Genomic DNA, 41,609 nt, shown 5'->3' with positions numbered 1-41,609 from the left:
CTTGAAGTGGCTTGGGTATAAAGATAAATGATCATTTTCACAGTCACTGATCAGTAAACCTTTACGTTGTAAATTTAGCCACTCCGTTGCTTTTAATCCCAACAGCCAGCTATTGCTGCATCAATCGACTTGCTATTGAAAATTTATCCTAATTTATATTAGATCACTTAGTTAATAGAATTGGTATTATATTGTGTTTTTTTGGTAAGCTTAAACTTAGATCCAAGGCGGTTTTCCATAAAGTATTTTCTAACAAATTTTTTTTACTAATGACCCTATAATACGGTTGCGATATTGAGTTTTATAGTCTGCTTTTACATTACTCAATGATTATAAATAAAATTTAACAATACCTAATGAATAACCCCGCGCCAAGGCTTTTCGCTTAGGCTCAAATTCGTTTCACGAAGAGGGGTATCTTATGACGTTTTAAGTTCAACAGACTTTACGCCACAAGCGGCGAGGAATTAAACCCGCTCAGATTAAACTTAACTACAGCTTTACGTCTATGAGTTTTATATCAATCAATTGGTCATTCCTGCGTAAAGCTCTTCGCATCATCTGCTGGTTTTCTACTAAATTTCTTAAAGAGTACCTTGATAATGATTCCATATAGGCCTCAAGAGCTTCTGAAAATACATTCCCGAGTTTACACGCCCCCGTCATAACACATTTATTAGAAGTTGTATTAAAACATTCAACTAAATAAAAATCCTCTTCAGTTTGTGACACCACATGTCCAATATTTATATCTTCAGGAAGCTTTGCTAATTTTATACCTCCGTTTCGTCCTCGAACAGAAGTAACAAAACCACTTTTAACAAGTATGTGAACAACTTTGGTTAAATGATTTTTAGATATTGCATAGCTTTTAGCTATTTCTTCAATACTTACCAAGTTTTCAGTGTATAGAGCAAGGTACATTAATACACGAATAGAATAATCGGTGCGAACATTTTGTCTCATAAGTAAACTACAACTGCGCCTTTTTGTGAAAATATCTTATCATTTTTCAATGGTTTTTAATATTCACATTAATTTAAAATAAAGTAGATTCTATAAATGTTTACATAGTGTACTATGCGTCATCTGTATTTTTTATGTCCATATGAGTCTCTGGCAATGTTTCGGGAATTGCGTAAGCTTTGTAAGCTAAAGCAACAAAAATTGCACCGCCGATAATATTACCGATAGTGACGAAGGTTAGATTGTAGAAAATATCCGACAAACTGATGACACTTTCTGGGCTAAAATAAACGATTGATAATAAGGTCATATTGGCAACGCTATGTTCAAAACCACTGGCAATAAAAACAAATAAACACCAAAAAATAACCACCAAACGAGCAACGTCGCTGTCAACTTTTTTACTCATCCAAATTGCTAGACAAACTAACCAATTGCATAACGTGCCCTTGGCGAGCAATTGTATTGGGGTTGCGCTAATTTTTTTCAGAGCAACCTGGGCAATCAACTCTTCATGAGAAAACAGATAACCTTTGGCTAGAATATAAATGCCAACTAAAATTAGTGCACCGCAAAAATTACCCAGCCAACTCATGGTCCAGGTTGACAGTAATTGTTGGAAATTGACCGTTTTTTTCGTCATACCAATCGTCATATACATGGTATAACCGGTAAATAACTCTGCTCCAGCAATCACCACTAGTGTAAGTGCAATAGCAAAGGTTACACCTAAAACCAGTGTTTGTACTTCAGGAGGAAGCGGGCTAGCGACAGTAAAAATGAAAATAATACCTATACCCACATAAGCACCTGCTAACATGCTACCAATTAAAAAACTCCATGGTGAATCTTTTAGTAGTTGCGCTTTCGTACGGGCAAATTCAGCAAAAACGTTAATGTTATTTTGCATGATTATATTCCTGCTTTAACTTTTGAGTGGACTCTTTATGTTGGCCAAACACCACTCTTATTGCTGGCCATAACGAGAATAAAATAGCGAGTATGAGGAATGTTTTTCCTACTAATACTTGCTCTGAATATAAATAATTAATACACAATCGTTCTTTGGCCGTCATGAAAAGCCAAGTCATGCGAAATAGCGTGGCAATAAACTCAATTCTGAAAAAATTTAACGTAATGTATGACACTTTTTTCAGTGACCAAGCGAGTGGCAAACCACATAAAAAGGTCAAAGAAAATATCTTTAATAAGTAAAAACTTTGCTGTTGAATTGAGCTATCTAAAAAACGTGGGATCATCCAAAATATAAATAATAAACTGGCCATTAGCAGCATAGGAATTCCCGTTTGATTCCATTTAGCAATGGTACTGGGCTCAGGTAGAATTGTTCGTCCCATCAAATAGCCCAAAAACATTAGCCCTGGTATGGCAATAAACAGATGTACAATAAGTGATTGTTGTAATATGGGTATCAGTAACGTGGCAAAAATTAACCAAGCAGATAGCAATAAGCCGATCTGCCATTTACTTGATAACTGAGGTAATTGCACGATTGAGCTCCTCATTATTTTGCCAATCAGTCACTTTGACTAAATAGCCAGCAGCATCAGTAATATGTACTGCCGAATTATGGATAAAACCACCATAGAGATCGTCAATAACCACCACGCCAAACTCATTAAGTATGGTATGCAGTTGTTGCTTCGATGTGGGTACAAACATGTACCATTGCTCTGGTGTCTGGGTGTACCTTTGTTGATATGCCTTTAAAGCGGCGGCGTTGTCGTAAGTTAAATCGAAACTGACGCTAATTAACGCAACATTATTTAAATTATTATCTTTAATTATCTTACGTTGTAGTTTTGCATAAGAGCTACCCAACAATGTGCACACTGTTGGGCAACGGGTGTAGATAAAATCAATTAACAGTGTTTTTCCCTGTAAATCAGAAAAGTTCATCTGTTCACCATTGACATCAATGAGCTGATAGTCCGATAATTTTATCGGCTGCTTTTCAATGTCATACCTGCGAGCACTCTCGGCAGTAAATGCTTGAAAGCTATCTGTTTTCAAGTATATCAAAGCAATACCTGCGCACAGAAAAAACACCGTTAATATTAAATCACGCATCGGCGGTCAAGCTTGCCTTGTTAATACGTAAAATTATTTTAATTAGGAAAAATAATGTTCCTAGTACCACCATCGTTGCGCCCACGGCTGCAATTTGACTCATCGGGATCCACTCAGCGTAATGCGCTGCCCAGCGTCTAGGCACACTGTCCTTACCACTAAGTAAAAAGGTGCCAATTAACACCAATGAACCATAAAGATACGAAGAGAAAAATATTTCATCTAAGTAACGAGTATTTCTCTCGCTCTTGGTTTGTGTAACAAACAACGAAAAAGCAAACAGCATAGGTAATAAACCAAGTAACAGGTAAAAATGAAAGTGTCCAGGTACCCACATGGTGTTATGCATAACCAAGTTGACTGAAATAGTTGCATCTATGATGGCTGGAATGGTACCGGCGACCCAACCAAACATGGATAAAAATAGTAGCCGAGAAATTAGGTCCCATTTAATACCTGAACGATGTACTAAAGTGACTGCACCATAGGCAGTGACAAGCAACACAGGGAAGCCATTCATATATGAGCAAATTTGACCAATAACCAACGCCCATCTAGGCATCGCAAAATCCATCAGTAAGTGGTGTGGATAAACCATCATCACCATAAAGGTTGAAAAGAACCATGCAGTAATAAAAAGCTTGTTCACTTTCCAAGGGCGATTAGTATATTTAGGCAATAATTCGTATACGGCGATTACCGCCATGTAAATTGAAGCGTTGATAAACACGTGACCGAAGAAATAGGTCAAGTTTTTAGCTAATAGTGGGTCGATTGTCACATCATCAGGAAAATACAGGTTCAGTATACACATCACCAGTATGACCGCCCCTGCAAGAATACCTAAAGTGTTGATAATTAACACCATAGTACTTGCTACAACGGCTGGTGGGTGCTCTTCATCTAAGGTTTTACCGCCAAATAAATATTGTAAGCCCATGGCATTATATAGATTTGAATAGCGCTTTAATATCGCCCGAGTAACATCTAAATAAAACAGCAGAAAGCCAACACCAATAATCAGTAAACCACCAAGAAACATTGCAGCAGCATGATGAGACCAAACGCCCATAGACTTAGCTGGCAGTGGATATAAAAAGGTCCAAGCAGCAGCAAAATCACCGAAGAATATTGCCCCTAAAATCATCAATACACCAATTAAGAAAAGAACAAAATTAACTAAGAATATGTTGGTGTTTAAATCCACGTAACGTCGTAAAAAATACCACATGATGCTGGAAGAAAATAACCCAGCAATACCAACCATACCAGCACCGTGTACTGTCAATAATTGATAAAATATATTTGGAGCAACTTCAATTAATGCGCCTTGGGTATAGCGCATTGTTGCGCCCGCTAACATCATTAAAAATAGTACTAGTAATGATGTAACAACATATAACCTAAGAGTATTTGAAGATTTAGTCGATGTTTCTGGCAAACTAAGTTTTTGTAAATTCATCATTTATTCCTTAGCTGGTAAGACAGTTAATGCAGCGACCATATTGTGATGAGCAATGCCGCAAAACTCTAAACACAATAGCTTGTAAGTACCTGGTTTTTTGAAGGTATGTACTAAGCGGTTAGTGTATTGAGGCATCGCTTGACCTTGGGTATGCATCACTAAATCTTCGTCATAGATACCAAAGCCATGGTTTACATCAGCAGACTTGATCATGAATTCAACCGGTTCATTGGCATAAACTTCGGTTTTATCTAACACCCAATACCACTGATAACCTGTCACCTTTATGCTTTGTTCTACTGGTTTGGTACCCGCCTGCTTCGCTATTGGAAACTCAAACAAAGTTCCTACTGCAACACCAAAACCCATTAAAATTAAAAAAGTAAATAACTTCGGTCGATAACCGTAAAGCTTTTCTTTGACAGGTTTGAATTCTCTTCGTTTGTTTGATGCAAAATATACATAAACAAAAACAGCTGTTAAAACAGCTATAAAAAATACTGAAACAAATAAAATTAATTCATGTTTCATAATTACTCCCCCATGCGCACAATTGAATATGCATCCTAATAAACTTTTAAAAGTACATATTTTCATTTCGGTTAAATATTCATTTCATTTACACCCTTAAACATGTATATTATTTACATCTTTAAACATGTGTATTATTTACATCTTTTAAAATGAAAGGCAAGCAGAAGATAAGTTATTTTAAATATCTTTTAGTTTTTCATCCTAGATATCAGTGTCGTGCTGTCGTTAATCGATTGAAAATCAATGCTATTAATTTTGCCAAAGATAAGCTTTTAAAGCGCAAATATTAATGGAGTTGTGAAATACCGCACTATTTAAATGACATTATGTTCAATAACAACGGGATAATTTATGGATTTTACAATCGCATTTTTTATTGCTTTATGTTTTGTCTTATCAATTACTGCATTATTCGCCTTTATCTGGTCTTTGGGTAATAAAGGTAAATCGATACTACATGGCGATGGCAATATTATCTTTGGTGAGCACGAGCTCGGTAAGTCTGAAGAACCAGCAATTGATGGTCCTTTACCATTAGCACGCGGCAGCGATACCAATGTAGAGACAGTTAACTATCACAGGGGTAGCGAGGACGAAATTAATGAGCGAGTAGCCATTGATACGTCTTCTAGATTGCCAGTGGTTATGTTTCTAACCTCAGCACTATTTTGGTTGATACTCGGTTCTTTTGCAGGGGTTATTGTTTCACTTAAATTCCACTTTCCCGACCTTTTAGTTAGTAATATTGAATTGACTTTTGGTCGTATCAGACCTGTTCACCTTAATGCTGTGGTCTATGGTTGGAGCGCTATGGCGGGTGTAGGAGTGGTGTTATGGCTACTACCTAGGCTATTAAAAACAGAATTAGTTGGCGGACGATATGCCGCCAGTTCTTGTATTCTTTGGAATATAGCCCTACTTATTGGTGCCTATCAAATTGTCACTGGTCATACCCAAGGCATGGAGTTTTTAGAAGTTCCTTGGCACACCGATATTCTCATCATTTTTGCTGGCGCTATGGTTGCTGTCCCATTATTTCTCACCTTAGCCCAACGAAAAACTGAGCATTTATATGTGTCAGGTTGGTACTTCAGCGCCGCATTAATTTGGTTTCCAGTAATATTTTTTATTGGCAATGTACCTGGGATATTCACTGGAGCAGAACAGGCAATTGTTAACTGGTGGTTTGGTCATAATATTCTTGGGCTTTGGGTTACACCAATCGCAGTAGGGTGTGCGTACTACTTTATCCCTAAAGTACTAGGGGTGTCGGTTTATTCATACCGCCTTTCTTTAATAGGTTTTTGGGCCTTAGCACTTTTCTATAGCCAAGTCGGAATTCATCATTTATTGGGTGGTCCGGTGCCAATGTGGCTACAAACTATGTCGATTGTGCAAAGCGTGATGATGTTAATACCCATTACTGCATTTCTGATTAATATGTATTCAATACTTAAAGGTCGCTGGTCGGTAGTTAAGTACTCGCCAACATTAAGGTTTATGTTGATTGGCGCTGCAATGTACGCTGGAGCCTCTGTTCAGGGTACTTTTGAAGCGATTCGCAGTGTTAACTATCTGGTTCATTTCACTCATTACACCGTGGCACATGCACACCTTGGTTTGTATGCGTTCTTTACCATGATCATGTTTGGTGCGATGTATTTCGTTTTACCGCGAGTTACTCAGTCAGAGTGGCCTTATCCTAAACTTATTTCTTGGCATTTTTGGTTGTCGCTACTTGGCATTAGTTTGTATTTTGTCGCCTTGACTATTGCCGGCATTAAGCAAGGTTTCGCCTTGGCTGATCCAAGCATACCTTTTATCGAATCAATGAAAGTGACTATACCGTACCTTGAATTACGTAGTATTGCGGGCATCATGATGACGGTGAGTCACATCATTTTTGCTTTGCATTTCTTAGCTCTTATTATGAAAAAACGTACAGCTGCTCATGAGCAGTCGGCATCGTTGAATCTTAAGGAAGCATAAAAATGAATAAAGTTATCGCAATACTGTCTGGCGCATTAACCATTGTACTTTTTGCTTTTGTGATCATCGTTATGATGCCGACTATGCAAGCAAAAAACAATAAGCCAGATCCAAATATAAAACCTTACAACGCTTCAGAAACACGCGGTAGAGCTATGTATGTATCCTTGGGTTGTTTGCATTGCCATACCCAACAAGTAAGGGATTCTATCTGGTCAACTGATGAAGCACGAGGCTGGGGACGACCTTCTGTTTCCACTGACTATCAATACGATACACCACATCAGTTGGGAACGATGAGAACTGGCCCTGATCTGATGAATATAGGTGTTAGGCAACCGAGTGATACCTGGCATTTGATGCACTTATATCAACCAAGGTCTGTAGTACCTGAAAGCATTATGCCAGCGTATCCATTCTTATTTAAAGAAGTCGAAAAAGCAGAAAAAGGTGATGCGGTTATCACTATGCCGCCGAAATTTAGTATAGGTAAAACGATAGTGGCTAACCAACAAGCTATTGATTTAACTAACTACATGAAGTCACTTAAGCGTAATCATCCAATACCCAAGTAACGCACTAGGTAGCGTCCTTAGGTCAAGACATTTAATAACAAATAATCGCTTCAGAACAAAGAGAGTAAATTATGCAAAGTCAATCAAGAGAAAAGAACGATCCACAAGAACTTAATAATCCTATTCCCTACTCGATTTCTGCGCTAATTCTAGGTTTAACCTTATGGGCAGTTTCTTATATTTTTTGGACTAGTCATACGGTAGAAGAAACCAATGAAATTAAGCAATATGCACAAACCAGTAATCAAGCTGCAGTTAAAAGTACTGCTAGTGTAGAACCAATAGCTAAAAGTCTTGCTAGCCCAGTAGCTAAAAAGTCTGTTATAAAAATCGATGGTAAAGCAATTTATAGTGAAAAATGTTCGGCATGTCATCAATCAACAGGTAAAGGGCTGCCTAGTGTTTTCCCACCACTTGACGCATCTAAATGGGTAACCACTATTAACTATGAATTACCTGTTCAAATTATTGCCAAAGGTTTAATGGGTAAAATAACAGTTGCGGGTACTGACTATAACGGCGTAATGCCCGCATTTGGACAATCTTTATCTAATGCTGAATTGGCGGCCTTAGTTACTTATATACGTGGTGCTTGGAGCAATAAATCAACAGAAGTGAGTGCTGAAGATGTTGCAACATCATTGGTAAAACATAGTGAACAATTATCATCTTGGACTAATGAAGTACAGCTTGTTGAGCTTGTTGGAGCTCCTAAGTAATGACCGCCACATTAAATAACCCTTCAACAGCTGCTCTAATTGAAGCTGGTTCACCTGAACACTCTCAGATGAAGATATCCAAAGCAATTTATTGGATTGAAGGATTATTTTGTGGCAACTGTGCAGCGGCGTTAGAGTACAAAATAGCAGCCGTAAAAATGGTTGATTCAGTCAGTGTAAATTTTACTTATAGTTATATGATTATTGATTATATTGGAGATGTTACAGCTCTTGATATCATAGAAAAAACCGTTGAAAATCTTGGTTATAAGGTAACCAACGCAAGCCTTGATGTTCGACAACAACAGCTAGTTCAACAAAAAAAACAAGCCTATAGTACACTATTTTTTGCTTTTATTTTTTCCATGTGGTCGATGTTAAGTGCGATAGTAACCTATTTGCACGAGCCAGATGAACTAAGCCAACAAGTCCTAAATTTGCTAAATATATTTTCCGGTATTTTTTCGATACCTGTAGTGTTTTCTGCCGGGTTTCATTTCCATAAAATGGCTTGGTATGCCCTTAAAAGCCTACTATTTAATATAGACTTGTTAATATCAACGTCAGCATTGTTAGCATTTTTCGTTTCTTGCTATTTTTTGTGGTGGCAGATGGATATCGTCTACTTCGATACCGCTTGTATGTTGATACTATTGCATTTATTTGGTCGCTCCTTAGACTTAAACACCAAAGCCAAAGCAATGGAATGCCTAAAAGAAGAAATAGAACTCAGCCAAAGTTCAACAGTATTGTATGAAAATAGCGCAGCACAATTAAAAAAAATTGCTATAAATACAATTTCAGTGGGTGATGTTTTAGTGCTTCATTTAGGAGAAGTTGTTCCTATTGATTGTGAATTATTGTCCGAATTTTCACTGTGTGATATTAGTATTACCACGGGTGAATCAGCGCCTGTTCAGTATGTAAAACATAGTGAATTAGCTGCTGGTTTTGTTAATTTAGGACAAACCATTAGGGTACGTGCAAAATGTGCTACCGGACAGTCTAATACTGATTATCAACTGACTACAATTTTGATGAACAAAGCGAAGCAAATAAGCAACAGTACAAAAATTAATAAATTATCTTCGTTGTTGTCGCAATTGATATTTTTCTCTGCACTTACTGCCGGTATCTACGTATTCGCTGTTTATTCTGATCTGCAATTAGCTTTCGAGCGCATGCTATGTGTGCTGGTTATCGCTTGTCCATGCAGTTTAACCATAGCCGCGCCGCTAGCATCATTGATTTTAAATCAACAAAGTATTAAGAAAAAACTGGTGATTAATAACTACGCCGCATTTGCCGAAGGCCGTAATTTATCTGCATTTTATTTCGACAAAACAGGTACATTAACTCAAGGTCGACCCACTTTAATGACTATTCAACTAGTGAATACCGACTGGTCGTTAGAGCAAGTATTACAACACGCTTATCAATGTGTTTATTACAGTAACCACATTTATAGCGACTTAATTCGCCAGCATATAGCAGAGAACATCTTGCCTGAGCGCAAGCTCGGCTCTTACAACGAAGTGCTAGGATATGGCGTGCAGTGGACCAATGATGATGCCAGTTTGAACGTCGCCTTAGGGTCAAAAAAATGGTTTGTAGAACAAAAAATAATCATTAACACTAACGAAGAGCATACCGCAAGCTACTTAGTTATTAACAATGAGTTGGTGGCCATTTTTAAATTTGAAGACAGTGTGAAAACCAGCGCTAAACCGACAATCGACTACTTAGCAGCACAGATACCTTATATCGCTATGCTAAGTGGTGATAACCAAGCAACTTGCCAACAAGTTGCTCAGCAGTTGGGTTTGAACAGTGAAAACATTTTTAGCGCGATGAGCCCAGAACAAAAACAAAATCAAATTACCCTCAGACAGCAGAATCAGCAAGTGGTTGGTTTTATTGGAGATGGTCTGAACGATAACTTGGCATTAATGCAGGCCGATATTGGGGTAGCGGCTAAAAGTGCCAATGCACTGACAAAAATGAGCGCAACGGTTTGCCTGCTAAGCAATGATCTAACAACATTAAAAACCCTGCTACCCCTCGCGAAGCTCTATCACAAACTAATGAAATACAATCTAGTTTATGCAGTTGTGTACAACATGATCGCCATTCCAGTCGCGATTTTTGGCAACATTTCGCCGTTAATTGCTATCAGTGCCATGGTCGCTAGTTCATTTTCGGTATCAATTAACAGTTACTTTTTTAGTAAAAAAATGGATAAATTATGAAAACCTCCAATAACAGATCAATATTTTTAGGATTAGCTTTAATTTTGTTAATCGTAGCAACGTTTATGATAGTAAGCCTAAATTATCTTTTCGATACAAAAGTTATACCCTCTTCATCGGTTAAAAATTTAAACATTAATGGTTTTTTTCTATCAAAATCGTTGCCATTAGCGTCTGTTAAATTTGTCTCAACAGATGAATCATTGGTATCAACTGATGCCTTTAAAAATCACTGGACCTTGCTGGCACTAGGTTATACGCAATGCCCTGACATTTGCCCTATGACACTACTAAAGCTTGACAACGTCCTGAGTAATATACCTATCGATGAAAGACCCAAAATCGCATTTTTAAGTATCGATATTGCACCCGAGAATATTGAAAAGCTCAACGATTATATGGAGTATTTCAATAAAGATTTTATTGGGTTAAGCACCACAAAGGCACAACTAGGTGATTTTTTTAGCAGTTTAGGGGCAAGTTATAGCATTAAAAAAAGCGAGAGTGGTAGCCTAGACATAGAGCATTCAAGTTCTATATTCTTAATTTCTCCTGATAAAAACTATGTTGCTAATTTCCCATACATGCTAACAGCGGAACAGATCAGCCAAGACTATTTAGCGATCACGAGATAATTAAATTTTAACGTGCTTTAAGGCACTATATATCTAACCTAAATAGCATTTGTAAAATATATATACCTAAGCTACTTGGAAATGCATGATTTCAGCGGGAGTTTAAATGGTCAAATACAAGACATTTATTGAAGGTAATGGTTATTCCCTTATCAACATAAATAACGCGGTAGTTGACCATTTAAAACCCGCCCGTAGGGAATTTATCAGGTAAGTAATCACTACGTTACATCAGTTTGAAAGGCAATATTCCTAAAATGATGTGCCTTGTGCTGACTCACCTAATAAATTCTGAAACAAGCATTATCAAGTGGCTTGGGTATAGGTAATATCTTGATAAATTAATATATTTAAGAGTGGGATTAGTTCATTATTTTGCTTCTAGCAAACATAATATTTTTTACGGAAAATAATATTAAACCAAGGTGAAAAAGAGTATTGTGAACGACTCAAAAGATCGGTCAACTGATTTACTAAATTCTTAATTTATCGGTATTAGGCTAAAAGGAGCTTTTGATAATTTACACTTCGTTGTTATGTCAGTTCTAAAGTGAATAATCATGAATTCACTGATATACCTAGCATTGTAACACCTCATAAATTCTGAGTGGTCACTTAATTATCGGAATTTGTACAACAACAAAAAACGCAGACTAAGCTGCGTTTTATATATTTAAAAAGCTTTATTCAATCATTTATTATGCTTTTTCACTAACATCCGATTTTTCTTCATCAACAGTTATCTCACCCGTTAATAATAAGTTTCTTAGATTAGTATCTAATTCAGTTGCAGATTCAGGATGTTCGCTGAGATACTTAGTAGCATTAGCTTTACCTTGACCTATTTTATTACCATTATAGCTATACCAAGATCCCGCTTTTTCAACCATAGAGTGCTTAACACCCAGATCAATTAGTTCACCTAGACTATTTATGCCTTTACCATAAGTAATTTGGAATTCAGCCTGTTTAAAAGGTGATGCCACTTTATTTTTAACCACTTTAACGCGTGTTTCATTACCAATAATTTCATCACCATCTTTCACTGCGCCAATACGTCTGATATCAAGTCTAATTGAGCTGTAGAATTTAAGCGCATTACCACCTGTCGTTGTTTCAGGGTTGCCAAACATAACACCAATTTTCATACGAATTTGGTTAATGAAGATCATCATGGTATTTGATTGTTTCAAATTACCAGTGATTTTACGTAATGCTTGTGACATTAAGCGTGCTTGTAAACCAACATGATGATCACCCATATCGCCTTCAATTTCAGCCTTAGGTGTTAATGCAGCAACGGAATCAACTACGATTAAATCTACTGCGCCTGAGCGAGTTAGCATGTCACAAATTTCAAGAGCTTGTTCCCCTGTATCAGGTTGAGAAATTAATAACTCATTAGTATCAACGCCAAGTGAACGAGCATAGATAGGGTCTAATGCATGCTCGGCATCAATAAAAGCACAAGTTTTACCTGCTTTTTGAGCTTGAGCTATCACTTCAAGTGTTAATGTTGTTTTACCACTAGACTCAGGTCCATAAATCTCAACAACACGGCCCATAGGTAAACCACCTACACCTAAAGCAACATCTAACGCAAGAGAACCTGTAGATATAGTCTCAACATCCATGCTTTTACTATCGCCAAGTTTCATAATTGAACCTTTTCCGAATTGGCGTTCTATTTGACTCATTGCTGCACTAAGTGCTTTTTGCTTGTTATCGTTCATTTAATTCTCCAAGATTTAATAGCAAATTGATTAAGTTATTTCCCATACAGCGAGCGTTAGGAATAAATTTAATCAACTTGGTATAACAGGGCAATTCTTAATTGGCTTCAGTATACTGTATAGAATCACAGTATCAAGAGTATTTTATATATTTATATGTTTTATTAATTTTTTTAAAGCAAAAACAATAGCTTGCATTCTAACTTCGGACCTTCGACCTGGGAATGTTTCACAATATGTATAGTTTTCATCTAGATAACGAATACAAAACCATACAGTACCTACAGGTTTTGTACTCGTAGCGCCACCAGGTCCTGCGATACCAGAAACCGTTACTACTATATTTGCACCTGTAACCCTGCAAGCACCTTGTGCCATTTCAATTACTGTTTGTTCGCTTACAGCGCCATGATCTTGCAAGGTTTTTTTACTTACATTCAACAGTTCATTTTTTGCTTTATTACTATAAGTTATAAAAGCGCGGTCTAAATATGCGGAACTTCCCGGAGTATCTGTTAATGCATAACTAATACCACCTCCAGTACATGATTCTGCGGTAGTGATCCAAAGTGATTTATCCGTTAGAATACGTCCTAACTGCGCTGCGAGATCTGTAATATCTTGTTGTAATTCCATATTTAGCCTAAATAGATAATTTTTATGTCAATCAATCTTTTTTCTGACCATACTATAAGCCAACAAACACCTATGATGCAGCAATATTTGCGAATTAAAAAAGATCATCGAGAGATATTGCTTTTTTATCGCATGGGTGACTTTTATGAATTATTTTTTGATGATGCAAAAAGAGCTGCGCAACTTCTCGATATATCACAAACTCATAGAGGAAAAGCAGGCGGTGATCCTATCCCTATGGCAGGTGTTCCTTATCATGCGGTTGAAAATTATTTAGCACGCTTAGTACAAATGGGTGAGTCAGTTGCTATTTGTGAACAAGTGGGTGATCCAGCCACCAGCAAAGGACCTGTAGATAGAAAGGTTGTTCGCATTGTGACACCCGGTACTATTTCAGATGAAGCACTATTACAAGAAAGGCAAGACAATTTACTCAGTGCTGTGTGGCAAAATGATAATGGTCAATTTGGTCTTGCTTACTTAGATATCAACTCTGGGCAATTTAATATTTTAGAGGCTGATGATGAAGAAACACTAAACTCGAGTTTACAACGCATTCAACCAGCTGAATTACTTTACCCTGAAAACTTTAAATCATTTCATTTAATTGAAATATTTAAAGGCTGTAGAAGGCGACCTATTTGGGAGTTTGATTTAGACACTGCGACTAAGCTTTTATGTCAACAATTTGAAACTAAAGATCTAATCGGCTTTGGCGTTGAGCAAGCTAAAACAGGGTTAATCGCTGCGGGCTGTTTAATGCAGTATGTAAAAGATACGCAAAGAATTGCATTACCACATATCAGAGCTGTTACTTTAGAAAAAAATGACCTTAATGTAATATTAGATGCTGCAACTAGAAAAAATTTAGAACTCACTTTAAATTTATCTGGTTCAATAGAAAATACACTTGCTCAAGTGCTCGATAAAACAGCAACAGCAATGGGATCACGTCTATTAAAACGCTGGATCCATACACCAACTCGATGCCACAAAACACTTAATAATCGTCTTAATAGTTTATCCGAATTAATTGATACCGGCCTAGCACCAGATATTCATCAATCTCTTAGAAACATTTCAGATATAGAACGTATTGTTGCAAGGCTTGCTTTGCGCTCCGCACGCCCAAGAGATTTATCCCGTTTAAGAAATGCTTTACAAGAGCTGCATCCATTACAACAGCTTTTATCTGAAACTAGCAGTAAACGATTACAAAAAATAAAAGTAAGTTCTCCTGTTTTACCTGATCTACAAACCCTACTTGAACAAGCAATTATTGATAATCCTCCCGTGCTTATTCGTGATGGTGGTGTAATTGCACAAGGCTATAATACTGAACTTGATGAGTGGCGGGCATTAAGCCAAGGCGCTACTGATACTTTAGAAAAATTAGAGCAAAGAGAACGTGAACGTACAGGAATTGCCACATTAAAAATAGGTTATAACCGTGTTCATGGCTTTTATATTGAAGTCAGTCGTGCATATTCAGAGCAAGTTCCGGTTGAATATGTAAGGCGACAAACCCTTAAAAATAATGAAAGATACATCATTCCTGAACTAAAAGAACATGAAGACAAAGTACTTGGTAGCCAAAGTAAAGCCTTAGCCCTTGAGAAAAAACTGTATGAAGAAATATTTGACCTAATCGCACCGGATCTTGAAAAGTTACAAATCATGTCTGCAGCATTAAGTGAACTTGATGTACTCAATAACTTTGCCGAGCGTGCTGAAACGCTTAATTATCATAAACCAACATTGGTTGATGAACAAATAATTGATATTCAACAAGGTCGCCACCCTGTTGTTGAGCAAGTAATGAAAGACCCATTTATCTCAAACCCTATTTCACTATCTCCAGAACGTAAAATGTTGATAATTACAGGCCCAAATATGGGAGGAAAATCAACTTATATGCGCCAAACAGCTTTGATTGTATTGATGGCACATATTGGCTGTTTTGTACCAGCAAGTTCTGCAAAAATAGGATTAGTAGATCGTATTTTCACTCGCATTGGTGCCAGTGATGATTTAGCCTCAGGACGCTCTACATTTATGGTTGAAATGACAGAAACTGCTAATATTCTAAATAATGCCACTCAACATTCTCTGGTTTTAATGGATGAAATTGGACGTGGTACAAGTACCTATGATGGCTTATCTTTAGCTTGGGCAACTGCAGAGTATTTAGCAAATAAAATTTCAGCAAAAACTTTATTTGCCACTCACTATTTTGAATTAACTGAACTACCAGAACAATTACCACAGCTTGCAAATGTGCATTTAGATGCTGTAGAGCATAATGATACTATTGCTTTTATGCATAAAGTGCTTGATGGGGCCGCAAGTAAGAGTTTTGGTTTACAAGTAGCCTCACTTGCTGGCGTACCAAAGCCAGTTATAAGACAAGCTAAACATAAACTACATATGCTAGAAAATCATCTAAGTGTCAGTGAGCTCCCTACGAGTAATGGTTCTAATAAAACAGTATTGCCTATAGTGGAAATAACACATCCTGCAATTGATGAACTATCTGAATTAGATCTTGATAATTTGACACCCAGAGAAGCCCTACAAACATTGTATAAACTAAAAGATCTCATTTAAAATAATTAAGCAATCAAACTAAAAAGGTTTACTTAAATAAGTAAACCTTTTTAGTTTATGCAGTGACATTTATTAAGCTGTTTAAATGTCACATGAATTATTGTTGAAATAAAGACTCTATATTTAAACCTTGGTGACTTAATACTTCTTTTAATCGTCTTAATGCTTCAACTTGAATTTGTCGAACGCGTTCACGTGTTAAACCAATCTCTTTACCTACATCTTCTAAGGTTGATGGCTCATAACCTAATAAGCCAAATCGACGCGCTAAAACTTCTCTTTGTTTAGAGTTTAATTCTTCTAACCAGTGAATAATATTATCTTTAATATCATCTTCTTGAATACGAGTATCTGGACCACCACTTTTCTCATCAGCAAGAATATCCAATAAAACTTTATCTGAGTCCCCACCTATTGGTGTATCAACGGAGCCTATTCTTTCATTCAAACGAAGCATTTTATTAACGCTTTCAACCGGGCGGTCAAGTTTCGCAGCTATTTCTTCTGCTGTGGGTTCATGATCTAAAGATTGCGTTAATTCTCTAGCTGTTCTTAAATAAACATTTAATTCTTTTACAACGTGAATGGGTAATCTAATGGTACGGGTTTGATTCATTATTGCACGTTCAATGGTTTGCCTTATCCACCATGTCGCATAAGTGGAAAACCTAAAACCACGTTCTGGATCAAATTTTTCCACTGCGCGGATCAAACCCAAATTTCCTTCTTCAATAAGATCTAATAATGCTAAACCTCGATTATTATAACGACGCGCAATTTTAACCACTAAACGAAGATTACTTTCAATCATACGTTTTCTTGAGGCTTCACAGCCTTTCAAGGCTTTACGTGAAAAATAAACTTCTTCTTGTGCTGACAATAAAGGGGAAAAGCCAATTTCACCTAAATAAAGTTGAGTAGCATCTAAATTTTTAACAACTTCAGCTTTCGATGTGCTCTGTTCTTTAGTTTCTTCTTGCTCAACTTTTTCAAGAATTGAATCATTTGGTTCTTTACCAATTACATCATTCATTTTGACGGCCATAGTTATATCCTTAATAGTTTCAGCTGTATCACCCATAAGCATTCTCCTAAGCAGTGAAATATATACGTATAACACATTAAACTAATGCTATGGCAAGTATTTCACAGGATTCACTGACTTACCTCTATAACGGATCTCAAATCTTAACCCTGTCATTTTGGCATCACTACTACCCATCTCTGCTATTAATTGCCCAGCTTTTACTTCTTGTTTTTCCATAACTAATAAACGTTTATTATGAGCGTATGCACTTAGATAATCATCGTTATGTTTTACTATGATTAATTGCCCATATCCTTTTAAAGCACTTCCAGCGTATACAACAGTACCATGAGATGCTGCTTTTATTGACGTATTGCGTTTATTAGCAATCAAAATACCCTTAAAACCATTATCTTTATTCGAAAAACGTCTAATTACCTTACCTTTTGCAGGCCATTGCCATACAACTTTTTTAGCATATTGTGTGTTTTTTGTTTTTGATAAATTATTAGCTTGTTTTTCAACATACTCCGCTTTTTTTGGCTGTACAAGATCTTTCTTTGACATGTTGTTATTTTTCTGTTTATAACTTGTAGATAAAACTGGTTTTTCAGGGAGATGATGTGCCTTTTTCTTTATATTTAACAAAGCATTTAGCCTGAGCTTTTGTCCAGGGTAAATCTTGTAAGGCTTAGAGATTCCGTTGATCTTAGCGAGATCTCTAAAATCTTTATTTGCTCTAAAAGAAATAGCATAAAGTGTCTCCCCTTTCTTCACAATATAACTACCACCCTTTATTTTAATTTTTTGTTGCAAACTGGTATGACCTGAAGAAAGGCTAGAAACAGGCGCAGGCGTTACTCTTTGACTACAACCAACAATCGATAGGCATAAATAATTGATAAAAATAATATGTATTATGCGCATCATAAAGTAAGAATCATTTCCTATTAGATAAATTTATGGAATAACAAAAAAACCTATCGTTGTTAAGCGAGATCACCTGGAATTAAAGGAACAAACCTGACAGCTTCTAAGGCTTGCTGTATAAAGCGATCACCTTGTCGCTTAAACATCACCAGTTTTTGCTCACTCTCCCCAATAGGTGCAACTAAAATGCCATTATCAATTAACTGATAAAGCAGCTCTGTTGGTACTTCTGATGCTGCTGCGGTCACAATTATACCATCAAAAGGTGCTTTATTTTTCCAGCCAAGCCAACCATCACCATGCTTCATTTTCACATTATAAATATCTAAATTTTGTAGCCGACGCTTAGCCTGCCATTGCAAAGATTTAATACGTTCAACTGAATAAACTTCATTAAATACTTTTGCTAAAATCGCACTTTGATAGCCAGAACCAGTGCCAATTTCAAGCACTTTAGCCTTAACACCTTGCTCTAATAAGATTTGTGTCATTTTAGCTACGATATAAGGTTGAGATATCGTCTGACCTAATCCGATAGGTAATGCCGTATTCTCATAAGCTTTATGAGTTAGTACTGTATCAATAAAATCATGTCTTGGTATCGAAGCTATCGCATCCAATACCGCTTGATGATTAATCCCCTCTTCATATAGCTTTTGTGCTAAAGCATGGGCGTTACGGTTTTGTTCCGGGTAATTATTCTTCAACACCTTCAAGCTCCATTTTATTTATCCATCCCTTCATTACTTTCAGACTGTTTTTAGCTGTCATATCCACATTTAAAGGTGTAATTGATGCGTAACCTTGGTTTACAGCAAAAAAGTCGGTACCTTCTCCAGCATCTAATTCCCCACCTAAAGTGCCATACCAATATATTTCTCTGCCCCAAGGATCTTTTTGTTTGCTCATGGTTTCAGCTTTATGCCTAGAACCTAATCTTGCTACTTTTAGCCCCTTCAATTGTGACAAAGGAATATCGGGCACATTGATATTTATTATTTGATCATTAGGTAACGGATGCGATGCCAATTCAGAGATCAAATCAACTGTTATAGATGCTGCTGTATCGTAATTTTCTTCTTTTTTAGAACACAAAGATACTGCTATAGCAGGTAATCCCATATAACGTCCTTCGGTTGCCGCAGCAACGGTACCTGAATACAAGGTATCATCTCCTAAATTAGCACCATTATTGATACCTGCAACAACTAAGTCTGGCGTATGATCTAACAGTTCATTTAGTGCTAAATGAACGCAGTCTGTAGGTGTACCATTGACTGAAATAAAGCCATTATCTAAAATTGTAGCTCTTAGTGGATTCATTAAGGTTAATGAATTGCTTGCCCCACTACAGTTTCTATCAGGTGCTACAACGGTCACATCTGCAATTTTTGATAATGCTTGGTATAAAGAAAGAATACCTTTTGCATGTACGCCATCATCATTACTTAACAAAATTTTCATTACACTTCCTTTTCAATATTTTTTTTTAAAGATGTATCCGTACAAATAGCTAACTCACGTAATACAGCCGTTGCATAACACCCTTTATTAAGCTCAAACTCCAATACTAAATCTGTTTCATTTTCTTGAGTAACAGTCAAACCTTTAGGTATAAGCTTCAAGATTCTCCTTTCTGTTTTTAAACCCAGTTCAATTAAACCTTCTCGCCACTCTTTATAATCTTCAAGCCATATTAATTCTAGATCTGTTAAACCTTTATCACCAAATCCAATTAAAGGTGCTGATAAACAAATATCTTCGCTTGCCAAACGATCGATTGTTTCAGTATTAATATTTTCTTTGAAATAAGCATTGCTGCCGCTGAGCATAAATACTTCTTGCGGTAGTGTTTTTGCTAATCCATGAGCTGTTACTCTAAGATCGACAATTTGATTAAATACGAATGAGCGAGCTGCAGAAATAATTAAACCTCTTAATTTTCGATCTCTGATCTTTTCACCAGAAAACATACGTTTTGCCATATCTAAATTATGACCACCATGACCAAATCTTTGAGCTCCAAAATAGTTAGGTACACCACTTCTAACCGCATTAATACGACATAAAACATCTAATGGATCTGTGACATTTCTTAATCTAATTGTGAACTTGTTACCTTTATGACAACCTATTTTGAGTTTTCGGCTATGCCGCTTTTGTGTTAATACAAATAGGTTGTCACTATTAAGCTTGGTGAAGTCTATGTCTCTTTTAATAGGCACAGGAACACTAAACCACTGACTACACACACCATGTCTGTCTTTTAGACCTGCATAACTGACGTTTTTTGGCGAAGTTTGTGCAAACTCAGCCAGCTTTTTAACTATAAACTGAGTATTTTCACCTTTTTTCACAATTTTAAGACAAACATGCTCACCTTCTCCAGTAAGTTCAAAACCCAGTACTTCATCAACAATAAAGTCTTCTACTTCTTGTTTAAAATCAGCTTGCGCTAAAGGCTTACCATATAAATAATTTAGGTCATTAAAATTTAAATCTCTCATTATCGATTACTTAACTCTTTATCAGTGTTTAGTTTTTGTAAAATTACCACGGCATGACTTGAAATACCTTCTTTACGTCCTTCAAACCCTAATCGCTCTGTTGTTGTCGCTTTTACATTAACTTGAGATATTTCTGCATTTAAATCAGCAGCTAAAATTGATCGCATATTCTCAATATGAGGTAACATTTTTGGCGCTTGTGCAACAATAGTAATATCTGTATTACCTAAGCCATAACCTTTATTTTTAACTAAACCTACAACATGGCGTAATAAGATCCTACTATCTATATTTTCATATTCGCTGGCGGTATCTGGAAAATGCTTACCTATGTCACCTAATGCAAGTGCACCTAGAATAGCATCACATAAGGCATGAATCGCAACATCACCATCTGAATGAGCTATAAAGCCTTGTGTATAGTCAATTTTGACACCAGCAATTGTTAAAGGTCCTTTACCACCAAATTTATGTACATCAAAACCATGGCCTATGCGTAGCATTTTTACTCCAATATATTATTTGTTTGTGATAAATAAAAACTCGCTAACTGCAAATCTTCAGGTGTGGTTATTTTGATATTGTCAGAACGACCAGGTATCAAGATTACGTCAAATCCAGCCCATTCCATAGCAGATGCTTCATCAGTAACTTCTATATTTTTTGCAAGCGCATCTGATAATGCTTGATGTAACTGATCAAATTTGAATATTTGGGGCGTCATCGCTTGCCATAATGCAGCTCTTGGAACAGTTTCTAATACATGCTCAACTTGCTGTGCGCTATTAGCTTTTTTGATGGTATCTTTAACTTTTGAAGCTAAAATCCCCCCTTTTTGGTGTAAAACAGCCATATCAATTAGTTTATTAATATCATTAGGGGAAACTAATGGCCTAGCCGCATCATGAACTAATACCCAATCAATTTGATTTTTATTATTTTTTTTTAAATTATCAAGTGCATTTAATACAGAAAGAGCTCTAGTGCTCCCACCTATAACCGTTTTAATTTTAGCGTCATTTATATTAAGTTGATTATAAAATAAATCATCCGAGCTAATAGCAATACTAATTTGATTGATACTTTGAATTTGGGTAAGTTTATCTAAAGTGTGCTCTAATACCGTTCTTTGATTAATTACTAAGTATTGTTTAGGTAAATTACTCTGCATTCTACTGCCAATACCAGCAGCAGGCACAATTGCAGCGATATTCAAGTTAGCTTTTTTAGTCATTTTATTCTTTATAAGTCTTTTTATTTGGTAACAAACGAAAAAAAGTTTCTCCTGGTTTAATTAAACCGAGCTCATTTCGTGCACGTTCTTCAACTCCCTCTAAACCCGTTTTTAAGTCCTTTATATCTGCTTCTAACAATTTATTACGTTTTGTCAGCTCCTCATTCAGTTTTTGATGTTTCGTAACTGCAATTTGTAAGCGGGTATAATCTTTTACACCATTATGCTCAAACCATAGTTTATATTGCAAAAGAAGAAATAAGCACAGTAACCCTATTTGAAATAGCCTCATTACGGGTTCTCCGATTATTTAGGGGCTAACCTAAGTAAGTGGTTTATTAAAGTTATGCCAGTTAATCCGCGCAGCTAATAACATTTCCCTCAAAGATAATAAACGTGGCATTGCTCTTTTTCCTTGGTGCCATCTATGACCACAACAAGCGGCTGTCATAACTAATTTTGTTGGCTTCATAATATATGCTGTTTGCTTATCTAATGCTTGGCCTGAAAAATCAAACCAACCATGTTCATTACAATGAATTTTATCTTTATAAACTTGATCTAAGCAATCTATTTTAATGACTAGTTCACCTTCATTAAGTACAGCTAAAGGTAAAATAAAACCAGGAAATGACTTTTGTGTATAAAATCGCCTATTTTTCTCTTTATCAAGGCTTGGGAACTTTATACTTTGCTTTGCTATCCAGCATCCATTTTGCCCATCAAGTTGTAAGGGACTATTCCCTTGTAAAATATGCACAGATACACGTTCTATATAATAGGGCAAGCTTGCTAACAATCTTCTAAGTTTACTTTGATCTGATTCTCGACTTAACCGTATTACTTCTCTAGCATAAAACGCATTGCATAGTTCAATATAGGCTAAATGATTTTTGCCTTTAGCTAGTAAATCTGATTGCAATTTAAGCTGTTCTGACAATGAGCTAACCCCAAGCTTTTGTTAGTATTTAGTTATATCATAATAGCCTAAAAAAAGAACGTTTTATCAGAGTCTAAATAAACAACAACTTAGCTTAAGGTTTAATACCAAGCTTTACTTGACCATTTTCTAAAAATTGAGCTGCTTCTTTACGTTTTTTTCCTATCACAATACTGCCATCACTCATAAATAAAAAGTTTTTCCAATATCTCTTAAAAATACTCCAACTGGTTTCAATAACATCACGGCGGCTAATACAAAAATAAATAACGGTATTATTATCCCAATTTAAATGTTCAATCAACTCTTCAGGAAGATGCTCTTCATCTTGATCCCATAGTTTTTCCCACTCAATACTTTGAGACCAATTATTATCATTGCCAGGCCAATCAGAAGGTTTAAAAAAATCAGGGTGATCATTTTCATTACTAATAAAACTCGCCCAAAGATTTGCAGAACGGGCTTCACTCATAGGTTTAATTTTAAGAAAATCATCAGACTCTATAGGTAAGTCTTTATGACGAAAAACCCATGCTTTTTTGTAATCATTTAACGAAATATAGTTCATTGAATATATGCTTAATAAAGAAATAACAAACTTATCTAGTATACCGATTATTAGTCAGAAAAAATAATAATAATTTCGTTGCCCGTATGTTTATTGAAACGATTAACCAACTGGTTTTACTTTTTTAACTCTGTTAATTTTATGCTAAAAATACATAAAGTAATATATTTAACACAACAAAAATATGTGATGTAATACACTACAATTTATTAATCATTAATTTACATGGAATTATAATGAAGAATGTTCTTCTTGCTTTACTGGGCTTGACTATTATTGGCTGTACCAATATTCAATTTAACGATCGTTATCAAAACTTAAAGTGGCCAAAAGTAATTATTGCGCCATTTAATGGTGAAAAGGCACATATTTCTGAAGTGAAATTTGAACATCACTTCGCTACAAGCTCACAAATAGAAGTCATTCCACCAAGCTTAATTATGATGTTACTTAAAGATCATAAATTAATAGAAGCATATGAAAATGGTAAAAATAAAGCACTATTTACACTTGCAAAAAAATAAATGCCAAAAGAATACTCATTGCCAACATAAATTCAAAGCCTATGACTAGAAGTAGTTACGCTGAAGCTGATATTATGGCTAAATTGATTGATGTAAAAACAAAAACTCTCGTTGCAACTAGTCATCATGAAACAACTTCTATCATTTCAAACTCAGAGTCGTTAATAAAAGATGTAACAGAAGACTCTATTGAAGATTTTGATCTTGTATTTAAGAGACTTCATGGTGTTGATTTTTGGACTAGCTTTCTAGGAAATTTCTAACTTTTAGTTTAAATTTAGACCTAAATATTTACAAGTAACCTACCTTTTATCTGTAAATATTAAAAACACATTCTATACCCATACTACTTCAAAATGCATGTTTCAGAGCTCTCTGAGCGAGCTCAATTCAAGGCGTATTTATGCAGGAATATAGGCACCTGTGGAACCAACGCAACAATGAAGCGGGTTTGCTCAGAAGCGACGCCTCGACGAGTTTAAACAGGATTTATGTGCGTTATTAATTTTGATAAGGGAACAACCATTATCTTCAATTAATGCCTTACCTAAATCCTGTTTAATTCTCGCTGAAATCGCACATTCTTAGGTGTAATGGGTATAAATATTCCAATGCACCACATAAAAAGTTATCAACAAAAAACAAAAAATATGGGATGATTACCTCATCTGACCACTTTAAGGTACTGACCATGCAATTTAATGGCACTCAAAACTATATAGCTAGTAAATCTTTAAAACTTGCCGTTAATGCGGCTATCCTGTTAGAAAAACCTTTATTAATAAAAGGTGAACCCGGTACAGGGAAAACCATGTTAGCCGAAGAACTAGCGGCAGCTTTAGGAACAAATTTGATTCAGTGGCATATAAAATCCACCACTAAAGCACAGCAAGGATTATATGAATATGATGCAGTATCTCGCTTAAGAGATAGTCAATTAGGTGATGAAAAAGTAAATGATATAGGTAATTACATCGTTAAAGGGAAATTGTGGCAAGCCTTTGATGCAACAAAACGCCCCGTTTTATTAATTGATGAAATAGACAAAGCGGATATCGAATTTCCAAATGATTTATTACTTGAATTAGATAAAATGGAATTTCATGTTTATGAAACTCAAGAGCGCATTGTCGCCAAACAAAGACCTATTGTAATTATCACCTCAAATAACGAAAAAGAACTTCCAGATGCTTTTTTACGTCGTTGTTTCTTCCATTATATTAACTTTCCAACTACAACTGAAATGCAACAAATCATAGATGTACATCATCCAGATATAAAACAAAATTTAGTCACTGCGGCACTTGAAGCTTTTTTTAATTTACGAGAAGTAAATGGCCTTAAAAAGAAACCTTCAACCAGTGAACTACTTGATTGGCTTAAATTACTGCTTGCAGAAGATATCTCACCTGAAGCACTGCAAGATAAAACGAATAAAGGCGGTTTAATGCCAATGTTTGGCGCACTCCTTAAAAATGAACAAGATATTACATTATTAGAAAAGCTTGCTTTTATGAGCAGAAGATAATCCAAAAGAGTTAATATTATGCTAATTGAGTTTTTTCTTACTTTAAAAAAATACCGCCTTGCTGTAAGTATGCGTGAATTATTAGATTTGATACGCGCTTTAGAAAAAGGTGCTGTATTTGCCGATATTGATGCTTTTTATTTTTTAGCTCGAACCATTATGGTAAAAGATGAAACTCAATTTGATAAGTTTGATAAAGCCTTTGCCCACTATTTTGAGGGCATTGAAAATATAGATATATTTGAGCAACTCAAACAACAAAATGAACTGCCAGCCGATTGGTTACGAAAAGAGTTTGAGAAACACTTAACCGAAGCAGAAAAGCATAAAATTAAGGCTATGGGGGGTCTTGATGAATTAATGAAAACCTTGAAAGAGCGACTCGAAGAACAGCAAAAACGCCACGCTGGCGGTAATAAATGGGTCGGCACAGGCGGTACCTCACCTTTTGGTGCTTACGGCTATAACCCCGAGGGGATAAGAATCGGCCAAGATGCCAATCGAAATAGGCAAGCAGTAAAAGTATGGGATAAAAGAGAGTTTAAAAACTTTGATTCAAATGCACAAATAAACACTCGTACCATGAAGTTAGCCCTCAAAAAATTGAGAAAGTTTGCAAGAGCTGGAGCCAGTGATGAATTAGATCTCAATGCAACTATCAATGCAACTGCAGCACAAGGTGGCATGTTAGACGTTAAAATGCAACCAGAGCGCCACAATGCCGTTAAAGTGCTTATGTTCTTTGATGTTGGCGGCTCAATGGATGATTATATTCAAACTTGTGAAGAGCTATTCAGTGCAGCCCATAATGAATTTAAATATTTGGAGTTCTTCTATTTTCACAATTGTCTATATGAACATGTTTGGCAAGATAACAATCGCAGACACCAAGAAACATTAAGTACATTAGAACTCATTAATCGTTTTGGCCAAGATTACAAAGTCATATTTGTTGGCGATGCAACGATGGGCCCTTATGAAATTTCTTATCCTGGTGGCAGTGTAGAGCATTGGAATAAAGAGCCTGGATCTGTGTGGATAAATCAAATCATCAATCACTTTGAAAAAGCGATTTGGCTGAACCCTCAACCACAAGAACATTGGGGTTATTATCATTCAATCAACATGATTAAAGATCTCATGAAAAATAGAATGTTCCCTTTAACATTAGAGGGGATCAGTGAAGGCATAAATAAATTAACTTGATTGCTTAAAGTCATGATATTGACTATCAAGTCATGATAAAACAGACTATTCTTAAGGTATTAATTGAACTATCTATTTGATAGTAATTTCAACCCATTGATAAATTGAATTTATCTTTCAATTTATATTAATCAATTTATGAGTTTTCATTATGCAAAATAGACGTCATTTTACGCGAATTATATTTTCAACCCCTGCACACCTTTCAAATATGGATAAGGTTTGGTCAACTCTACTCATTGATTTATCTTTGAAGGGGGCCTTAGTAAAAAAACCTGAAGACTGGAATAGCCAAGAAGTGAAATCTGTTTTGTTGACTTTCCAACTCGAACAAAGTGAGATTAAGCTCACCATGAATACCACTGTTGTTCACGAAAAAGATGATTACCTTGGTTTGCTATGTGAACAAATAGATATAGACAGTGCAACTCATTTAAAACGCTTAATTGAGCTAAATGTTGGCGATGATGAATTATTAAATAGGGAATTAAATGCACTTGCTCACCCAGAGTAGAGAATATATTGCTGATAAGTAGGAGGTTTTATCCTCCACATCTTTACAGGCTCTTATAGACCAAGCTTGACTCACTACTACGGGGTCATCGCCAACCTCAACCGATATTAAGCCTTAAGTTTCCTCTTGAATTTAAGTCACTGACTAAAATTAAGCTTAGATACTAGAGCACCGATTAGTTTAAAATATGAACACCAGAATGGTTCAAAAATCACACAAGCAAGGCGTATTAGTGAATGGAATAGTGGGCTATTTCGAGCTGATACAACGTAGCATGTGTGATTTTTGGCCATTCCCTGCGGGCGAGGCTAAAATTTCCGTATACTGCGTTAAATTTTCTTGATGGAGAATAACTAGACCTACAAAAATTTACCTAGTCTACGAAAATTTTGGCTCTCGCTGGTGACTATATTTTAAACTGATCGGTGCTCTAGGCGCTGTTGATCTTTCAGGGTTAAATTTTGTTCGAGACAAAAGCATTTTAGTCGCGGCGAGTAGTGTGTAGCCTAGTCATTCTAAGTAAATGCGACTCCACAAAGAATAAAATGCTTTTAGCCGAATCCTTCGGACAGCGTTTGTTGGGCATTTTTACTGCGTTATCGCCTTTTTATGTGGAACAACCACATGACAAAGCCTCTGCCTTGTATAAATGCCCAACAATTGCTGCAAAAGTAATCTCGAAAGATCAACAGTCCCTAGGCTTGTTTAACAATTAAACCATATTCTTTATCTAATAACTCAATCACTTCGGCTCTAGGATCATCAGGGATCACAATCTCTTTACCTATGATCTTAGATGCGATACCTGTGTAAGTATCAGATATACTCATCATCACATCGAGTGGTAACTTGTAGCCTTTAGCCAAATCAAAGCGTTCATCCATACGATCTTTATTTAATAAAATATCGCTATCAGGCACTGTATTAATTAGTAACTGGCGGAAACCTTCTTTAGAGTTCTCAATCACTTTACCATCACGAAAAGCTGGACCATCCCAGATACGCGAAGAATCCGGCGTACCGACTTCATCAATGTAAATTAGATTTTCAGAGCCGTCGATTTCAGATACGTAACCAAATTCAAATTTAGTATCAACAAATACTTGATCTAATTTCGCAAGTTCATCAGAAATTAATTTAAAACCTTCGGTTAATAACTTCTCATATTGAGAGACATCATCTACTGATTTGAAATTAAAAACATCTAAGTTATCTTCAATATTTTTACGCGTGATATTTACATCATCAACTTCAGGTATTTCGGCAACACCAGTAATGATACCTTTTGTTGAAGGTGTGATTAACACTTTGTCTAATTTCTGATTTGACTCTAAACCTTCAAGCAATTGATTTCCACAGAAATTTCTTTCACCTTTAGCATAGTCACGCCACATACTACCAGTAATATATTGGCGAGCTATAGCCTCAACCATAACAGGTTTAGCTTTGCGCACAATCCAGATATAAGGATGTGGAATATCAACAATATGATTACCTGCAAGACCGGCCTTATCAAACATTTGAAACCAATGTGCGGCGACGCTATTTAGCGCAATACCTTTACCTGGCACACCATTTAAGCCATTCTCACCTTGCCAAATACAATCAAAAGCAGAAATACGATCTGAAATAATCATAATAGCTAAAGGCGTATCAGTAGGAATACCGTAAGATTTATCTTCGATTAAACGAGCACTATCTTCTGGCGTTAACCAGTAAACAGAACGAACTTTACCACTGTGAACATCACCGAGTGTACGAATAGGTAAATCATCATTAACGTCTAAAACTTTATAAGTGCTCATTGTTTCTCCGAAAGGATAATCATCAATTTTAAGCGGCGTATTTTAAGCCAGTATCAATCAAATCACAATCTCTGCACGCAGAACTATGAATATATTTTACTCATTACTCACTGAATTTTTTTCATTCAAATATTTAATTAATACCAATTAAGCAGATGAGCCATCAATATCACTACAAATTCATAAAACTTCATGTTTGACCTTGCAAGCTACAATTACAATATAATTTTAGTTTTGTTAGAATAGCGCCAAATTTATATGGAGCCTAATTTATGCCAGCTTATTATGTAGTCGGACACAAAGTACCTGATTCAGATTCAATTGTTGGAGCAATCGCTCTAGCATATTTAAAAAACCAAATTGGTGAAGAAGCCATTCCGGCACGTTTAGGAGAGCCTTCTCCTGAAACACAATTTATTTTAGACAAATTTGGATTTGAGGCACCTTTGCTTAAAATGAGCTATGCAGGTGAAAGCCTTTACATTGTCGATCATTCAGATATTGCATTAGCACCTGATGATATCGCTGAAGCCACAATTTTAGGGATCGTAGATCACCATAAATTAGGTGATTTAACATCTGATACACCACTTGAATGTTGGATCCGTCCAGTTGGTTGTAGTAACACTGTTATCAAAATGATGTATGATTTCCACAATGTTGAAATCCCTAAAGATATCGCCGGTATGATGATGTGCGCAATTTTAAGCGATACTGTGATTTTTAAATCTCCAACTTGTACTACAGCTGATATTCGTTGTGTTGAAATACTCGCTGAAATTGCTGGTATTGAAGATTATAAAGAATTAGGTATGGATATGTTTAAAGTTAAATCAGCAGTATTAAATACACCTATGCGTGATTTAGTCATGCGAGATTTCAAAAACTTTAATATGAATGGTACTAAAATTGGCATTGGTCAATTAGAAGTAATCGACTTAGCTATTTTTGATGAAATGAAACCTGATTTAGAAGCTGATATTGCAAAATTAAAGCAAGAAGAAGGCCAGCATAGCATAATTTTATTATTAACAGACATAATGAAAGAAGGTTCTGAGCTATTAGTTGTTAGCGATGATTTATCTCAAATAGAATCAGCTTTTGCAGCTACAACCGACAATAAAGTATGGTTAGATGGCGTATTAAGCCGTAAAAAACAAGTCGTTCCACCACTTGAAAAAATATTCGCATAAAAATGATGCTACGCAGTTCTTTTAAAGGACACTGCGTAGTGGATTTATTAGGCTCCAGGGGCCATGATTGATGTAGCATCTGTTTTAGCTAATTCAGCTAAGTCTTTATCAATCCAAAATAATGCTTTACCGTCTTCACCAACAAGCTTAATTTTATCTATAATGCCGTTAAATAACTTTTCTTCTTCATGTTGCTCAGCAACATACCATTGTAAAAAGTTAAAAGTCGAATAATCATGTGCTGTAAATGCTACATGGGTTAATTCATTAATACGTTTAGTAATTAAACATTCATGCTCATAAGTAGCCATAAAGATATCAACTAAAGAGTTAAATTCATGTGGTGGCGCCTCAATTGAACCTAGAACAGGAACGGAACCAGTCTCACTAACATAAGTAAACAAGCGGTTCATATGTTCCATTTCTTCACTAGCATGCTTACGTAAAAATTCAGCTGCGCCTTCAAAGCCTTTATCTTCACACCAAGCACTCATTTGCAAATATAAATTTGAAGAATAAAACTCTAAATTTATTTGTTCGTTCAATTTTTCAACCATAGCGGGTGCTAACATAAAAATACTCCTAAAAAATATAAGTTGCTATTGTTCTGTAATTAAAAGTAAAAATCAACATAGCATCCAATATTACATCAAGATATAAAAACGTCTATCCATTTAAAAGTCTATATATAACTTTTTGTACCCTTTACAACAAAAAAACTATCATTTTGGTTACATTTAATTTACATCCCCCCTCTCAATATGATCACTTTTTGATCATAGTTGAATATAAAACAATAATTAAGGTAAATATAAAATGAATAATGGCTTTAATAAAAGACTACTCGCAATTGCTATTCCAGCTGTATTAGCTGCAAATGTAAATGCAACTGATTTAAACCTTAGTCAAACTAAAGTAAAGCTTGCCAGCCAAGCAATCGATACTACCCAATTTATCATTAAGTATAAAAATAACTTAGTAGTAATGAGCGATCAAACAGTATCAAATAATAAAAAAGCACAGAATTTTGTTCAAGGTTTCAAGTCAAACAAAGCGGTTAAAACACAATATGTACGCTCTATGGCAATCCAAGATCATCACGTTGTTCGTGTAAATAGAAAAATGACGGCCTCTGAAACACAAAGCTATATGCACGAAATGATTGAATCAGGTCAAGTTGAATTTATTGAAATAGATCAAATGTTAAAACCATTTGCAACGCCGAATGATCCACAATACAGCAGCCAATGGCACTACTTCGAAAGCAATGGCGGCCTTAACTTACCAACAGCTTGGGATAGTGCTACAGGCTCAGGCGTAACAGTAGCGGTACTAGACACTGGTTATCGTCCACATGCTGATTTAAATGCAAACCTATTACCTGGTTACGATATGATATCGAATGTATCAGCTGCAAACGATGGTGGTGGTCGTGACGCTGATGCACGTGATACTGGTGATGCAGTAACAAAAAATGAATGTGGTACTAATGACGCTTCTAATTCAAGCTGGCATGGTACACATGTTGCCGGCACAATCGCAGCAGTCACTAATAATGGCGAAGGTGTTGCTGGTGTGGCATACAATGCAAAAATCGTCCCTGTACGTGTACTTGGTAAATGTGGTGGTTCAACATCTGATATTGCTGACGGTATCATTTGGGCATCAGGCGGTGCAGTTTCAGGCTTACCTACCAATACAAACCCTGCTGATGTTATTAATATGAGCTTAGGTGGGGAAGGTTCTTGTAGCTCAGTAACTCAATCAGCAATTAATACAGCACGTGCAAATGGTGCCGTGATTGTTATTGCTGCTGGTAACTCAAATGATAATTCAGCAAACTACAATCCTGGTAACTGTTCTGGCATTGTAAATGTTGCAGCCGTTGGTAGAAATGGTGGTAGAGCATATTATTCTAACTATGGTACTACAATTGATGTTGCAGCTCCTGGTGGCGCACAAAGTTTTGCTAATGACTCTGAAGGGGTATTATCAACTCATAATTCAGGTTCAAATGGTCCTTCATCGGATAGCTATCACTATAGTCAAGGGACTTCAATGGCAGCCCCTCATGTTGCAGGTGTAGCAGCATTAATCAAACAAGTAAAACCAAATGCAACACCTGATGAAATTGAAAGTATTTTAAAAACAACGACGCGTAGCTTCCCTGCAACTTGTTCAAACTGTGGTACAGGTATCGTAGATGCAGCTGCTGCCGTTGCTGCTGCCGGGGCGGGTACTACTCCTCCTACAGGTGATAATGTACTTATTGATGGCGAAGCTAAAACTGGACTTTCTGGTGCTCAAATAAGTGAAATATTCTATACAATTGAAGTTCCAAGTGGTGCGACTAATATAACTTTCGCTATGAGCGGAGGTTCTGGTGATGCAGACTTATATGTTCGTGCTGGTGCTAAACCAACTTCATCAACTTATGATTGTCGTCCATATGAAGGTGGTAATGTTGAAACTTGTTCTATTGATAACCCAACAGCGGGAACTTATCATGTAATGCTCAAAGGTTATAGCGCATACTCTGGTGTGAGCTTAAAAGCTGATATCACGGGAGGTAGCACTGGCGGTAGTCCTCAAGCTGGTGGTGGCACTGTAAATGATATTGCTGCGGCTGCAGGAAACTGGGCGCATTATACGCTTGATGTGCCCGCTGGTATGGCTTCACTTACAGTGACATCTTCTGGTGGTTCTGGTGATGCTGATTTATTTGTTAAATTTGGTAGCCGAGCAACTACAAGCAGTTATGATTGTCGTCCATACAAAAATGGTAATGCTGAAACTTGTACTTTCTCTAATCCACAGGCTGGAACTTGGCATTTAAGCTTAAATGCTTACAGAACATTCAATGGTGTTACTTTAGACGCTCAATATAAACCTTAGTAATAGTTTTATATTAAAATACGGCTGCTAATTTAACAGCCGTTTTATTCTTTATTTTATAATAATTCATACATTACTTCAGCTTTACTCACTTTAAATTGCTTTTCAGCTTCAATATTTAAATGCGTAACCACACCATTATCCACTATCATAGCGTAACGCTTAGAACGCGTACCACCAAATACACCTGTTTCTTTATCAAGTCCTATCGCTTTAGTAAAAGCAGCATCACCATCAGCCAGCATAACGATATGCTCTGCATTTTGGCTGGCACCCCAAGCTTTCATTACAAATGCATCATTGACAGATAAACAAATAATGCTATCAACACCTTTTGTAAAAAGCTGATCCGCCAAAGTAATAAATCCCGGTAAATGAGATTCAGAGCATGTTGGTGTAAAAGCCCCTGGCACTGCAAATAAAGCCACTTTTTTATCTGCAAATAAATCTGCAGTGTTAGGAGTCGTCATTCCATGATCTGTTAATAAGTTAAATGTAACGTTAGGTAGTAAGTCGCCAACTTGTATCATACTAATATCCTTAATTTATAAAATAATATCTCTAAGCTAACACAAACCTAAGCTAGTTCGTACACTTTGCATTTGTTCTTGTAAGCTTTCATAGATATGACCAACCAGTTTATCTGATTCGCCAACTTGTTGTTTCATTTGAGCCATTGAATGAGAGAAGTTTTCGAGTAAGCTATGCTGTGCTTGCGCAAACTCTCGCGCTTGCATTGCCACTTGACTGGCATCCTGTGCATTTTTAGCGACCTGCTCTGAGTTCACTTTTAGTTGTTCTGCATTATTCGTTTGCAACTGAGAGTCATCTGATAATGCAGTGATCTGAACTGAAACTTGATCTGAACTTTTGGTTAATAAATCTAATTGAGCTTTGATATCACTTAAAGAGCATTGAGTTTGCTGAGCAAGCTTTCTAACTTCATCTGCCACAACAGCAAATCCGCGGCCATGCGCTCCAGCTCGAGCAGATTCAATCGCTGCATTTAATGCTAATAAATTTGTTTGCTCTGCTATGGTTTGAATCACATCAACAACTTTATAGACATCAGCGACACCTTTTAAAAGCTCATTTAAGCTTGTTAAACCTTGCTCAACTCTTTGTTGTGTTAAAGAACTCGCATTTAGCATTGATTGAGAATAATCTAAGCTTTTATCCATTGCAATAAACGTACTTTGTGCATTACCTTCAACTTGTACATTAACCGAACTAACTTGTTCACCAATTTTTTTAATATCATTTAATAAAAATTCATTTTCATCTACACGCGTTGTTGTTTGATTTGAGTGCCCTGTTATATTTTCTAAGTTATGACTCATCTCTTGCATAAATTCATTTATCACATTCAACATTTTTGCTTTGGCATTATCTTGTTCACGCTGCCTTTGAATCAATAAATTAAAGTAATTTGCTATTTCCCCCACTTCAGTATGTTTTACTAAATTATCAATTGCTCTTAAATCATTGCTTTCTATAAGATCTTTAAATGCATCACGCAAAGATGTTAGCGGCTTTAAAACTTGCTTTAATTGTGCACAATAAACAACGCCAGCAAGAATAAATAAACAACCAATACTAATACAAAAAACGATTAATATATTTTTTTTTATACCATCTTGAAGCTCTCCTAGCTCCATTTCTGCATCCAGCACAATGGCAATTAAGTCAGATATTTCTTTTCGCAGTTGCGCAACACCTACTAACCTTTCTTTTGATTGGCTAATGGTATTATTTAATTCTTTTGGATAACGTTTTGGCCAACTAATTAAGTCTGATTTAATTTCTTCAGCTAAATCTTCTGGCTCATCATCTGTTAATAAAAATTCATCCTCATCAATTTGTTCAAATAAACCTAAATTTGGAATTTGGCTTATCTCTTGTGCAAGTTGATTTAATTGGAATAAATATTTATTAATTTGATTCTCTTTTTCTTGAGTGTAATTAGTAGAAAGAGAGTAAGTAAATTGAGATAACAGCAAAACTTGATTTAAATAGTCACTCCCTTTTACCGTATATTGAGAAGTAATCCATTCTTGATCGTCTTTTGCTTTTTGTGCGTAATGAATGAGTGAAATAGCTGAACCAGACATTTGACGAATAGCATTATCCAACAAAGCATTTTCATTGCCAGATAACTTTCCTAAAGCACGATATTTCCCATTAATACCTTGCATAAGTAAATCTAATTTTATATTTAATTGATCTTGAATATCACTAGGAAGAACTTTAATCTGATTTTTTTGTAAATCAACAATTAACTGGCCTGATTTATTTAATGCTAAGCTATCTCCAGTGCTGAGATAATCCTCGATATTAGCTGAAAATGAGACTAAAATATTATTTTTCAGCTGATTATAATCATCTTCCTGTTTTTCTAGCGTAATAAAAATATTACTAGCCCAAAATAAAGTAATCGCTAATATTAAACTTGCGCTTGATAATAAAATTGCTAATAGACGTGTAAAAGAAGAAACTCGCATAATTCATACTCCGTGTATTATTTGTACGCAAGAGTATGACCGAAACATGACGTCTTCATGTTATTTCCATGACAATAACATGACAAGCAGGGAAATTACTTATCAATATGATGGGTCATTTATATTTTATTATTTGATGTCATTGCAGCTAAAACGTAAACATCAAAACGATTTTTCTTAGTTTCTATTTTCATTGAAGGCTTTTTATCATTTAAAAATGGCGCATAATCAGGTCGTTTAACAACCACTCTTTTTGTTGCCAATAGTAAAGCGTCAGGTAATAAGTTATCGGCATCTAAATCAGAGCCAACAAGTGATTGAAAAACACGCATTTCTTTTTTTACTAATGCCGATTTTTCGCGGTGAGGAAACATAGGGTCTAAATAAACTACATCGGGTTTTAGAACGGTAGATGGTAGAAGGTCATGACTACTGCCAAAAATCATTTGCATATTTTTTTGCATCCAAGTGCCTATTTCAGCATCTTGGTAAGATCTTTGCAGACCATCGTACAGTAAAGCGGCTACAACAGGATGACGCTCAAATAAAGTTACTTTACAACCCAGTGAAGCTAAAACAAAACCATCTCTTCCAAGACCTGCTGTGCCATCTAATACACTAGGTGTTGCACCTTTATTCAAGCCAATTGCTTTAGCTATCGCTTGGCCTTTGCCACCACCAAACTTTCGTCTGTGTGCAGCAGCGCCTGTTACAAAATCAACTCTAATTGCACCTAGATTTTTTTCATCTGTTTTTAATAGAGACAAACCTAGCTCATCATAAACTAAAGAAAAGTCACTTTGAGGGTCGAACCATTTATTTAAATTAAATTGCTCTTCTAAAAAAGTTAAATATTGCTTTTTATCGTTTAAATTGCTTTGAATAATCAAGTGGAAATCCCATTACAAATGAGGATAGAATTATACCAACATGATTTTTTCAAACAACATAGTTTTAAATAGTTAACTACGTTACCTATTTTAAAATAATTCAACATCAATTTGTGATGTTATTTCATTAGCTACTGAATTAACTTGCTCTTTAGTTAACCGCTCTAATAAAGACGCTCTTTGCTCCATAATATGTGCCATGTAATCGAGCACATCATCAAAAGCAGTTCTGATAGCATTATTGATATCTAAATTCTTTTCTAACTCTCTCACAGTATTTTCAATTGAATTTAATACATACGCTTCTTGTTCTGTTTCTAACCCTAAATTCGAAATTGTATTAGTCAAGTTATTATAAAGTGCATCCACCTGTTTAACCGATAGTTCTGTATGCTTATAAAGAGCTTCTATTTGATTTCTTAAAGTACGATCAACAAGCGCAAAAGTATCAGTTATTTCATTTGCTTGTTCTAACACAAGATCGTTAACTTCCATCGCTTGTACTTTCGCATTGGTTGCCTCTAAAATATGAGGAAATAAATCTTTGTACCGCCCATATAATGCGGCATCAGATAAAGGCATATTTTTTATCAGAATAGAAACGTTTGGATAGTTAATGATGGTTCTGGCGCCAAAATCAATAAATCGCTCACCATCAACACACCTCTCAAATAACTCTTGTTCTAATGGACATACAGCACCTTGATTACTAAAAATTTTACTTTCACCTAGATACCGATATACAACGACAACATGCAAGTTAAGTGGTGTAAAAAATTCCATAAAATACTCAGTTAAGGCCTTTAAATTATGTGTATGGTAAGTTTGGCCAACATATCGCATCACTCTACCCATATCCCCAGAATCAGTCATGGCTATTTCAGCGGTAGTTTGTGCTTGTTCAATATCTCCTTTTAATGAATCTGAGTTTTTTCTATATTTATATAAAACATCAATACGGGCTTGTAATTCCTCAACTTCAAAAGGTTTAACTATATAGTCATTACCGCCGGAATTATAACCTTTCACACGCTCAGATAACGCCCCTTTACCAGATAAAAACATTACAGGTATATCTGAGGTAGATGAATCTCTTTTTAATAACTCGCATACTTCATAGCCATTCATTCCTGGCATTTCTACATCTAACAATATAATATCTGGATTATTTTTTACTGCACTTCGGATCCCTTCTTCACCGTTACTTGCATGTATCACTTTACAAAAGTCTTTAAGTGTTTCTTCTATTATAAGGTGAATAAATTTATCGTCATCAATTGCCAGTATTATCTTTGACATACATAAATTCCCTTGTTGCAACGCATACCATTTTTTAAAGAAGTATAAAAAGCATAGTTGTCTTTAATTAAATTGCTAATTTATTAAAGTCAATATCAATGCTATTTATTTAATTGATGGCAATAAAAAAGCACCCTAAGGTGCTTGTTACAATTTACTTATTTTTAAGTGCTAATTCCGCTATGCCTTAACAAAGCGTCAACTTTAGGCTCTCGCCCTCTAAATGCTTTAAATAACTCCATAGGTTCTTTAGAGCCACCCATCTCTAGTATATTCTCCATAAATGATTTGCCTATTTGAACATTAAAAACCCCTTCTTCTTCAAAAAGAGAAAATGCATCGGCAGACAATACTTCAGCCCATTTATAAGAATAATATCCTGCACTATACCCACCAGCAAAAATATGGCTAAAACCATGTTGAAAACGATTAAATTCAGGTGCTTTAATTACAGAGGTTTCTGTACGAACTTTATTTAAGATTGTTTGAATTTGACATGTTTTTTGTGGATCATAATCAGCATGAATATGAAAATCAAATAACGAAAACTCTATCTGGCGTAACATCACCATGGCTGATTGGAAATTTTTTGCTGCTAAAAGTTTATCTAATAAACCTTTAGGTAATGCTTCATTAGTTTCGTAATGACCTGAAATAAAGGTTAGCGCCTCTTCTTCATAACACCAGTTTTCTAAGAATTGACTTGGTAACTCAACTGCATCCCAAGCAACACCATTAATACCAGCAACAGAGCCAGCTTCAACTTGAGTAAGCATATGATGTATACCATGGCCAAACTCATGGAACAAAGTTGTCACTTCGTTATGGGTAAATAATGCAGGTTTATCGCCAACAGGGCGATTAAAATTACATACTAAATATGCTACAGGTAATTGAATAGAACCATCAAGCCTAGGTTTACGACCCATACAGTCGTCCATCCAGGCACCACCACGTTTATGCTCTCGAGCATAAAGGTCTAAATAAAATGAACCGCGTTTGTCACCTTTTTCATCGAATATTTCAAAGAAGCGCACATCTTTATGCCATGTATCTATGCCTTTCACTTCTATCACATCAATTGAGAATAAACGCTTTACTGTTGTAAACAACCCTGATAACACTCGATTTTCAGGGAAATATGGACGTAAAACTTCATCTGATATTGCATACTTTTCTTGTTTTAGTTTTTCTGCGTAATAAGATAAATCCCATGCATTAAGTTTATCTATATCATGTTTATCTTTTGCAAAGGCTTCAAGTTCAGCAAGTTCTTCTAATGCTTGGCCTTTTGATTGTTTAGCTAAATCATGTAAAAAACTAAAAACTTGGTCAGTTGTTTGTGCCATTTTAGTAGCAAGTGAATGCTCAGCGAAATTATTAAAATCAAGTAACTGTGCTAGCTCATGACGTAGCGCTAATTCTTCAGCCATCACTTGTGAATTATCAAACTTACCATGATCAGGTCCTTGCTCTGACGCACGTGTTGCAAAAGCAGTATACGTTTCTTTGCGTAATGCTTGATTATCGGCATAAGTCATCACTGGTAAATAAGATGGAAAATCTAGCGTAAATAGCCATCCTTCTAATTCTTTGTTTTGTGCTGTTTGCTCTGCTAACGCAATAGCTGACTCTGGTAAACCCGCTAATAAGCTTTTATCAGTAATATGTTTTTGCCAAGCGCGAGTCGCATCCATTACATTGTTACCAAACTTAGCAGCTAGCTCAGATAACTTTGCACTAATTACTGCATAACGCTTTTGTTTCTCTTCACTTAAAGAAATACCTGATAGTTTAAAATCACGCAAAGTATTTGTGATTACTTTTTGTTGAGCTACTGACAAAGCTGTAAATTCTTCAGATTCTTTAATCGCTTGATATGCTTTATATAAACCTTGATGTTGACCAACATAAGTTGAGTATTCAGAAATAAGCGGTAAACACTCATCATACGCTTCTCTTAGCTCTTCTGAGTTAACAACTGAATGCATATGAGAAACAGGAGACCATAAACGAGATAATTGATCATCAACCACTTCAAGTGGCGCTATAAAGTTATTCCAGGTAAAAGTTTTATTTTCTAATACTTCATCAATTTTTTTTCTGCAAGCTTCAATACCTTTTTTTAATGCAGGCACGATATGTTCAGGTTTAATTTCTGAAAATGGTGGAAGTCCTTCAAGACCAATTAGCGGGTTATTTATCATATAATTTCTTTTTAATTCTTTGTCATTATAAAAATAGATTGGGGCAATCGAAATAAATTACAAGCTATTAACTTGAAAGATAATCCATAATAACCATATCTTATATATTGAAATTGCGTAATTTGAACTAAACGCAAACAAATATTATTTTCGATTAAGGAATTAACATGGCACAACATTTTGATTATATCGCTATTGGTGGTGGTAGCGGTGGTATCGCATCAGCAAATCGTGCAGCAATGCGAGGCGCTAAAGTTGCACTGATTGAAGCTGAGCATATGGGCGGCACCTGTGTAAATGTTGGTTGTGTGCCTAAAAAAGTAATGTGGCATGGCTCTCAAGTAAGAGATGCAATAGAACTCTATGCACCTGATTATGGCTTTGATGTTGAAATAAAAGATTTTAACTGGTCAAAATTAGTTGAAAGTAGAGAAGCCTATATTGGCCGCATTCATAAAGGTTATGATAAATACTTAGCTAGCAATGGCGTTAATGTGATCAAAGGGTTTGCTAAATTTGTTGATAATAAAACCGTTGAAGTAAACGGCGAACTTTATACTGCAGATCATATTTTAATCGCTGTGGGTGGTCGCCCTAGCATACCAAATATTCCAGGTGCCGAACTCGGCATTGATTCAAATGGATTTTTTGAACTAAATGAACAACCAAAACGCGTAGCTGTTATTGGTGCCGGTTATATTGCAGTAGAACTAGCGGGTGTTTTACAAGGCTTAGGTAGCGAAACCCATTTATTTGTACGTAAACATTCGCCTTTACGTACTTTTGAGCCGCTTATCGTTGAAACATTAACAGATATCATGGCTAAAGAAGGCCCTACACTTCATACAAATGCTACCCCTTCTAAAGTAACAAAAGAAGATGATGGCAGCATTACCCTTCACCTAGAAAACGGTGATAAGCATAATGTTGATACATTAATTTGGGCAATCGGTCGTGAACCAAGCACAGATAAAATCAACATCGAAGCAACCGATGTTACTTTGAATGAACGTGGTTTTGTAAAAGTAGACGAATACCAAAATACCACAGCTCCCAACATTTATGCTGTAGGTGACATTATGGAAGGCGGTGTTGAACTGACTCCTGTTGCTGTAAAAGCAGGTCGCTTATTATCAGAGCGCTTATTTAACCCTGAGCTACCTGATGCAAAAATGGATTATGACTTAATCCCGACAGTTGTATTTAGTCACCCACCTATTGGCACTATTGGCTTAACAGAATCACAAGCTATTGAGCTATATGGTGCTGAAAACGTAAAAGTGTACACTTCTGGCTTTGCAGCTATGTATACAGCCGTTACTCAACACCGTCAAGAATGTAAAATGAAATTAGTCTGTGTGGGCGATGATGAAAAAGTAATAGGCTTACATGGCATTGGATTCTCAGTAGATGAAATGATACAAGGTTTTACTGTAGCCATGAAAATGGGCGCAACCAAAGCCGATTTTGACTCAGTAGTAGCCATTCACCCTACTGGATCAGAAGAGTTTGTTACCATGTAGATAACTGCAAGCAATAAAAAGGGTAGGAGTGAATTAAATTTAGCTCACTCTCTCTTTTTTATCGTATGACCCACCTATCGAAAAATCATACAACATGCTTATACCAACTATGATGATGT

39 protein-coding genes and 1 pseudogene are annotated in these 41,609 nt (G+C 35.9%); 15 read left to right on the top strand and 25 right to left on the bottom strand.

What is annotated here, in order from left to right:
* Positions 1–492 precede the first annotated feature (492 nt).
* From CJF42_RS15895 to CJF42_RS15870, 6 genes are all read right to left on the bottom strand, one after another.
* Positions 493–966 (bottom strand): RrF2 family transcriptional regulator, encoded by a 474-nt coding sequence (locus CJF42_RS15895; RefSeq protein WP_095367633.1) that lies wholly within the window; start codon positions 964–966, stop codon positions 493–495.
* 112 nt (positions 967–1,078) lie between these two features.
* Positions 1,079–1,876, bottom strand: a complete 798-nt coding sequence (locus CJF42_RS15890; RefSeq protein WP_095367632.1) for a formate/nitrite transporter family protein — start codon at positions 1,874–1,876, stop codon at positions 1,079–1,081.
* Positions 1,866–2,477, bottom strand: a complete 612-nt coding sequence (locus CJF42_RS15885) for a hypothetical protein (protein ID WP_095367631.1) — start codon at positions 2,475–2,477, stop codon at positions 1,866–1,868. Before CJF42_RS15885 ends, CJF42_RS15890 begins: the two co-directional genes overlap by 11 nt.
* Positions 2,452–3,057: an SCO family protein gene (locus tag CJF42_RS15880; RefSeq protein WP_095367630.1), complete on the bottom strand. Its 606-nt coding sequence runs from the start codon at positions 3,055–3,057 to the stop codon at positions 2,452–2,454. The genes CJF42_RS15885 and CJF42_RS15880 overlap by 26 nt, the downstream gene beginning before the upstream one ends.
* Complete coding sequence (locus CJF42_RS15875) at positions 3,050–4,519, bottom strand: cbb3-type cytochrome c oxidase subunit I (RefSeq protein ID WP_095367629.1); 1,470 nt, start codon at positions 4,517–4,519, stop codon at positions 3,050–3,052. The genes CJF42_RS15880 and CJF42_RS15875 overlap by 8 nt, the downstream gene beginning before the upstream one ends.
* A gap of 3 nt (positions 4,520–4,522) precedes the next feature.
* A complete protein-coding gene (locus CJF42_RS15870) occupies positions 4,523–5,053 on the bottom strand; it encodes a cupredoxin domain-containing protein (protein WP_095367628.1) in 531 nt (176 codons plus the stop codon).
* A 354-nt stretch (positions 5,054–5,407) separates the two neighbouring features.
* Here CJF42_RS15870 and CJF42_RS15865 point away from each other — a divergent pair, with 354 nt between their 5' ends.
* From CJF42_RS15865 to CJF42_RS15845, 5 genes are all read left to right on the top strand, one after another.
* Positions 5,408–7,045, top strand: coding sequence for a cbb3-type cytochrome c oxidase subunit I (locus CJF42_RS15865; protein ID WP_095367627.1), 1,638 nt, complete (start codon positions 5,408–5,410; stop codon positions 7,043–7,045).
* A gap of 2 nt (positions 7,046–7,047) precedes the next feature.
* Positions 7,048–7,620, top strand: a complete 573-nt coding sequence (locus CJF42_RS15860) for a cbb3-type cytochrome c oxidase subunit II (RefSeq protein WP_095367626.1) — start codon at positions 7,048–7,050, stop codon at positions 7,618–7,620.
* Between the two features lie 71 nt (positions 7,621–7,691).
* Positions 7,692–8,339 (top strand): c-type cytochrome, encoded by a 648-nt coding sequence (locus CJF42_RS15855; RefSeq protein ID WP_095367625.1) that lies wholly within the window; start codon positions 7,692–7,694, stop codon positions 8,337–8,339.
* Positions 8,339–10,588 carry a heavy metal translocating P-type ATPase gene (locus CJF42_RS15850; RefSeq protein ID WP_095367624.1) on the top strand — a complete coding sequence of 750 codons (2,250 nt, stop codon included), beginning with the start codon at positions 8,339–8,341 and terminating at the stop codon, positions 10,586–10,588. The genes CJF42_RS15855 and CJF42_RS15850 overlap by 1 nt, the downstream gene beginning before the upstream one ends.
* Positions 10,585–11,223, top strand: a complete 639-nt coding sequence (locus CJF42_RS15845) for an SCO family protein (RefSeq protein ID WP_095367623.1) — start codon at positions 10,585–10,587, stop codon at positions 11,221–11,223. The genes CJF42_RS15850 and CJF42_RS15845 overlap by 4 nt, the downstream gene beginning before the upstream one ends.
* A 698-nt stretch (positions 11,224–11,921) precedes the next feature.
* Here the strand turns inward: CJF42_RS15845 and recA are convergent.
* A complete protein-coding gene (gene recA, locus CJF42_RS15840) occupies positions 11,922–12,956 on the bottom strand; it encodes a recombinase RecA (RefSeq protein WP_095367622.1) in 1,035 nt (344 codons plus the stop codon).
* 144 nt (positions 12,957–13,100) lie between these two features.
* Positions 13,101–13,592 carry a CinA family protein gene (locus CJF42_RS15835; protein WP_095367621.1) on the bottom strand — a complete coding sequence of 164 codons (492 nt, stop codon included), beginning with the start codon at positions 13,590–13,592 and terminating at the stop codon, positions 13,101–13,103.
* A gap of 24 nt (positions 13,593–13,616) precedes the next feature.
* Here CJF42_RS15835 and mutS point away from each other — a divergent pair, with 24 nt between their 5' ends.
* Positions 13,617–16,199 (top strand): DNA mismatch repair protein MutS, encoded by a 2,583-nt coding sequence (gene mutS, locus CJF42_RS15830; RefSeq protein WP_095367620.1) that lies wholly within the window; start codon positions 13,617–13,619, stop codon positions 16,197–16,199.
* 97 nt (positions 16,200–16,296) lie between these two features.
* On the opposite strand, the gene rpoS is transcribed toward mutS, so the two are convergent.
* The 10 genes from rpoS to CJF42_RS15780 form a co-directional block, all read right to left on the bottom strand.
* On the bottom strand, positions 16,297–17,244 hold the full coding sequence (gene rpoS, locus CJF42_RS15825; RefSeq protein WP_502694795.1) for an RNA polymerase sigma factor RpoS: 948 nt from the start codon (positions 17,242–17,244) through the stop codon (positions 16,297–16,299).
* 87 nt (positions 17,245–17,331) lie between these two features.
* Positions 17,332–18,153 carry a peptidoglycan DD-metalloendopeptidase family protein gene (locus CJF42_RS15820; protein WP_095367635.1) on the bottom strand — a complete coding sequence of 274 codons (822 nt, stop codon included), beginning with the start codon at positions 18,151–18,153 and terminating at the stop codon, positions 17,332–17,334.
* Between the two features lie 62 nt (positions 18,154–18,215).
* Positions 18,216–18,863, bottom strand: coding sequence for a protein-L-isoaspartate(D-aspartate) O-methyltransferase (locus tag CJF42_RS15815; RefSeq protein WP_095367634.1), 648 nt, complete (start codon positions 18,861–18,863; stop codon positions 18,216–18,218).
* Positions 18,853–19,620, bottom strand: a complete 768-nt coding sequence (surE, locus tag CJF42_RS15810) for a 5'/3'-nucleotidase SurE (RefSeq protein ID WP_095367618.1) — start codon at positions 19,618–19,620, stop codon at positions 18,853–18,855. The genes CJF42_RS15815 and surE overlap by 11 nt, the downstream gene beginning before the upstream one ends.
* Positions 19,620–20,663, bottom strand: coding sequence for a tRNA pseudouridine(13) synthase TruD (gene truD / locus CJF42_RS15805; protein WP_095367617.1), 1,044 nt, complete (start codon positions 20,661–20,663; stop codon positions 19,620–19,622). Before truD ends, surE begins: the two co-directional genes overlap by 1 nt.
* The gene (gene ispF / locus CJF42_RS15800; protein WP_095367616.1) at positions 20,663–21,166 is read right to left on the bottom strand and encodes a 2-C-methyl-D-erythritol 2,4-cyclodiphosphate synthase; all 504 of its coding nucleotides are present in this window, start codon (positions 21,164–21,166) and stop codon (positions 20,663–20,665) included. The genes truD and ispF overlap by 1 nt, the downstream gene beginning before the upstream one ends.
* 2 nt (positions 21,167–21,168) lie before the next feature.
* Positions 21,169–21,897 (bottom strand): 2-C-methyl-D-erythritol 4-phosphate cytidylyltransferase, encoded by a 729-nt coding sequence (gene ispD / locus CJF42_RS15795; RefSeq protein WP_095367615.1) that lies wholly within the window; start codon positions 21,895–21,897, stop codon positions 21,169–21,171.
* 1 nt (position 21,898) lies between these two features.
* Positions 21,899–22,189 (bottom strand): cell division protein FtsB, encoded by a 291-nt coding sequence (gene ftsB, locus CJF42_RS15790; RefSeq protein ID WP_095367614.1) that lies wholly within the window; start codon positions 22,187–22,189, stop codon positions 21,899–21,901.
* 30 nt (positions 22,190–22,219) lie between these two features.
* A complete protein-coding gene (locus CJF42_RS15785; RefSeq protein ID WP_095367613.1) occupies positions 22,220–22,837 on the bottom strand; it encodes a hypothetical protein in 618 nt (205 codons plus the stop codon).
* A 94-nt stretch (positions 22,838–22,931) separates the two neighbouring features.
* On the bottom strand, positions 22,932–23,405 hold the full coding sequence (locus CJF42_RS15780) for a DUF2947 family protein (RefSeq protein WP_095367612.1): 474 nt from the start codon (positions 23,403–23,405) through the stop codon (positions 22,932–22,934).
* Positions 23,406–23,641: 236 nt separating this feature from the next.
* Here CJF42_RS15780 and CJF42_RS15775 point away from each other — a divergent pair, with 236 nt between their 5' ends.
* From CJF42_RS15775 to CJF42_RS28675, 6 genes and pseudogenes are all read left to right on the top strand, one after another.
* On the top strand, positions 23,642–23,929 hold the full coding sequence (locus tag CJF42_RS15775) for a hypothetical protein (RefSeq protein ID WP_095367611.1): 288 nt from the start codon (positions 23,642–23,644) through the stop codon (positions 23,927–23,929).
* 41 nt (positions 23,930–23,970) lie between these two features.
* Positions 23,971–24,192 carry a hypothetical protein gene (locus tag CJF42_RS15770; RefSeq protein ID WP_095367610.1) on the top strand — a complete coding sequence of 74 codons (222 nt, stop codon included), beginning with the start codon at positions 23,971–23,973 and terminating at the stop codon, positions 24,190–24,192.
* Between the two features lie 428 nt (positions 24,193–24,620).
* Entirely contained in the window at positions 24,621–25,457 is an 837-nt protein-coding gene (locus tag CJF42_RS15765; protein WP_095367609.1) for an AAA family ATPase, read from the top strand.
* 18 nt (positions 25,458–25,475) lie between these two features.
* On the top strand, positions 25,476–26,663 hold the full coding sequence (locus CJF42_RS15760; protein WP_095367608.1) for a vWA domain-containing protein: 1,188 nt from the start codon (positions 25,476–25,478) through the stop codon (positions 26,661–26,663).
* A 151-nt stretch (positions 26,664–26,814) separates the two neighbouring features.
* Complete coding sequence (locus CJF42_RS15755) at positions 26,815–27,177, top strand: PilZ domain-containing protein (protein ID WP_095367607.1); 363 nt, start codon at positions 26,815–26,817, stop codon at positions 27,175–27,177.
* A gap of 497 nt (positions 27,178–27,674) precedes the next feature.
* Positions 27,675–27,886: pseudogene (locus CJF42_RS28675) on the top strand (hypothetical protein).
* Here the strand turns inward: CJF42_RS28675 and CJF42_RS15745 are convergent.
* Positions 27,873–28,982 carry a phosphoribosylaminoimidazolesuccinocarboxamide synthase gene (locus CJF42_RS15745; protein WP_095367606.1) on the bottom strand — a complete coding sequence of 370 codons (1,110 nt, stop codon included), beginning with the start codon at positions 28,980–28,982 and terminating at the stop codon, positions 27,873–27,875. The pseudogene CJF42_RS28675 and the gene CJF42_RS15745 sit on opposite strands and share 14 nt — an antisense overlap.
* Positions 28,983–29,254: 272 nt before the next feature.
* Here CJF42_RS15745 and CJF42_RS15740 point away from each other — a divergent pair, with 272 nt between their 5' ends.
* On the top strand, positions 29,255–30,175 hold the full coding sequence (locus CJF42_RS15740) for a manganese-dependent inorganic pyrophosphatase (protein ID WP_095367605.1): 921 nt from the start codon (positions 29,255–29,257) through the stop codon (positions 30,173–30,175).
* 47 nt (positions 30,176–30,222) lie between these two features.
* Here CJF42_RS15740 and ftnA read toward each other — a convergent pair whose 3' ends face one another.
* Positions 30,223–30,747, bottom strand: a complete 525-nt coding sequence (gene ftnA / locus CJF42_RS15735; protein ID WP_095367604.1) for a non-heme ferritin — start codon at positions 30,745–30,747, stop codon at positions 30,223–30,225.
* 244 nt (positions 30,748–30,991) lie between these two features.
* On the opposite strand from ftnA, the gene CJF42_RS15730 reads away from it, so the two are divergent.
* Positions 30,992–33,070, top strand: coding sequence for a S8 family serine peptidase (locus tag CJF42_RS15730; RefSeq protein WP_095367603.1), 2,079 nt, complete (start codon positions 30,992–30,994; stop codon positions 33,068–33,070).
* 56 nt (positions 33,071–33,126) lie between these two features.
* Here the strand turns inward: CJF42_RS15730 and CJF42_RS15725 are convergent, their stop codons facing one another.
* The 5 genes from CJF42_RS15725 to prlC all read right to left on the bottom strand — a co-directional run bounded on the left by CJF42_RS15725 (position 33,127) and on the right by prlC (position 39,964).
* Positions 33,127–33,600, bottom strand: coding sequence for a peroxiredoxin (locus CJF42_RS15725; protein WP_095367602.1), 474 nt, complete (start codon positions 33,598–33,600; stop codon positions 33,127–33,129).
* Between the two features lie 36 nt (positions 33,601–33,636).
* On the bottom strand, positions 33,637–35,571 hold the full coding sequence (locus CJF42_RS15720; protein ID WP_095367601.1) for a methyl-accepting chemotaxis protein: 1,935 nt from the start codon (positions 35,569–35,571) through the stop codon (positions 33,637–33,639).
* Between the two features lie 119 nt (positions 35,572–35,690).
* Complete coding sequence (locus CJF42_RS15715) at positions 35,691–36,461, bottom strand: class I SAM-dependent methyltransferase (RefSeq protein ID WP_095367600.1); 771 nt, start codon at positions 36,459–36,461, stop codon at positions 35,691–35,693.
* Positions 36,462–36,551: 90 nt separating this feature from the next.
* Entirely contained in the window at positions 36,552–37,760 is a 1,209-nt protein-coding gene (locus CJF42_RS15710) for a response regulator (protein WP_095367599.1), read from the bottom strand.
* Between the two features lie 164 nt (positions 37,761–37,924).
* On the bottom strand, positions 37,925–39,964 hold the full coding sequence (prlC, locus tag CJF42_RS15705; RefSeq protein WP_170940633.1) for an oligopeptidase A: 2,040 nt from the start codon (positions 39,962–39,964) through the stop codon (positions 37,925–37,927).
* 170 nt (positions 39,965–40,134) lie between these two features.
* On the opposite strand from prlC, the gene gorA reads away from it, so the two are divergent.
* On the top strand, positions 40,135–41,490 hold the full coding sequence (gene gorA, locus CJF42_RS15700; protein WP_095367597.1) for a glutathione-disulfide reductase: 1,356 nt from the start codon (positions 40,135–40,137) through the stop codon (positions 41,488–41,490).
* The last annotated feature ends 119 nt before the right edge of the window (positions 41,491–41,609 follow it).

The sequence above is a fragment of the Pseudoalteromonas sp. NBT06-2 genome (assembly GCF_002276045.1).
In the GTDB taxonomy this organism is placed as follows: Bacteria; Pseudomonadota; Gammaproteobacteria; order Enterobacterales; family Alteromonadaceae; genus Pseudoalteromonas.
Note: the sequence above shows the minus strand (reverse complement) of the source record. Positions and strands in the feature narration are given on the sequence as shown.

Excerpts from the sequence above, each read along its gene's own strand:
- ftsB (WP_095367614.1), bottom strand. The coding sequence starts at position 22,189 with ATGAGGCTATTTCAAATAGGGTTACTGTGCTTATTTCTTCTTTTGCAA.
- ispF (WP_095367616.1), bottom strand. The coding sequence starts at position 21,166 with ATGCTACGCATAGGCCATGGTTTTGATGTACATAAATTTGGTGGTAAA.
- CJF42_RS15865 (WP_095367627.1), top strand. The coding sequence starts at position 5,408 with ATGGATTTTACAATCGCATTTTTTATTGCTTTATGTTTTGTCTTATCA.
- CJF42_RS15710 (WP_095367599.1), bottom strand. The coding sequence starts at position 37,760 with ATGTCAAAGATAATACTGGCAATTGATGACGATAAATTTATTCACCTT.
- CJF42_RS15820 (WP_095367635.1), bottom strand. The coding sequence starts at position 18,153 with ATGCGCATAATACATATTATTTTTATCAATTATTTATGCCTATCGATT.
- CJF42_RS15845 (WP_095367623.1), top strand. The coding sequence starts at position 10,585 with ATGAAAACCTCCAATAACAGATCAATATTTTTAGGATTAGCTTTAATT.
- ftnA (WP_095367604.1), bottom strand. The coding sequence starts at position 30,747 with ATGTTAGCACCCGCTATGGTTGAAAAATTGAACGAACAAATAAATTTA.
- CJF42_RS15770 (WP_095367610.1), top strand. The coding sequence starts at position 23,971 with ATGACTAGAAGTAGTTACGCTGAAGCTGATATTATGGCTAAATTGATT.
- CJF42_RS15775 (WP_095367611.1), top strand. The coding sequence starts at position 23,642 with ATGAAGAATGTTCTTCTTGCTTTACTGGGCTTGACTATTATTGGCTGT.
- CJF42_RS15765 (WP_095367609.1), top strand. The coding sequence starts at position 24,621 with ATGCAATTTAATGGCACTCAAAACTATATAGCTAGTAAATCTTTAAAA.
- CJF42_RS15870 (WP_095367628.1), bottom strand. The coding sequence starts at position 5,053 with ATGAAACATGAATTAATTTTATTTGTTTCAGTATTTTTTATAGCTGTT.
- CJF42_RS15890 (WP_095367632.1), bottom strand. The coding sequence starts at position 1,876 with ATGCAAAATAACATTAACGTTTTTGCTGAATTTGCCCGTACGAAAGCG.
- CJF42_RS15835 (WP_095367621.1), bottom strand. The coding sequence starts at position 13,592 with ATGGAATTACAACAAGATATTACAGATCTCGCAGCGCAGTTAGGACGT.
- gorA (WP_095367597.1), top strand. The coding sequence starts at position 40,135 with ATGGCACAACATTTTGATTATATCGCTATTGGTGGTGGTAGCGGTGGT.
- CJF42_RS15720 (WP_095367601.1), bottom strand. The coding sequence starts at position 35,571 with ATGCGAGTTTCTTCTTTTACACGTCTATTAGCAATTTTATTATCAAGC.
- CJF42_RS15855 (WP_095367625.1), top strand. The coding sequence starts at position 7,692 with ATGCAAAGTCAATCAAGAGAAAAGAACGATCCACAAGAACTTAATAAT.
- CJF42_RS15860 (WP_095367626.1), top strand. The coding sequence starts at position 7,048 with ATGAATAAAGTTATCGCAATACTGTCTGGCGCATTAACCATTGTACTT.
- mutS (WP_095367620.1), top strand. The coding sequence starts at position 13,617 with ATGTCAATCAATCTTTTTTCTGACCATACTATAAGCCAACAAACACCT.
- CJF42_RS15755 (WP_095367607.1), top strand. The coding sequence starts at position 26,815 with ATGCAAAATAGACGTCATTTTACGCGAATTATATTTTCAACCCCTGCA.
- truD (WP_095367617.1), bottom strand. The coding sequence starts at position 20,663 with ATGAGAGATTTAAATTTTAATGACCTAAATTATTTATATGGTAAGCCT.
- ispD (WP_095367615.1), bottom strand. The coding sequence starts at position 21,897 with ATGACTAAAAAAGCTAACTTGAATATCGCTGCAATTGTGCCTGCTGCT.
- CJF42_RS15880 (WP_095367630.1), bottom strand. The coding sequence starts at position 3,057 with ATGCGTGATTTAATATTAACGGTGTTTTTTCTGTGCGCAGGTATTGCT.
- CJF42_RS15760 (WP_095367608.1), top strand. The coding sequence starts at position 25,476 with ATGCTAATTGAGTTTTTTCTTACTTTAAAAAAATACCGCCTTGCTGTA.
- CJF42_RS15875 (WP_095367629.1), bottom strand. The coding sequence starts at position 4,519 with ATGAATTTACAAAAACTTAGTTTGCCAGAAACATCGACTAAATCTTCA.
- CJF42_RS15725 (WP_095367602.1), bottom strand. The coding sequence starts at position 33,600 with ATGATACAAGTTGGCGACTTACTACCTAACGTTACATTTAACTTATTA.
- CJF42_RS15780 (WP_095367612.1), bottom strand. The coding sequence starts at position 23,405 with ATGAACTATATTTCGTTAAATGATTACAAAAAAGCATGGGTTTTTCGT.
- CJF42_RS15895 (WP_095367633.1), bottom strand. The coding sequence starts at position 966 with ATGAGACAAAATGTTCGCACCGATTATTCTATTCGTGTATTAATGTAC.
- rpoS (WP_502694795.1), bottom strand. The coding sequence starts at position 17,244 with ATGGCCGTCAAAATGAATGATGTAATTGGTAAAGAACCAAATGATTCA.
- CJF42_RS15745 (WP_095367606.1), bottom strand. The coding sequence starts at position 28,982 with ATGAGCACTTATAAAGTTTTAGACGTTAATGATGATTTACCTATTCGT.
- CJF42_RS15740 (WP_095367605.1), top strand. The coding sequence starts at position 29,255 with ATGCCAGCTTATTATGTAGTCGGACACAAAGTACCTGATTCAGATTCA.
- CJF42_RS15730 (WP_095367603.1), top strand. The coding sequence starts at position 30,992 with ATGAATAATGGCTTTAATAAAAGACTACTCGCAATTGCTATTCCAGCT.
- surE (WP_095367618.1), bottom strand. The coding sequence starts at position 19,620 with ATGAAAATTTTGTTAAGTAATGATGATGGCGTACATGCAAAAGGTATT.
- recA (WP_095367622.1), bottom strand. The coding sequence starts at position 12,956 with ATGAACGATAACAAGCAAAAAGCACTTAGTGCAGCAATGAGTCAAATA.
- CJF42_RS15850 (WP_095367624.1), top strand. The coding sequence starts at position 8,339 with ATGACCGCCACATTAAATAACCCTTCAACAGCTGCTCTAATTGAAGCT.